At 35.4% G+C, this 57,671-nt stretch carries 63 protein-coding genes, 4 pseudogenes and 1 riboswitch (2 of these 68 running past the window's edge); of the genes and pseudogenes, 43 read left to right on the plus strand and 24 right to left on the minus strand.

All coding sequences use genetic code 11. From position 1 onward, the window contains the following. From R4Z10_RS08150 to R4Z10_RS08165, 4 genes are all read left to right on the plus strand, one after another. Positions 1 to 272, plus strand: partial view of an SRPBCC domain-containing protein gene (locus R4Z10_RS08150; protein WP_338472689.1) — the 3' portion only. It extends 229 nt beyond the left edge of the window; only the last 272 of its 501 coding nucleotides appear in the window; its start codon lies beyond the left edge, outside the window; its stop codon occupies positions 270 to 272. Between the two features lie 189 nt (positions 273 to 461). After that, a complete protein-coding gene (locus R4Z10_RS08155) occupies positions 462 to 824 on the plus strand; it encodes a hypothetical protein (protein WP_338472690.1) in 363 nt (120 codons plus the stop codon). 161 nt (positions 825 to 985) lie between these two features. Further along, positions 986 to 1,438 carry an SgcJ/EcaC family oxidoreductase gene (locus R4Z10_RS08160; protein ID WP_338472691.1) on the plus strand — a complete coding sequence of 151 codons (453 nt, stop codon included), beginning with the start codon at positions 986 to 988 and terminating at the stop codon, positions 1,436 to 1,438. A 1,075-nt stretch (positions 1,439 to 2,513) separates the two neighbouring features. Beyond that, complete coding sequence (locus R4Z10_RS08165; RefSeq protein ID WP_338472692.1) at positions 2,514 to 3,815, plus strand: DEAD/DEAH box helicase; 1,302 nt, start codon at positions 2,514 to 2,516, stop codon at positions 3,813 to 3,815. A 163-nt stretch (positions 3,816 to 3,978) separates the two neighbouring features. Here R4Z10_RS08165 and R4Z10_RS08170 read toward each other — a convergent pair whose 3' ends face one another. The 3 genes from R4Z10_RS08170 to R4Z10_RS08180 form a co-directional block, all read right to left on the minus strand. Beyond that, positions 3,979 to 4,272, minus strand: coding sequence for a hypothetical protein (locus R4Z10_RS08170; RefSeq protein ID WP_338472693.1), 294 nt, complete (start codon positions 4,270 to 4,272; stop codon positions 3,979 to 3,981). A gap of 111 nt (positions 4,273 to 4,383) precedes the next feature. Then, positions 4,384 to 4,836, minus strand: coding sequence for a hypothetical protein (locus R4Z10_RS08175; protein WP_338472694.1), 453 nt, complete (start codon positions 4,834 to 4,836; stop codon positions 4,384 to 4,386). Positions 4,837 to 5,501: 665 nt separating this feature from the next. Then, positions 5,502 to 6,683, minus strand: a complete 1,182-nt coding sequence (locus R4Z10_RS08180) for a 5-methyltetrahydropteroyltriglutamate--homocysteine methyltransferase (protein WP_338472695.1) — start codon at positions 6,681 to 6,683, stop codon at positions 5,502 to 5,504. A gap of 366 nt (positions 6,684 to 7,049) precedes the next feature. Here R4Z10_RS08180 and R4Z10_RS08185 point away from each other — a divergent pair, with 366 nt between their 5' ends. Both R4Z10_RS08185 and R4Z10_RS08190 read left to right on the plus strand, forming a co-directional pair. After that, positions 7,050 to 7,922, plus strand: coding sequence for a DUF2935 domain-containing protein (locus tag R4Z10_RS08185; RefSeq protein WP_338472696.1), 873 nt, complete (start codon positions 7,050 to 7,052; stop codon positions 7,920 to 7,922). A gap of 504 nt (positions 7,923 to 8,426) precedes the next feature. Further along, on the plus strand, positions 8,427 to 8,639 hold the full coding sequence (locus R4Z10_RS08190; RefSeq protein WP_338472697.1) for a hypothetical protein: 213 nt from the start codon (positions 8,427 to 8,429) through the stop codon (positions 8,637 to 8,639). 507 nt (positions 8,640 to 9,146) lie between these two features. On the opposite strand, the gene R4Z10_RS08195 is transcribed toward R4Z10_RS08190, so the two are convergent. Together R4Z10_RS08195 and R4Z10_RS08200 are read right to left on the minus strand one after the other, a co-directional pair. Beyond that, a complete protein-coding gene (locus R4Z10_RS08195) occupies positions 9,147 to 9,275 on the minus strand; it encodes a YjcZ family sporulation protein (protein ID WP_338472698.1) in 129 nt (42 codons plus the stop codon). 40 nt (positions 9,276 to 9,315) lie between these two features. Then, positions 9,316 to 9,447 carry a YjcZ family sporulation protein gene (locus R4Z10_RS08200; protein ID WP_338472699.1) on the minus strand — a complete coding sequence of 44 codons (132 nt, stop codon included), beginning with the start codon at positions 9,445 to 9,447 and terminating at the stop codon, positions 9,316 to 9,318. A 425-nt stretch (positions 9,448 to 9,872) separates the two neighbouring features. On the opposite strand from R4Z10_RS08200, the gene R4Z10_RS08205 reads away from it, so the two are divergent. Together R4Z10_RS08205 and R4Z10_RS08210 are read left to right on the plus strand one after the other, a co-directional pair. Further along, positions 9,873 to 10,022, plus strand: coding sequence for a JAB domain-containing protein (locus R4Z10_RS08205; RefSeq protein WP_338473195.1), 150 nt, complete (start codon positions 9,873 to 9,875; stop codon positions 10,020 to 10,022). 24 nt (positions 10,023 to 10,046) lie between these two features. Beyond that, positions 10,047 to 10,145, plus strand: coding sequence for a JAB domain-containing protein (locus tag R4Z10_RS08210; protein WP_338473196.1), 99 nt, complete (start codon positions 10,047 to 10,049; stop codon positions 10,143 to 10,145). A 585-nt stretch (positions 10,146 to 10,730) separates the two neighbouring features. Here R4Z10_RS08210 and R4Z10_RS08215 read toward each other — a convergent pair. Both R4Z10_RS08215 and R4Z10_RS08220 read right to left on the minus strand, forming a co-directional pair. After that, positions 10,731 to 10,895 carry a hypothetical protein gene (locus R4Z10_RS08215; RefSeq protein ID WP_338472700.1) on the minus strand — a complete coding sequence of 55 codons (165 nt, stop codon included), beginning with the start codon at positions 10,893 to 10,895 and terminating at the stop codon, positions 10,731 to 10,733. 168 nt (positions 10,896 to 11,063) lie between these two features. Continuing rightward, positions 11,064 to 11,189: a hypothetical protein gene (locus R4Z10_RS08220; protein WP_338472701.1), complete on the minus strand. Its 126-nt coding sequence runs from the start codon at positions 11,187 to 11,189 to the stop codon at positions 11,064 to 11,066. A 646-nt stretch (positions 11,190 to 11,835) separates the two neighbouring features. On the opposite strand from R4Z10_RS08220, the gene R4Z10_RS08225 reads away from it, so the two are divergent. From R4Z10_RS08225 to R4Z10_RS08245, 5 genes are all read left to right on the plus strand, one after another. Next, positions 11,836 to 12,159 (plus strand): metalloregulator ArsR/SmtB family transcription factor, encoded by a 324-nt coding sequence (locus R4Z10_RS08225; protein WP_338472702.1) that lies wholly within the window; start codon positions 11,836 to 11,838, stop codon positions 12,157 to 12,159. A gap of 1,022 nt (positions 12,160 to 13,181) precedes the next feature. Next, a riboswitch (glycine riboswitch) is annotated at positions 13,182 to 13,284 on the plus strand. Between the two features lie 217 nt (positions 13,285 to 13,501). Beyond that, a complete protein-coding gene (locus tag R4Z10_RS08230; RefSeq protein WP_338472703.1) occupies positions 13,502 to 14,926 on the plus strand; it encodes an MFS transporter in 1,425 nt (474 codons plus the stop codon). Positions 14,927 to 15,240: 314 nt separating this feature from the next. Further along, positions 15,241 to 15,513 carry an HU family DNA-binding protein gene (locus R4Z10_RS08235; protein WP_338472704.1) on the plus strand — a complete coding sequence of 91 codons (273 nt, stop codon included), beginning with the start codon at positions 15,241 to 15,243 and terminating at the stop codon, positions 15,511 to 15,513. Between the two features lie 780 nt (positions 15,514 to 16,293). Continuing rightward, positions 16,294 to 16,572 carry a hypothetical protein gene (locus tag R4Z10_RS08240; RefSeq protein ID WP_338472705.1) on the plus strand — a complete coding sequence of 93 codons (279 nt, stop codon included), beginning with the start codon at positions 16,294 to 16,296 and terminating at the stop codon, positions 16,570 to 16,572. A 203-nt stretch (positions 16,573 to 16,775) separates the two neighbouring features. Beyond that, complete coding sequence (locus R4Z10_RS08245; protein ID WP_338472706.1) at positions 16,776 to 17,549, plus strand: hypothetical protein; 774 nt, start codon at positions 16,776 to 16,778, stop codon at positions 17,547 to 17,549. A 310-nt stretch (positions 17,550 to 17,859) separates the two neighbouring features. Here R4Z10_RS08245 and R4Z10_RS08250 read toward each other — a convergent pair whose 3' ends face one another. Next, positions 17,860 to 19,083, minus strand: coding sequence for an IS110 family transposase (locus tag R4Z10_RS08250; RefSeq protein WP_338472707.1), 1,224 nt, complete (start codon positions 19,081 to 19,083; stop codon positions 17,860 to 17,862). A 372-nt stretch (positions 19,084 to 19,455) separates the two neighbouring features. On the opposite strand from R4Z10_RS08250, the gene R4Z10_RS08255 reads away from it, so the two are divergent. Both R4Z10_RS08255 and R4Z10_RS08260 read left to right on the plus strand, forming a co-directional pair. Then, a complete protein-coding gene (locus tag R4Z10_RS08255) occupies positions 19,456 to 19,806 on the plus strand; it encodes a multidrug efflux SMR transporter (protein WP_338472708.1) in 351 nt (116 codons plus the stop codon). Then, positions 19,806 to 20,117 carry an SMR family transporter gene (locus R4Z10_RS08260; protein ID WP_338472709.1) on the plus strand — a complete coding sequence of 104 codons (312 nt, stop codon included), beginning with the start codon at positions 19,806 to 19,808 and terminating at the stop codon, positions 20,115 to 20,117. The genes R4Z10_RS08255 and R4Z10_RS08260 overlap by 1 nt, the downstream gene beginning before the upstream one ends. 121 nt (positions 20,118 to 20,238) lie before the next feature. Here the strand turns inward: R4Z10_RS08260 and R4Z10_RS08265 are convergent, their stop codons facing one another. From R4Z10_RS08265 to R4Z10_RS08275, 3 genes are all read right to left on the minus strand, one after another. Beyond that, on the minus strand, positions 20,239 to 22,326 hold the full coding sequence (locus tag R4Z10_RS08265; RefSeq protein ID WP_338472710.1) for a sensor histidine kinase: 2,088 nt from the start codon (positions 22,324 to 22,326) through the stop codon (positions 20,239 to 20,241). Then, on the minus strand, positions 22,301 to 22,987 hold the full coding sequence (locus tag R4Z10_RS08270) for a response regulator transcription factor (protein ID WP_338472711.1): 687 nt from the start codon (positions 22,985 to 22,987) through the stop codon (positions 22,301 to 22,303). The genes R4Z10_RS08265 and R4Z10_RS08270 overlap by 26 nt, the downstream gene beginning before the upstream one ends. A 328-nt stretch (positions 22,988 to 23,315) precedes the next feature. Beyond that, positions 23,316 to 24,155, minus strand: coding sequence for a tyrosine-type recombinase/integrase (locus tag R4Z10_RS08275; RefSeq protein WP_338472712.1), 840 nt, complete (start codon positions 24,153 to 24,155; stop codon positions 23,316 to 23,318). Positions 24,156 to 24,583: 428 nt separating this feature from the next. Between R4Z10_RS08275 and R4Z10_RS08280 the strand changes: the two genes are divergently transcribed. Then, positions 24,584 to 24,775, plus strand: coding sequence for a hypothetical protein (locus tag R4Z10_RS08280; RefSeq protein ID WP_338472713.1), 192 nt, complete (start codon positions 24,584 to 24,586; stop codon positions 24,773 to 24,775). A 249-nt stretch (positions 24,776 to 25,024) separates the two neighbouring features. Here R4Z10_RS08280 and R4Z10_RS08285 read toward each other — a convergent pair whose 3' ends face one another. Further along, entirely contained in the window at positions 25,025 to 25,417 is a 393-nt protein-coding gene (locus R4Z10_RS08285) for a hypothetical protein (RefSeq protein ID WP_338472714.1), read from the minus strand. A 379-nt stretch (positions 25,418 to 25,796) separates the two neighbouring features. On the opposite strand from R4Z10_RS08285, the gene R4Z10_RS08290 reads away from it, so the two are divergent. The 7 genes from R4Z10_RS08290 to R4Z10_RS08320 all read left to right on the plus strand — a co-directional run bounded on the left by R4Z10_RS08290 (position 25,797) and on the right by R4Z10_RS08320 (position 31,716). Continuing rightward, positions 25,797 to 26,861, plus strand: coding sequence for an NHL repeat-containing protein (locus R4Z10_RS08290; protein ID WP_338472715.1), 1,065 nt, complete (start codon positions 25,797 to 25,799; stop codon positions 26,859 to 26,861). Positions 26,862 to 27,906: 1,045 nt separating this feature from the next. Then, entirely contained in the window at positions 27,907 to 28,062 is a 156-nt protein-coding gene (locus R4Z10_RS08295) for a hypothetical protein (RefSeq protein ID WP_338472716.1), read from the plus strand. A 136-nt stretch (positions 28,063 to 28,198) separates the two neighbouring features. Then, positions 28,199 to 28,588, plus strand: coding sequence for a hypothetical protein (locus tag R4Z10_RS08300; RefSeq protein WP_338472717.1), 390 nt, complete (start codon positions 28,199 to 28,201; stop codon positions 28,586 to 28,588). Next, positions 28,585 to 29,496 (plus strand): conserved phage C-terminal domain-containing protein, encoded by a 912-nt coding sequence (locus tag R4Z10_RS08305; RefSeq protein WP_338472718.1) that lies wholly within the window; start codon positions 28,585 to 28,587, stop codon positions 29,494 to 29,496. The genes R4Z10_RS08300 and R4Z10_RS08305 overlap by 4 nt, the downstream gene beginning before the upstream one ends. Beyond that, entirely contained in the window at positions 29,489 to 29,830 is a 342-nt protein-coding gene (locus R4Z10_RS08310) for a hypothetical protein (RefSeq protein WP_338472719.1), read from the plus strand. The genes R4Z10_RS08305 and R4Z10_RS08310 overlap by 8 nt, the downstream gene beginning before the upstream one ends. Then, complete coding sequence (gene dnaB, locus R4Z10_RS08315; RefSeq protein ID WP_338472720.1) at positions 29,830 to 31,131, plus strand: replicative DNA helicase; 1,302 nt, start codon at positions 29,830 to 29,832, stop codon at positions 31,129 to 31,131. Before R4Z10_RS08310 ends, dnaB begins: the two co-directional genes overlap by 1 nt. Before the next feature lie 108 nt (positions 31,132 to 31,239). Beyond that, on the plus strand, positions 31,240 to 31,716 hold the full coding sequence (locus tag R4Z10_RS08320; RefSeq protein WP_338472721.1) for a thermonuclease family protein: 477 nt from the start codon (positions 31,240 to 31,242) through the stop codon (positions 31,714 to 31,716). Between the two features lie 238 nt (positions 31,717 to 31,954). Here the strand turns inward: R4Z10_RS08320 and R4Z10_RS08325 are convergent, their stop codons facing one another. Then, the gene (locus tag R4Z10_RS08325) at positions 31,955 to 32,410 is read right to left on the minus strand and encodes a hypothetical protein (protein WP_338472722.1); all 456 of its coding nucleotides are present in this window, start codon (positions 32,408 to 32,410) and stop codon (positions 31,955 to 31,957) included. Between the two features lie 517 nt (positions 32,411 to 32,927). Here R4Z10_RS08325 and R4Z10_RS08330 point away from each other — a divergent pair. The 4 genes and pseudogenes from R4Z10_RS08330 to R4Z10_RS08345 all read left to right on the plus strand — a co-directional run. Continuing rightward, complete coding sequence (locus tag R4Z10_RS08330; protein ID WP_338472723.1) at positions 32,928 to 33,380, plus strand: VOC family protein; 453 nt, start codon at positions 32,928 to 32,930, stop codon at positions 33,378 to 33,380. A 532-nt stretch (positions 33,381 to 33,912) separates the two neighbouring features. Next, positions 33,913 to 34,113: a cold-shock protein gene (locus R4Z10_RS08335; protein ID WP_338472724.1), complete on the plus strand. Its 201-nt coding sequence runs from the start codon at positions 33,913 to 33,915 to the stop codon at positions 34,111 to 34,113. A gap of 547 nt (positions 34,114 to 34,660) precedes the next feature. Further along, entirely contained in the window at positions 34,661 to 35,053 is a 393-nt protein-coding gene (locus R4Z10_RS08340; protein ID WP_338472725.1) for a DUF1259 domain-containing protein, read from the plus strand. A 582-nt stretch (positions 35,054 to 35,635) separates the two neighbouring features. Then, positions 35,636 to 35,951 (plus strand): annotated as a pseudogene (locus R4Z10_RS08345) (IS3 family transposase); the annotation flags it as partial. Positions 35,952 to 36,158: 207 nt separating this feature from the next. On the opposite strand, the gene R4Z10_RS08350 reads toward R4Z10_RS08345, so the two are convergent. Next, positions 36,159 to 36,419 carry a DUF2188 domain-containing protein gene (locus tag R4Z10_RS08350; RefSeq protein WP_338472726.1) on the minus strand — a complete coding sequence of 87 codons (261 nt, stop codon included), beginning with the start codon at positions 36,417 to 36,419 and terminating at the stop codon, positions 36,159 to 36,161. 1,608 nt (positions 36,420 to 38,027) lie between these two features. On the opposite strand from R4Z10_RS08350, the gene R4Z10_RS08355 reads away from it, so the two are divergent. Continuing rightward, a complete protein-coding gene (locus R4Z10_RS08355) occupies positions 38,028 to 38,231 on the plus strand; it encodes an aspartyl-phosphate phosphatase Spo0E family protein (RefSeq protein WP_338472727.1) in 204 nt (67 codons plus the stop codon). A 52-nt stretch (positions 38,232 to 38,283) separates the two neighbouring features. On the opposite strand, the gene R4Z10_RS08360 is transcribed toward R4Z10_RS08355, so the two are convergent. Together R4Z10_RS08360 and R4Z10_RS08365 are read right to left on the minus strand one after the other, a co-directional pair. After that, positions 38,284 to 38,511 carry a hypothetical protein gene (locus R4Z10_RS08360; RefSeq protein WP_338472728.1) on the minus strand — a complete coding sequence of 76 codons (228 nt, stop codon included), beginning with the start codon at positions 38,509 to 38,511 and terminating at the stop codon, positions 38,284 to 38,286. A 488-nt stretch (positions 38,512 to 38,999) separates the two neighbouring features. Continuing rightward, positions 39,000 to 39,347, minus strand: coding sequence for a hypothetical protein (locus R4Z10_RS08365; RefSeq protein ID WP_338472729.1), 348 nt, complete (start codon positions 39,345 to 39,347; stop codon positions 39,000 to 39,002). A 438-nt stretch (positions 39,348 to 39,785) separates the two neighbouring features. On the opposite strand from R4Z10_RS08365, the pseudogene R4Z10_RS08370 reads away from it, so the two are divergent. From R4Z10_RS08370 to sda, 7 genes and pseudogenes are all read left to right on the plus strand, one after another. Further along, a pseudogene (locus tag R4Z10_RS08370) lies at positions 39,786 to 39,971 on the plus strand (YdhK family protein); the annotation flags it as partial. Between the two features lie 690 nt (positions 39,972 to 40,661). Continuing rightward, on the plus strand, positions 40,662 to 42,095 hold the full coding sequence (locus R4Z10_RS08375) for a DEAD/DEAH box helicase (protein WP_338472730.1): 1,434 nt from the start codon (positions 40,662 to 40,664) through the stop codon (positions 42,093 to 42,095). Positions 42,096 to 43,100: 1,005 nt separating this feature from the next. Continuing rightward, positions 43,101 to 43,577: a hypothetical protein gene (locus tag R4Z10_RS08380; protein WP_338472731.1), complete on the plus strand. Its 477-nt coding sequence runs from the start codon at positions 43,101 to 43,103 to the stop codon at positions 43,575 to 43,577. After that, positions 43,561 to 43,848, plus strand: a complete 288-nt coding sequence (locus R4Z10_RS08385) for a hypothetical protein (RefSeq protein WP_338472732.1) — start codon at positions 43,561 to 43,563, stop codon at positions 43,846 to 43,848. Before R4Z10_RS08380 ends, R4Z10_RS08385 begins: the two co-directional genes overlap by 17 nt. 101 nt (positions 43,849 to 43,949) lie before the next feature. Continuing rightward, positions 43,950 to 44,189, plus strand: a complete 240-nt coding sequence (locus tag R4Z10_RS08390; RefSeq protein ID WP_338472733.1) for a hypothetical protein — start codon at positions 43,950 to 43,952, stop codon at positions 44,187 to 44,189. A gap of 387 nt (positions 44,190 to 44,576) precedes the next feature. Continuing rightward, entirely contained in the window at positions 44,577 to 44,933 is a 357-nt protein-coding gene (locus R4Z10_RS08395) for a helix-turn-helix transcriptional regulator (RefSeq protein WP_338472734.1), read from the plus strand. 320 nt (positions 44,934 to 45,253) lie between these two features. Further along, entirely contained in the window at positions 45,254 to 45,406 is a 153-nt protein-coding gene (sda, locus tag R4Z10_RS08400) for a sporulation histidine kinase inhibitor Sda (protein WP_338472735.1), read from the plus strand. Positions 45,407 to 46,161: 755 nt separating this feature from the next. Here the strand turns inward: sda and R4Z10_RS08405 are convergent. The 6 genes from R4Z10_RS08405 to R4Z10_RS08430 form a co-directional block, all read right to left on the minus strand. Next, positions 46,162 to 46,269: a YjcZ family sporulation protein gene (locus tag R4Z10_RS08405; RefSeq protein ID WP_338472736.1), complete on the minus strand. Its 108-nt coding sequence runs from the start codon at positions 46,267 to 46,269 to the stop codon at positions 46,162 to 46,164. 35 nt (positions 46,270 to 46,304) lie between these two features. Continuing rightward, the gene (locus R4Z10_RS08410; protein ID WP_338472737.1) at positions 46,305 to 46,427 is read right to left on the minus strand and encodes a YjcZ family sporulation protein; all 123 of its coding nucleotides are present in this window, start codon (positions 46,425 to 46,427) and stop codon (positions 46,305 to 46,307) included. 356 nt (positions 46,428 to 46,783) lie between these two features. After that, positions 46,784 to 46,894 carry a YjcZ family sporulation protein gene (locus tag R4Z10_RS08415; RefSeq protein ID WP_338472738.1) on the minus strand — a complete coding sequence of 37 codons (111 nt, stop codon included), beginning with the start codon at positions 46,892 to 46,894 and terminating at the stop codon, positions 46,784 to 46,786. A gap of 313 nt (positions 46,895 to 47,207) precedes the next feature. Continuing rightward, positions 47,208 to 47,666, minus strand: a complete 459-nt coding sequence (locus R4Z10_RS08420) for a hypothetical protein (protein WP_338472739.1) — start codon at positions 47,664 to 47,666, stop codon at positions 47,208 to 47,210. Between the two features lie 3 nt (positions 47,667 to 47,669). After that, complete coding sequence (locus tag R4Z10_RS08425) at positions 47,670 to 48,593, minus strand: DUF3231 family protein (RefSeq protein ID WP_338473197.1); 924 nt, start codon at positions 48,591 to 48,593, stop codon at positions 47,670 to 47,672. Positions 48,594 to 49,462: 869 nt separating this feature from the next. Next, a complete protein-coding gene (locus tag R4Z10_RS08430; protein ID WP_338472740.1) occupies positions 49,463 to 49,639 on the minus strand; it encodes a hypothetical protein in 177 nt (58 codons plus the stop codon). Between the two features lie 210 nt (positions 49,640 to 49,849). Here R4Z10_RS08430 and R4Z10_RS08435 point away from each other — a divergent pair, with 210 nt between their 5' ends. Continuing rightward, positions 49,850 to 50,008 (plus strand): hypothetical protein, encoded by a 159-nt coding sequence (locus R4Z10_RS08435; RefSeq protein ID WP_338472741.1) that lies wholly within the window; start codon positions 49,850 to 49,852, stop codon positions 50,006 to 50,008. Positions 50,009 to 50,038: 30 nt separating this feature from the next. Continuing rightward, a complete protein-coding gene (locus R4Z10_RS08440) occupies positions 50,039 to 50,584 on the plus strand; it encodes a hypothetical protein (RefSeq protein WP_338472742.1) in 546 nt (181 codons plus the stop codon). Between the two features lie 545 nt (positions 50,585 to 51,129). On the opposite strand, the gene R4Z10_RS08445 is transcribed toward R4Z10_RS08440, so the two are convergent. After that, entirely contained in the window at positions 51,130 to 51,495 is a 366-nt protein-coding gene (locus R4Z10_RS08445) for a hypothetical protein (RefSeq protein ID WP_338472743.1), read from the minus strand. A 1,731-nt stretch (positions 51,496 to 53,226) separates the two neighbouring features. Here R4Z10_RS08445 and R4Z10_RS08450 point away from each other — a divergent pair. Continuing rightward, positions 53,227 to 53,394, plus strand: coding sequence for a hypothetical protein (locus R4Z10_RS08450; RefSeq protein WP_338472744.1), 168 nt, complete (start codon positions 53,227 to 53,229; stop codon positions 53,392 to 53,394). Between the two features lie 31 nt (positions 53,395 to 53,425). Next, a pseudogene (locus tag R4Z10_RS08455) lies at positions 53,426 to 53,659 on the plus strand (hypothetical protein); the annotation flags it as partial. 164 nt (positions 53,660 to 53,823) lie between these two features. Here the strand turns inward: R4Z10_RS08455 and R4Z10_RS08460 are convergent. Beyond that, positions 53,824 to 53,991 carry a hypothetical protein gene (locus R4Z10_RS08460; RefSeq protein ID WP_338472745.1) on the minus strand — a complete coding sequence of 56 codons (168 nt, stop codon included), beginning with the start codon at positions 53,989 to 53,991 and terminating at the stop codon, positions 53,824 to 53,826. A gap of 335 nt (positions 53,992 to 54,326) precedes the next feature. On the opposite strand from R4Z10_RS08460, the gene R4Z10_RS08465 reads away from it, so the two are divergent. From R4Z10_RS08465 to R4Z10_RS08480, 4 genes and pseudogenes are all read left to right on the plus strand, one after another. Continuing rightward, positions 54,327 to 54,584 carry a hypothetical protein gene (locus R4Z10_RS08465; RefSeq protein ID WP_338472746.1) on the plus strand — a complete coding sequence of 86 codons (258 nt, stop codon included), beginning with the start codon at positions 54,327 to 54,329 and terminating at the stop codon, positions 54,582 to 54,584. Positions 54,585 to 55,150: 566 nt separating this feature from the next. Then, positions 55,151 to 55,576, plus strand: a complete 426-nt coding sequence (locus R4Z10_RS08470; protein WP_338472747.1) for a DUF2512 family protein — start codon at positions 55,151 to 55,153, stop codon at positions 55,574 to 55,576. 948 nt (positions 55,577 to 56,524) lie between these two features. Continuing rightward, positions 56,525 to 56,911, plus strand: a pseudogene (locus R4Z10_RS08475) (JAB domain-containing protein); the annotation flags it as partial. Positions 56,912 to 57,575: 664 nt separating this feature from the next. Then, positions 57,576 to 57,671: the beginning of a hypothetical protein gene (locus R4Z10_RS08480; protein ID WP_338472748.1), read on the plus strand. The gene runs 1,089 nt beyond the window's last position; only the first 96 of its 1,185 coding nucleotides appear in the window; the start codon lies at positions 57,576 to 57,578; its stop codon lies off the right edge, out of view.

Raw genomic sequence — 57,671 nt, forward strand, 5'->3', positions numbered from 1 at the left:
AACCACCAACGAAACTTGTTTTCACATTCCAAATGCCACAATTTAGTGATTTAGAAGACGACATTACAGTGGAGATCCAACCGCTTGAATCAGGCTGTGAAATGAGCTTCACGCAAGAAATTACCGTGATCCATGAAGAAGGCTGGGCCGAAGAAGATATTGAAAAAGCACATGAAGAATGGAAAAAAGAAACCGAACAAGGTTGGCATTATATGTTTTTAGGATTGAAGCAATTAGTAGAAACAGGAAAAATAATCTATCCATCATTTTAATAGGAAGGTAACAAAGGTTTTCCTTAAAAGGATAAAGCATTTCATCGATAAAAGATGTCTTTGATCAATTGAACGAGGATTAAATTTTATTCAGCAAAAGGGCGCATCTCCGGAATAAAGGATCTGCGCTTTTTTTACATAAAAGGCCATATTGTGAAACAAGAAATAATGAGAAAAGAGAGGTTATAGATGAAGACTGTTAGTCAAGAAACCCAAGATTTGTCTATTAGATCCTTGGAGTCGACTTATAATAAACTAACCAATGCTTACAATAGCATGACCGAAAAAGGATCAAATACAACTCTTGTCCTAAAGAGAAGAGATGCCGTAAAAATCGGTTTAGACAGCTTAACTAACACTTGGAAGGGCACAGATTTTTCCTATGATAAAGAAAGGATTTTGACGGCTAAAGAGATACTACAAGGTCTCCTTCCGTCTATCGAAAAGCAGACTACAAAAGCAAAAGAAGGGAGTTCTCAAAAGACATTAAATGAGCGGCGCTTAACCGCACTAATACTGGCCATCGAATCTTTGGAGAACCGTCTTAAATAATACTGTTTTGCGATTTTAAGTATTCCAGAAACTGTTCTCGGGGTATAAAGGATTATATTTGATCGAAGGGCCGATTAACAAAACTTGAAAAATATTTAAGAGGCTATGGCCAATATCCATAACAAGTAAGGATTAATGATCATTAAGGAGGAATAGAAAACATGAATGATTCATTTCAAGATGAAATACAAATTTTATATCAAAAACTAATAGATGCGTGGAACAAACGCGATGCTCACGGAATGGCTTCCCTCTTCGCAGAACAGGGAGTCCAAATTGGTTTTGATGGAAGTAAGGTAAAAGGACGAGAGGAGATCTTATCGCACCTGGCACCGATATTTGAAGACCATCCGACGCCTCCTTTTGTGACTAAAGTTAAAGATATCCGGCTTTTAGGAACGGATGCTGCAATCTTACACGCAATTGCAGGGATGATTCCACCTGGAAAAACAGATATTGAGCCAGCGATAAATGCCCATCAAACGCTAGTTGCAGTGAAGAAAGATCATGAATGGCAAATTGAGCTTTTTCAAAATACTCCGGCTCAGTTTCATGGCAGACCAGAGTTAGTTGAGGAAATGACAGAAGAGTTAAGGCAATTAATTAATAACTGAACGTTGTAACCACGTTTCAATGTATGCATAAGACCAACTGTCACCCCAAGATCTCCGCTTTACAAAAGAATAATTTCTAACCAAATTCTCACTAACTCCCCTAAAAAACACGCAATTCTCCCCGAATTGCGTGTTTTTTGCTGTACCTGTCACTCCTAATAAAACAAAGAATAAGCAAAGCTCACTCTGTGAGAATAATAAACAAAACCGTTTTGACGTAAATGGGTCTCAAATGAATCAACAGTCCATGGAATATACCCATTCTCCAAACACTCATGCAGAGAAGAAACAGGACAGAAATGTAGAAGAGAACCTAACGCTATTCTAAACCGTCATGCTCGACACCATAAAACAGCATGGCATGAACTAGACTCAAGCTTCTAACCGGATTATGTTCATGAAGATTTTATAAAAGCAGCCAAGCCTTTCTTTCCCATTGACGACATTTACAACCTTTGGTCCAAAGTTCATCTTGCTTGTCATAAATTAAACCTGTCCATCTCTTTAGATGGTGTTATCGAATTCATTGTCATGGACTTTAAACAAACGATTTTCAAATACAAGAGGGCAAAAATTCATACAACCTTTGAAGGGTACTTTTACAGGGGGTGTATAGCAGGCTCTGGCATGTGAAAAAAAATGAGCATATTCAGTTCTGGTATAACAATCTATAAAACATTTATTTGGATACTATTTGCAAGGAGTGAAAACTTCCTATCTGGAATTGAAATTTTGGGTATCCCGTTCCTTTAATTTGATAATTTTTCCATTATTAATCTTCTTATTTTTGTGTAAAAAGGCGAGAAATATTCTTGTGGTTTTACTTCATTGCTTCATAAACTTGTTCCTGTGACGCCCCGATAAATCTTGTTTCAGATCACAGCGCCTGACCCCAAATTTGATATAGCATTACCGTACCTGGGGTCAGGCCTCTTTTTACAAATAGGAGACGCATCCATGGAAATACAACATAAATAATCAAATATCACTCTGTAAATACTAAGCAATATGCTATAGTAAATAAGCCTTTGAACAAACAAACGGGCATTATATAAGAAAAGAGACGTGATGAGCCTTGCTAGATTTTTTACAACTTGGTATTCGAAAAGAGATTAACCATACATTAAAGTCATTAGGTATAGAAGTGCCTACTTCCATACAAGAACGGACGATACCATCAGTACTTGAGGGGAAGGATGTTATTGCAAAAGCACAAACTGGAACAGGAAAGACATTGGCTTTTGTTCTTCCCATTCTCGAAAAGATTGATGTGCACAAGTCGGATGTTCAAGCACTTATTTTAACTCCAACAAGAGAATTGGCTCAGCAAATTTCAAAAGAAATTAAGAAAATGATTGAGAACTTAGATGGTGTCAATGTATTAGCTGTATATGGTGGTCAGGATGTTGAGCATCAACTAAAGAAGTTAAAAGGGGCTCAACATATTGTCGTTGCAACGCCAGGTCGGTTATTAGATCATATACGACGTGCCACCATTGATCTTTCAACGATTAGGATGCTTGTGTTAGATGAAGCGGACCAAATGTTACTTATGGGATTTCTTCCAGAGGTGGAAGACATTATTTATGAAACCCTTTCTTCTAGACAAACGATGCTGTTCTCCGCAACCATGCCTAACGAAATTCACTCTCTTGCAAAAAAATATATGGTAGAGCCAGAATTTATCGAAGTGAAAGCAAAAAAAGTAACCGTTGATGAGGTTAAACAAGTTGTGATTGAAACAACGGACCGGAGAAAACAAGCAACTTTATTCCATTTAATCCAAGAACATCGTCCTTTTTTAGCGATTATCTTCTGTCGTACAAAAATTCGTGCTAAAAAGCTTCATGATGCATTAATTGCCAATGGGTATGAATCAGACGAGTTGCATGGTGATTTATCACAGTCCAAACGTGAAAAAGCGATGAAACGATTTCGTGATGCGAAAACTCAGTTTTTAGTTGCAACAGACGTTGCTGCAAGGGGACTTGATGTAGAAGGGGTAACCCATGTCTATAACTATGATATTCCCCAAGATGTGGAAAGCTATGTTCACCGGATTGGACGAACGGGCCGAGCAGGTGGCGATGGGATGGCCATTACTTTAGTGGATCCTAAGGATCTGGAGTTCCTACGAATGATTGAAAAAGGGATTCATCAAAAATTGGAGATACAAGTGATTCCAGGGGTTAGTATCCCTGACCGCGAGGATTATCAAAAGGAAAGAAGCGAGCAAATTAACAAAGCAAGACGCCCTAATGGTAGTGGAAAAAGGAGAATCAAAGGGAGAGAGTTTTCTTCTAGAAGAAAACCGAATGATAGTCGACCAACAAACAAATCAGGTACAGCTTCGAGAGGCAGAGGAAGTACTCGATAAAGGTTGAACAGTGCTAGATGTGATAGACCTTTTGTAGCATTTTGATTTTTTCGAGGAAGTTTTTTGCTATGAATGTGATATTCATCCCAATCAGAGGGTCAAAGGGACAGCTCCCTTGACCCACGGAAATCCCAAAAATGAGTCAGGAACCTGTCCCCTTGACTCACCGCTTTTTAATTTCTTCCGTCACGATAAAAGCAAGGTCATCGTTTCCGAACAAGGATAATACTTCCAGCAAGGTTTGATCCTTTACTTCACCTGCTTCTTCTTTGGGAACAGTTAATTCTAACGCCTCTCTTAAAGTTTGGTTAGCTTGTTGATCGGGGTAAGCACGTAGGTAGACTTTTTCAGGAACAAGATCATTATTGATGCACCACTGGGCAAAGATGAGAATCATCATCTTCTCCTCACTTTGGTAGTTTTCGATGATTTTATCCTGCAACTGTTTTTGATCCAATTGAACCCTCCTCAAATTTTAATATTAAAATTCTGTATTATAAAATAAGGGGTTCGATTCGACTCCCCTTGAAACATTTCTGTGAAAAGCATGGATATTTATATTTCTAAACTATACTCTACTAAATCCTTCCTCATGTAGATATTCTGCAGCTTCACCATAAGAGTTGAAAGCTCCATCTAAATTGTTGCCTGCGTATACACTCCACATATCCTCTTCTTGCACAAGAATCAAGGTCTGATGATCTTGGTTAATCCATTTTTCTCTAGGTGCTTTAGTGGATATCTTTGGAGTTAACGAGAGAATTGATTTTTGAATAATGGTTCGAAGCTCATCAGCAGAAAAATCACGGATGTTGACCATCCCTTTATCATTTTTTTTATAACCATTTAATTCTGCTCCATATACAAAACCATTCCCATTAGAATGTAAATGATAGACTACATTCTTTTTATCTGATGCACTGGCTTCATAATGAAAATTAATTCTCCCCATAGACACATTTTTTCTCTCCAGTTCTGGGAAAGACTCAATAATCGATAGTTTTTCTTCGAAAGTAAGCATAGGACCTCCAAGTATTTTAATTAAATAATTATATCATACCACCTGTTTTCTCAAAACTCCGTATGACTACTGTTAATGATTCATTTTTGCCATGATTTGGATTCCCTTGTTCGTGTCATTTCTATCTGCATTTCGTTTATGGTTAAAAAAATGTTAGCATTTTTGCGAGGCTGTCAGTTACGCTTCCTCAAACAAAATGTGATTACTACCAACCATATGTTAAACTCGATAACCCAATAGATGGTAAGGATATAGTGGTAATTGGTAAGCGAAAACCATTCTTGAATTCATCTACTGACAAAAAAAGCTACAAAAGTACGAAGAAAAGTTTAGATTGCGTCAAGAAATCTATACACATTATTACAAAAAATAAAACTAAAGGTAGCAATCATAACGATTATTTTGCTCTTCCGCAATGGACGATTTACTGTCCCACTATACACGAATTAAATGACAAAATAGACAAATCCGTTAAGGTTTAAAAAGTAAAAATCAATTATTAAAAACCGCACTTAGATACGTCACGTAGAACCGTATCATAAATGATGATAAAAGAGTGCAGATTTCTGCACTCTTTTTGTTATCTTATTATTCTATATATTTAATCCGATAGAGCTTCGTTCTTTTGTTAAAAATAGTGGGACCGTCTAGAACTAACTTTTCATCTACTCGCCCCAGAATGCTTGGGCGATCTCTTGGCCTTGTTTGATTTTATTCCACTGTTGTTCGTGAGTAAGGTCATTTCCGCCGTCACATGATGCGAAACCACACTGGTGTGAGAGGTATAGTTTGTCTTTAGGGATGTATTTTGCTGCTTCTTCAAGCTCTGCCAAAACCGCATCTTTATCAGCTAGAACAGATTTTTTCGATGATAAGAACCCAATAACTACTTCTGTTTCAGGTTTATCTTTGAAAGATTCTAAGGCTACTAAGTTGCCTGCACGGTCATCGTCCCACTCTAGGTAGAAACGGTCATAGTTTTGATTAGCTAAGAAGTAGTTAGCAACATGTTCATAAGAACCACCCATAGCATAACGAGAGCCGTAGTTACCACGACAGTTATGAGTATATACTTTTAAGCCTTTTTCATGGGCATAGTCAACTACTGCATTGTTTAAGGAAACAAGCTTTTCTGCTTGTGCTTTAACAGTTTCGTCTGTAGCTCCAACTTGAGTATAGTAGCCAATTGGGTTGTCTTTTGAGAAGAGTGTCCAAGTACAGTCATCAAACTGAAGTATTTCACCACCCACAACTGTATACTCGTCTACGAATTCTTTCCAAGCTTGAACTAAGCCTTCACCAAGATCATCTGTCGTTGGGTAAACATCGTTTGAATAACCGTTCTCGTTAGACATTGAACGCACAAATTCGTTATAAATTTGAGCAGGTGATGGAATGGTTAATTTAACTGAGTGATCCCCAGCTTCTTCACGAACACGTTTATAGTGATCGATGAAAGTATGGTTGTTAGAGTGAAGAGGAGCTACGACTTTGACGTCGATATCTTTACGAGTTTCAAATGTTCCTTCTTCAAAACCATCCGTATCATTTTGGAACTTCCAACCTGAATCACCGATTGAACGCTCCACACCATCCAATCCCCAGACAAAGTCCAAGTGCCAAATAGAACGTTGGTATTCTCCATCCGTTACTTCTGGAATACCGGCTTCGATTTGCTTTTTGACAACTTCTGTAACGGCTTTTCCCTCTGTTTCTGCGTAGCCTTCTAAGTCATCATAGAATGGATAAGTTATATCATCTCGACTTTCAATTTCGCGATTATAAGTTTGTAATTCATCTGGTCGTAAGAGCGAACCAACAAGTAAAAAACGTTCTGACCATGACATTTAATCAACTTCCTTTCCCTTAAATCTTTTGTTATATAAACACTAACATAACAACGAATTCATAGCGTAACACTTAAAAACTACCGTTTGTCATAGCTTTTATCTATATCATTCTAAGCTAACTTCTTTCTTTTTTCGATGGATTCTTTTTGGGACTGGTTATTTATATTACTAGTTTTTATATGCCTTTCGGAGTTTTACAGAATAACTTTAAAATTTAAATAATTTAATATGAATTAAAGCTTTGTTCCCTTCGTATACATTAAAACGTATGGACATACTCTCGATTCTGTTTCTTAAAGTTACATGGAATTTTTTTGGTGGGTATAATTTTATGATTTGTTAATAAGAATAGGGGGATTTGGAATGAATGGGGATCACAACTTATTACATGCTGATACGGGTGTTACATCTGGAAGGTTTGTTGAGCGATCATTAAATGAGATTCGTTTTTGGTCTAGAATCATGAAAGAACATTCTTTATTTCTTCGGTTAGGTTTTAGGGCAGAAGATACTCAATTAATTCAAGAGGCCAACCATTTTTACCGAGTATTTGAACAGATAGAACAAGTTGCACATACTTACACCAATCAAACCGATCCTGAACAAATAAGAAGATTTAATTCAGAAGTTCAACAAGCAGCAACTAATATTTTCGCATTTAAACGAAAAGTACTAGGACTAATTCTCGCATGTAAATTGCCAGGAGCCAATAATTTCCCACTACTGGTTGACCATATAAGTAGAGAGGCAAATTATTTTAGAAAACGATTAATTGAATTAAACGAAGGAAAATTAAAACCACTACCAGATGCAATTATCAAGGAAAATGTTTTCTTTTTAAGAATTATGGCTGACCATGCGAAATTTATCGGACACCTTCTTGATCCATCAGAGAGAAAGCTTATTGATGTGGCTCGAAACTTTAGTAATGATTTTGATGAATTGGTCTTTCAAGCTAGGGATTTAGAGGGGATGAGACCTCAATCTCAGACAATACCTCTTTTGGATCAATTCCTTGATCAGAATAGAGTGTCTGTAGCTTCTCTTAGAGATTTCAAAAAAACGGCACGTGATTTAATTGAACAATGTAAAATAAAGAGTATCATTCATCCACTGTTAGCAGACCATGTTTTCCGTGAAGCAGATCGGTTCCTTGAAATTATTGATATGTTTGATGCTCATTTGACAAGTAATAACTCAAAAAAATTTAGAATAGAAGAGGATTTAGAGCAGTAAATGTAAAGGTTCTTCTTCAAGTAAAAAAGTGTTATTTCAAGAATTAAGTGACTTTAGGAATAAGTATATTTTCTAGTTATTCCATAATAGGGTGCTTTAATGAAGTAATGAAACAAGCCTAATTTCTTACTTTTATGTTAAGAAATTAGGTTTGTTATATTTATACAACCCTTACTGGTAAAATCGGAAATTTTGTATGCTAAGATTTTGGACGGACTATAAAAAATTTTATCTATTTGGACACGAAAATCAAATGTCGGGTTAAATTCAGGAACTACACGAAGGCCGGGTTATTTAGGGTTCCAACTTTTGTTCAATATATATCTTAAAGTTTATTAATGTGGATAGGCTTTTTTCATTTGATTATCTTTAGTAGAGATCGGGTATACGGCAAGCCTTCATACCGACCGATCCGATAATCTTTAAGGTCAAAGGCTAGGAAGACGGGTTTTCTAGATTCCTTTTACCATACTAACCTAACTCTTTATATAGATTAAATAAGGGGTGATTGAAGTCGATAAGCATTTGCAACAAACAATTGATATTAAATATTTGAAAATTAGTTCGATTATCAATGACGGAGTGTTGCAAATTGGTTGGGGATCTGGTCAAGATCAACGAGTCCCTCCTACTATAGTTGGAACTCCATTAGTTCTTCAAAGGGTCCCGCCAAAAACGCCAAAAACATACGCTGAGGAGCTGTTCAGAAATCCTTAAGTTCTAATATCTTTATAAATAAATGGTTTATGAGATTTACCATAGCTATGATGTTGAATAACCAATCACTTATCCATGTTCAGTAAATAGGTTGAAGATAAGTTTCTGTACATTTTTAAATGGCTAAGCCTATAGAAAATGCATTTTTTCTATGTCAAAATGTGCTTAGCGTATATTTTCCGCGAAATGTTGGCTATACCTCTAATAATCTCTATAACGCAACAGACCAATCCTTACAGAAAAACGAGTATCCTTCAGCTTTGGATGATACCTTACCCTCAGGGCTGAATCATGATACGGAACGATCACCAAAAAATACGGGCTGATTGAAACCTTCTTTTTGTGATAGTGCCAGAAAATAGGTAACCCTAAACCATATTTGGGAGGCAAATCTCGAGGGTTCTAAATATACTACGAGTAAGCCTCCGATAATGATTAATAAAATAAACAACATAACGAGTAAAAACCATGCTGTCATTGAAAAAAGCCCTTTTAAGGGCTTTTTTTTTAACACCAGCAAACTGCACCAATGATAATTAACAAGATAAACAATACGATAATCAAAGCGAATCCACTGCCAAAGCCACAACCACCATATCCATAACCGCCATAACCGCAACCACCATATCCAAACATGGAAGAAAGTCCTCCCTTCATCGAGAAATTTATTTATTTTTTAATAAAATCCGCCATAACCACCACAGAAACTAGACCCGATAATGATTAGGAGAATAAACAATACAATAAGTAAAGCAAATCCACTGCCAAAGCCAGCGCATCCAACTCCGCCATCTACAACTGCTCCCATACTCTTCTCCTCCTTTCTCTAACCCTTATTAAAATATGCAAAAAGGAAAAATGTGTAAGGGCTTGACTACGTCACAGAATTTGAATTTCAAAACGAATCATGTAGGAAGGTGACCCATTTAAATAGCAATATATAAAACTATACGATTATTTTTTAGGTGGAAAGGACTGGGAGGGGGGCGAAAAACCGACGCTGAATCTGCTCAGCGGAATTCTATGTAAGCGAACACTTATCACTGTTTGTGCGAATTGTTTAGTCTCTCCCGAACAAAGAAAGGAGGGAGGGACAAAATCAAAACAGTTTATTGAATTTTAAGAATCAAAAAGGTGGATGGGGAAGAGAAGTTTATTGTTCGTTCACCGGGAAATGCAGCGAAAATTGCTTCAGAGTTTATCGGCGATAAGAACAGAGAGGTATTTTAGGTGATGTGTCTGAATTCCAAAAATAGAGTAGTTTCCGTTCACAGTTGCCATGTTGGGGGATTGAATGTGAGCTTAGTGATTCCAAAAGAAGTGTTTAAGTCTGCAAACTTAAATAATTCTGCATCCATTATTTTTCACCAACATCTAAGTTGAGATTCATATCCGAGCAGACAGAATATAGATGTAACCAAAAGATTAGCAGAATGCGGTAAGATCCTAGGGATTGATGTATTGGACCATGTTATTGTAAATGCTAGGCTGGGTATTATAGTATGAAAGAAAAGGGATACATCTGAATAGGAGGGAGAGCAATCTCCCTTTTTTTTACTCATTTTTATATAAATAATAATGCTAATGATTATTAGATGTTAGGGAATTGTGCCATTTATGCAGTGAATCCAAGCCTTAGCGTTATTAACTACATTTCGTTTCCTGCCGACCCCTAATAGAAATAAAAAGCCCACTTAGTCGGACAACTAAGAGGGCAATTAGTCAATATTAGGAACTCTGTCCTGGTTACCATTCTATCACAATCGGATCTTTCCTACAAAGCAATCGAAACCGCTCTTTTTTTACCCGTTTTAGGTCAGTTGAATAAAAGAAGGGGGAAAGACGTTTGCTGCTAATGACCATATGGCATCCTGTGAACGTGTTGGATAAAAATCTGCCAAAACCTTGATGAATCAACGATGTATAAAGGTATGCATAGAACCTAAAAGGCTCCGAAATGTTTGAACTCTCCATATGCATGATTTCCTCGTTCTACATTACTGAATAAAATTAAATTTTGTATATGATCCTGACTATATTGCAGGCGTATAAAAAAATCACCTTAAATAAGAGAGATTCATTACTTTTTATTTAATTGGCTAATTCTTCCAAAAAATGTACTTCTTCTTTTTTTACTAATTCAACATCAGGATTTATAGGTATTGAATTTTCTTTTTTGATTTCTATTTGTCCATTCCCATATTCATATATAACCGTATAGATTTCATGATTATAGACCACCTTTTTACCTTGCATAAAGCACACCCCTAACGTTCGGCTTTTCCTAATGTTATTGTAATAAAATTTAATTCATTGTTAGTATCTACCCGTGAAAAAATAAAGTGAAACTTTCTCTTGGAGAAAACAAACCAATAGTAGTATTCAAAGTAATCTCTACATAAGTGGAAAAAGGCACCTCCATTATTAGTAGGAAAGTGCCTTTAATGTAGAGGAACACATAAGCATTTTATGGTTTGCATACAGGTTAGCAACATTTATTTTTCCCATTTCAGCAGATGTCAATTTAATCCGATCTTGACGATTCTCCATTAACACACCCTCCTATTCAATATAGATAACGTTTCCAGAATAGAGGAAAAATATAATTTAACATCCGACTATATATCTGCTGGTGTAATAAACATTAGTAAAGGCTCCTTTTAGGTAAAATATGCTACTAGTAGGTATTTTCCATGTAATAAAGTTGGTAAAAACACAAAAAAACTTTCATTGAACCATCGAAAGGATCTATTGTTGAAAAACATTATATAAACTTTATTTAAATTAAAAACTTGCCTTAATATGTCTAGTATAATGACATTTGTTTATATTTACTGTAAAATGGTTCCTATAAATTTATTTTATATATTATTATTTAAATATTTATATATTATTAACTATAGATGAATTTTTAAAGTTGATGATAGTGAAATCATTCTGCTTTTGAGTAAGGTTTATTAGAAAAAACAATCTATGTTAAGAATTACAGGAAACAATTATTAACTATTATCTATTAAATAACGCACATAGACTTGTTTTATTTTGACTTAGATTACAAGGATCAATAGCTTTCAGAACTCGCTTTAGAAATTGATCCAAATACTCAAATGTTGAATTTAACAGTCTTTGCGGCAGGCTTTGAACGAATCATTGTACTAGTTTGATTCGGTGTTTATAACTTAAGGAGTTGGATATTATGGATCTTGAACTACAAGAATTTAAGGCAGAGTTTTTTAAGGCGCTTTCTCATCCCCTTCGTATTAAAATTCTAGAAGAACTTTCCAAAGGCGAATTGGGTGTGAATGAACTTCAGAATGCTATTGGCAGTGACAGTTCTTCTACGGTGTCTCAACAACTTATGGTTTTAAGAAACAAAAATATTGTTGTTGGTACTAAAGAGGGTAATCGTGTTATTTATTCATTACGCGATCCTTTAATAAATGATTTGCTTTCTACTGCGAGGAAAATTTTTAATAATCATTTAGCAGAGACCATTAACATACTTGATAAGTCGAGATAATGAAGAGCCAAGAATTTCAGTAATTGGTGAAGCGTTAAATTTTCTATTAAATTAATTTAAACTCACCACATAATGTACAGTAAAGTTTCATCATGATTTTTATTGCACGTTCAGGTATCTCCCTCGTAACTATACTGGTTCATCTAAATAGTCGGTTTTTACATCTCCAGGCAGCATCATTTGCATCTGCAATAAACCTAGGACGCAAGCCATCCCCTAAAAAATGAAATGTCATATGATTTATTTCGACCGTAAAATCTAAGTATGTATCAACGATGTACAATAGAATTAGGAAAAATTATAAAAGGAGTCCACATCCTATAGGGATTCAGCTTTGTCCCTTGCCATTAGTCTAAAGCCATAAAATTGCTAATGGAATATATAGCATTCTGTTTAAACGGAATGCTAAAATATCCTGTATTTGATGACTTATCTTCCATATTCCAAGAATTACGCTTATGATTGACTCAAAACTAGATTATCACAAAAATAAAGTTGATTAAAAAAATCAACTCTCTCCCTAAACTTACAATTCCCTGAGGGATGATTATATATTTTCCGAAGGTTTTTTATGGTGTGATGAACAATACCATAATGGGGGGAGTAAAGTAACCATGGTTTTTGTCTATCTGTGAATATTTTGTGACAATAATAAAAGAAAGGTTTTTTTGCTTTTTGCGAAAGCCTTTCAGTATTTCTGTCATGAACCTATATGCTGAAAAATCTTTAATATGGGGATTTTGGAGTCAGTTGGCAAGGACCAATCTTGAATACTTAAGGGGAATATAAAGTTTTAATTAATGAATGCAGTGATCATTAGCAAAAAAAAAATGAAAACGTTTTCCAGTTTTTTATTGACATTTTTACAATTAAAAATTATTCTGAATATATAGAAAAAGCAAGCACTATAACGATACAGTACTTGCAAGTATGTATAACGAATCACTTTTGTAAGCGTTATCTAACCTTTTACTGTGTCGTAAGCTTTAGAAATTATTTTAATTCTATGGATAATATGGTGGATGATAGTTGCAGGAGAGCGTTTTTTGTAAGCCGCCGAAGGAGCAAACTTCAACAAAGACCCTTGAAGTGAATCTCTCAGGTAGAAAAAACTGTAACTGGACACGACTCTGAAGAGTACGTATGTATAGATACGTCACCGACGGGGAAGGGCTCTATTGAGCTAAACTCTCAGGTAAAAAGACAGAGAAGGGCAGAGAAACACATTATACTTGTGTTTTCTCTGTCCTTTTTGCGTTGTGTTTTTTAGCTTATAGATCATCATCATGGGGAAACATAGTTAGTTCGATGGATAGTTAACCAAAAAAGGGAGAGGTTTACCATGGAAACAAGCTATAAGGGTAATAACAAAATGTTAACAGGGATCGTATTTGGGGTTCTAACGTATTGGCTTTTCTCACAAACATTATTAAATGTGATGCCCGCAGTTCAAGCAGATATGGGAATTTCATTAGGAGCTCTAAATACAGCAATTAGTTTAACTGGATTATTTTCAGGGATGTTTATTGTAGCTGCTGGAGGAATATCTGATCGACTTGGACATAAGAAAATCGCTACGATTGGTTTAATATTAAATATAATTGGTTCACTTTGTCTTATCTTTACACAAGGAACTGTTCTCTTAATTATTGGACGTGTCATTCAAGGATTCTCAGCAGCATGTATCATGCCTGCGACAATTGCTTTGGTAAAAAATTACTTTGAAGGTCCTGATCGTCAAAGAGCCTTAAGTTACTGGTCTTTTGGATCTTGGGGCGGCGGAGGTATTACCTCATTTGCCGGAGGTTTAATTGCTACTACTTTAGGATGGCGTTATATTTTCGTCTTTTCTATCGTCTTCACTTTATTATCTTTATTTTTGATTAAAGATGTACCAGAGAGTAAAACCCAAAAAAGCAAGTCTTCAAAATTTGATTATCTTGGATTTGTTGTCTTTATCTTAGTAATGGTTGCTTTAAATGTTGTGATTACACGCGGAGCAGATTTCGGTTGGACAAGCCCGATTTCGTTATCGTTAATGGCTGTTACTGTCATTGGCGGTTGGGTATTCTTAAAAATTGTAACAAGCAAATCGAATGGATTTATTGATATTTCTATATTTAAGAATAAATATTTTACTGGTTGTACGGTATCGAACTTTTTATTAAATGCAGTAGCTGGAGCACTTATTGTTGCGAATACGTACGTCCAAGTGGGAAGAGGGTTTAGTTCCTTCCAATCTGGGATGTTATCACTAGGCTATCTCATTTGTGTATTAGCAATGATTCGCGTGGGTGAGAAATTATTACAAAAGAGCGGTCCAAGAAAGCCGATGGTTATCGCTTGTATTTTAGTAATTGCTGGGATTATATTAATGACTTTAACATTCTTACCAAATTTATTATATACGATTGTCGTTATTATTGGTTTTACGGTATATGGAATTGGACTTGGCCTTTATGCGACACCATCTACTGATACTGCAATAGACAATGTTCCGGCATCGAAGGCTGGAGAGGCAGCTGGTATTTATAAAATGTCAAGTACACTTGGTGGTTCATTCGGTTTAGCCATATCTGTTGCTGTATATAGTGGAGTTCAAGGGTTCGGAAATGTAGAAGCAGCTGCAAGCGCAGGGTTGACAGCAAATATTATCTTTGCTGCACTGGCTCTAGTGGCGATTTTAACTACGGTTCCAAAAGGTTTTGTTGTTAAAGAAGTAAAAGGAAAGGCCATAGAACTAGTAAGAGCGAAAAAAGCTCTTTAAGCCACTTTTAATAAAAATGATTTTGATCAATGTATGGAAAAAGTAAACGTGTGGCATTCCACTCATAGATGTATGTTAGAAAGATAAGTTGGACTTACTTATAACTAGGGATGAGGGGAACATGCAGCCGAAGGTAGCCTTTAAACTACTCTAAAACATCCATGTTTTGTTAGGTGAGGGATTATTTGTTTGAATTTCTGGATAAAAAGTTTTCGGACCCTTTCATAGGGTATTGATTGAAACAGAATACGATTATGCTATATGCTATCTTTGTAGTTCCTATAGATCAATTTTAAAAATAGAGGTGTATAAGAATGAATAAAACAGAATTGGTAAAAGCTGTGGCAACACAAGCTGAATTGACACAGAAAGATGCAACAAAAGCAGTTGATGCGTTATTTGATACGATCTCTAACACACTTGCTGAAGGAGAAAAGCTCCAATTAGTAGGATTTGGAACGTTTGAAGTACGTGAACGGTCAGCTCGTAAAGGTCGTAATCCACAAACCGGTGAGGAAATAGAGATTGCAGCTTCTAAAGTTCCGGCTTTTAAACCAGGAAAAGAATTAAAAGAAGCCGTTAAATAAGAAATATAAACTAATATTGAAAATACTCTGGATATTCAAATCCAGGGTATTTTTTTATTTTATTTTATAAGTTCAATAAAGTACACTTTTATAGACTAATTGAAAAATATAAAATTCAAGTCTAAAATCACATATAAATTACCTTATAGACGTTCATAAAAGATCAAATACTTTTATGGAAATATTTATACAGGAATGATCAAACAAAGGATGCATGATTTTAAGGTGAGGGAAAACCTAAAGGAAGTATCGAAGGATTATATTGCTAAAAAGCTTGCTAAAGTCGGTTTCGATATGGAAAAATCTTAACATTGAATGAAACGATCAATATGTTAAAGTAAATGTATAGTTTTTTCCCATCCTTCTTGATGGGTGCTGATCTCGGAAAAGATCGGATATTTACGTTTACGTTGTTACGTTGAAAAGGCCATCCTGTTACGAAGATGGCCTTTTGTATGCCATTTTTAGATTCTAAATAAAATTAACCTTAAAAAAGGCGATGCTAGACAATATAAAATTTTGTGCGATCTGATTTATTCATAATCTCAATCTGTCACCTGCTATTCTTTTAATTTGACGGATATTTCCCCAGTGAACTCTAAATAGCGGACTTGAAGAAATGGAAAAACACCTTGCAGCCGTAATTTAGCCTTTAATTCATCAATGAAAATCTTCTTTTGTTAAATCTTACTTTATCCAATCGACCATCTTTGATTAAAAGAATCGGTTCTCCTACCACAAGTTGTTGTTCTACCTTTTTCAATTTATTTGTGAGCACGTTTGAAAGAATTATATGAGCAAATGTCTGCTATTCAAGCAGAATTCGATCAAATCGAAGCGGCAAAATCGGAAGCAGATGTGGAGAAAAAAGTGATTATTAAGGATCCGGGGGCTCCGATCACAAATCGTCAGCTATATGCTGTACACCTCCTAACAAAGCTCGAAACAAGGGATTTACAGATCTCAAAAGATGAAGCCAGTCCTTTAATTGACCAGGCTAATCAGGGTGTGTCGCTCACGTTGTCCGCAAAGCAAAAAAAAGGGAGGAAAAAAAATTAGGATCCAGTGAATATAAATAATTATGCAAGTGAGAACCAGCTTAAAAGGCTTAAAGGCACACTGTATTATAAAAAACAGCAATTGTTATATCGTGAGCAAGTTTAGAAATAGATGATAAAAGTTATGAGCTTCTTGAAATGGAATTATCCAAAGAGGAAATTGAGCATTAAAAAACTATAAAACAACAAAGGAGAATTTACATCATGGAAAACATCACAAAAAAAATAGTAGCAAGTATTTTATCAATAGGAATTTTATTTACAGGTATTGCAAACGTACAAGCGGCGAAAGGAAACGCATATGGTCACGATAAAGACAAAGCGCAAGGGAATGCATATGGTCACGATAAAGACAAAGCACAAGGGAACGCATACGGTCACGATAAAGGCAAAGCACAAGGGAAGGCAGTCGGACACCACAAGTCGGAAGCAGTAGTCGAAGAACCTGTAACCCCTGAAACAGAAGCGCAAGTCAAAGAAGCAGGGGTACAAATTGGGGACATCATTTATTTTAGAGAATTAAGAGAACCATACTACCCTATGCCATATTGGCAATATATTTTTATTGGCGATGCGGGTTCTATCGATGGTCGTATGGAACTTCGCACAGGCGAATATTACATCGTCGGAAAAGATATTACCATTACCGAAGCGGAAAGGATGTTAGCGCGTCCACAATATAATGAAGACGGCGTATTGGAACTTGTGGACGAAATTCCTGCAGGAGCAAAACCAAACGACCAAGCAGGTATTCTAGAAGGCGACAAGATTGTTTTTAAATCATGGGACGGACTGCAACCGTGGGAACTATCAGGACATGTTTTCCACTTTAAAAAGGACGATGGAACATACATGGATTTACAGGTTGGCAGAAATCTTTATGTAGGAACAGAAATCACAGTCGCAGAAGCAGAACGACTAATTGGATACACGACATGGACTTTTGAAGAAGTTATGGGCGAATGGGGAACGAAATAATTATTGAAGTTGATGGCGGTGATTTGTCTGGATATCGTGAACCTACGTAGTCGTTGACATTGTTATGGGAACCGTGAATATTGGGCACTTACTAATGAATACGGGCAACTAGTACGTGTCAATGCTGACTTCTCCAGCTAAAGGGTGCGATTGTTCAATAAGAACAGTCGCTTCTTGCACTACCATGAAAATAAACTTCTGTAATTTACTAAAAAAGGCAATACTTAATAAAACGCAGCTCATTCATTTTTTTAAAAAGTGGGAGTGCGCCTAATCCGTTGATCTACTGTAAGAAAATGGACTGGATTGATTAAGATGCTTCAGGTTCTTGTAACGTAACTGTGTAGCCTAAACTTTCAAGTCTTCGTAGTGAATGTCGTACAATGGATTGCTCTCTCTGCTTATCAAAGTAGTCTTCGCCTAAGTCTACATACATTTCTTTTCGAGTTAAGAGGTAATAAGCTATTCTCAACATGGCATGAGCGACAACTATTCCAGCTCGTTTCCTGCCTTTACGTGAAGCTGTACGTCTATACAGTGCACCGAGATAGTTTTTAGATCCTCTTACTGAATGAGCTGCTTCTGTTAATGCTGACCTTAAATACTTATTTCCTTTTTTTGTTTTGGCTGATTTCCTTTTTCCAGCACTTTCATTTTGTCCAGGAACTAAACCTGCCCAGGAACACATATGAGCTGCACTTGGAAATTGTTTTTTAACATCAGTCCCGATTTCAGATAATATTTGTTCAGCCATTCTTGTAGCTATACCAGGAATAGAGTCTAGTCGTTCGACATCTTCCTGATGTGAACTTACTCTTTCAGCTACTTCTTTATCTAACATATCGATTTGCTCAGTCAAAAAATCAATATGCTTTAAAATGGTTTTCAACATAAGACGTTGGTGCGAATTGATATAACCTCTAAGGGCGAGCTCCAGTTCATCTTTCTTCTTTTTCATTGTACGTCGAGCGAAGTTTGCTAGTTTTTCAGGATCGTCTTCTCCATCGGCAATAGCGTTAAGCATATCCCGAGCTGAAACACCCATAACATCTGAAACCACAGAGCCCAGCTTAATGTTTGCACCCTCTAACACTTTTTGAATGCGATTATGTTGTCTAGCGCGTTCTTCAATGATACTCCGACGATACCGAACTAGTTCACGGAGTTCCCGTTGATTCCGGTCTGGAATGTAACTGGCTTTTAAAAGTCCATGACGAAGAAGTTTTGCAATCCATTCTGCATCTTTGACATCTGTTTTACGTCCTGGAACTGCCTTCATATGTTGGGCATTGACAACCAAAAACTCAATATCTTCAGCCTCAAGTAAATTCACAATAGGTTTCCAGTAAACACTCGTGCTCTCCATGGCAACATGGGTACAATTATGCTGTTTAATCCAGTCAACCAACTGTAATAGAAATACAGTTTTAGTAGAAAACGTTTGAATCTCCTTTCCTTCTGGTGTCATAATACATGCAGTAATATTGTCCTTATGAACATCCATACCACATGCTCTTTCAATGACTACATCCATTGAAAACATCCTTTCTACGGCTTGTATTATTATTGGAGGCTGGTGCAGCAACCAGAATGGGATTAATCTACCATGTGTGCTTCCCGTAAGGGAGCGACAGTCAGTGGTGCACCGTGGTCGTTGGAGTCAGACTAACGGATGGGCTCTCACGCACCATAGTGTATCGACCTTCCTCTCCCAGCCGTAGAATCAGTATTGACGGTTTATAACCATTTTCATTCTCTGTGGTGAAGCGCTGATTTTTGCGCTTCATGGACGGGGCAGGAATGTTTAATAAAAACTAAATAAAAAATCATTCATTTTTAACCACATAGATTCTGTTAAAATAGTCATTAATAACAACTTAATAAAATTTAGAAAGAGGAATTTTTTATGCTGTACTATTTATTATTACTTGTTTCAATCTTATTCGAGGTAATAGGTGTAGTGTTTCTCAATTTAGCAAAAGGATTTACTGTATTGACACCAACTCTTTTAGCTATTTTCTTTTATTGTTCAGCCATAGCTATTTATATTTTATTAACTTCCAATCGTGAATTAGGTGTTGTAAATGCTGTTTTTGCTGGAATGGGTACTGCTTTAGTAAGTATTATCGGTATTCTATTTTTCAACGAATCAGTATCGGTTTTAAAATTAGTAGGTATTGGATTAATTATTTGTGGGGCAATTTCCATAAATTTAAAATCTAAAGATGAACGAAGCCCAAAAAAGGAGATTGCATAATGGGATACATCTTTTTAGTCTTAAGTATTATCTTGGGTGTTTCAGGACAAATGTGCGTAAAAATGTCAAATGGATTTAAAGTAAAACTACCAACTATAAGTGCATTTGTACTATTTATTTCTTGTATCTATTTCGTTTCATTATCTATAAACTTTTTTGAAACTGGAATTGTATTTGCTATTTGGGCAGGGTTAACAATTGTTTGTACGACATTACTTGGAATTTTTATATTTAATGAATCTAAAAGTAGAAGAAAAATCTTTTCAATTCTATTTATTATGATAGGGGTAATTTTACTCGAATTGGTATGAACTGTTGAACTAACGGGTGTTTTTCTGTAATAAGGAAAGCGTCTTTCTTCATGAAACGGGTGTACTTTTATAGTAAACGGAAAAAACCCGGGTTCCCATCAACCAGGTTTTTTCTCTTCTTTCAGTTTTTCAAGTTAGAATTTATATGTTTAGGCAGATGGATGATGGCTTTAAATAAATCGCCGTCAACGTGGATATTGAATTGGCCTTTTTGAATTTCAATGAGGTTTTTTGCAATCGAAATTCCTAATCCGCTGCCTTGACTGTTTCTAGATTCATCACCTCTTTTAAAGCGCTCCATTAATTCGTCTGCAGAGATATTTAACTCATAAGCAGAGATGTTTTTAAAGCTGATTCGTACTTCATTGCCTACATCCTCTATGTCAATATAAACCCGTGAGCGTTTAAGTGCATATTTAAAGATATTCGATAATAAGTTCTCGATCGATCTCCATAATAATTTTCCATCGGCGGTTACATACACCTTTTCTTGTGGATGATTGAGCCTGATTTCTAAACCATTTGCTTCAATTTTGTCATTCAATTCCCCAAGCCCTTGGGTAATTAAAGACACGATCGCAATTTTCTCTAAAGAAACGGGAATATTTCCGCTCGAGGCCTTCGAGGCTTCGAATAAATCATCTGTTAAAAGTTTGAGCCTCTGTGCTTTTTGATCAAGTACTTCGATATATTCGCCCGTTTTGGTTTGGTCTTTTTCATTTTTCAATAGATCTACATAGGTGATAATCGAAGTCAGAGGATTTCTAATATCATGTGAGACATTGGTTATCAGCTCCGTTTTTAACCGCTCGCTTTTTAATTCACTATCGACTGCTTTTTTCAAGCCATCGGTTATGCTGTTCACATTCGCAGAAAGCTTTGCGAATTCTCCATTTCCTCCAACTTCAATCCGATGATGAAGATTTCCTTCTTTAATGATTTCAATTCCTTCCTGAATGTTTTGAAAGGCCTTGACCTTTTTAAAAGCAAACCAAGCTGCGATTCCAACCGTGATCGGGAACATGAAAAACGTTAAAGCAATCAGTACCGGGTAGCCGATGACGATGAGTACTGTCTTTACGGCAACATTTCCGCTTTTATATACCTCGCCAATAAATTTCACGAACTTGTAGATCAATGTAAAAATCAAAGTATGTTTAATAAGCGTTCTATTTTTTATATGCTTCACAAGGATTAGAATCAGGGTGAGTTCTAAGGTGGCAAACAGAAGCGTGAAGGCTAGGATTATTGCTGTCATTCCTTCAAACACATCATCTATTAATACAATCCATAGCGGAAACAGAAGCATACATAATGCTAGATTGATGTCATTGTATAATTTTTCTACCGGACGGAAGTGTAACTCTTGATCATGAAATGATTTTCTGCCAACGACAATTACCAGATAAATAAACGAAAGAATAAATCCTGCAAAATATCTTAGTATTTGATATAAATTTGTTGTGGCTATGGCTTTTCCTGCTTGCCATTCTTCCATTTTTTGATTTAAAAATACTTCCGGAAACGCGACAAAAATAACGGTGTTTTCTAGGTCTAATCCATCCATTTGTTCTGTAATCCAATGCAAATGTTCATTTTCTTCTGTTTCTTTTGGGTAAAACTCTCGTTTGTATTCCTCAAATATCAAATAGGCAGGGGAGGTTTCGAACTGTTCCTTTTTAGTCTTTGTACTGTTCGCAAACTCATGGGTTCCATCACTGGCATAAAACAATGGCTCGTATTTTTCGAGATTTTGTACGAGGACATGAAACTCTTTCAAATCTTCCTTGATCCTCTGTTCTTTTGCTTGTGTGAGTTCGTTTTTATATTCTTCTTTAAAAATTTCGAAATTCTTTTTTTCGCTTAGCTCATGCTGGTAACTTTCAGAATGCTGAAACTCTGAATAAAATAAGTTATTTTCAACCTCTTCCCATTCATCCTCACTAATGCTTTTGCCATCTAAAATATGTTCCTCACTTTTATACTTCCCTAATAATCTCGTGAGGTCGCTGATTAGATACTGACTTTCCTGTACGTAGGCCTCGCTCTCGAAGTAATGATCTTCGGTGACGCTGCCAAAGTTTCCATCATTGACAATCTCCACCTCAACAAAAGCTTGAACCATTCCCGTCACACACAAGATGGCAATGATAAAAACAATGATTTTCGTTAGGATGGAATGACTATAACTTTTCCACTTTGTATCCAACTCCCCACACCACCTTCAAATATTTTGGTTCTGACGGATTGATTTCTATTTTCTCTCTGATTTTTCTAATATGAACGGTTACGGTATTTTCCGGGTTAAAGGACGGTTCTTTCCATACCTTTTCATAAATCTCCTCAATCGTGAAGACTTTTCCAGCGTTTGCCGTTAGAAGCTTTACGATCTTATATTGAACCGGTGTAAGATGGACTTCCTCACCATCGACGGTGACCGTTCTACTATCATCATCGATCACAAGGCCCCCAGATTGATATAGGTTGCTCTTCGTTTCAAGGGCACCTAATGTTGTATATCTTCTTAGCTGGGATTTGACCCTTGCGATCAACTCCAACGGGTTAAAAGGCTTCACGATATAGTCATCTGCGCCAATATTTAATCCGAGAATTTTGTCATAATCCTCGGATTTAGCAGAAAGGATGATTAACGGAATATTATTTTCTTTTCTAATTTCCATCGTCGCACTGATCCCATCCATCTCCGGCATCATAATGTCGATGATAATCAAATAAATGTCATGTTCTTTGATTACTTCGATTGCTTCAAGCCCATTAAAAGCCTTGAAAACGGTGTAGCCTTCGTTCTCTAAGTAAATTCCAATCGCATTAACAATCGCTTTGTCATCATCACAAACCAATATATTCATAACCGTTCACCCCTAAATGTACTGTTCAACAATCCTATCACTTCCTTTAGTATTTGCTATAAAGGAATGATACCAATAATATCTTAACAAACACCGCATGCAATTCTTAAGATTTTCTTAGTGTTTTGGAAATACAATCATATCAATTGTATAGAGCCCATGAAGATTAATTTTAATTATTTAAGTAACAAGTACTTTCCTTTACAAGAGGGGTCGTCATTGTGATTGTTCCTGTTTCCTTTTATTTATGTTTTTTATTCAACAAACGGGTGCTAGAGTTTAATGAAGCAACGATGGTTAATTGGACCTCGTTGCTCTTATTGGTTTATTAGAAATACTTCTGATAAAATTCCTTCCTAAGTTGACCACTTAAATCAGCATATATTCGAGTTGTTTCACTTTTCTCATGTCCCATTAAACTTTGTATTACTTCAATGGGGGCACCATTATTTAATAAATGAGTTGCGTAGCTGTGTCCCAATTGGTGAGGATAGATTTCTTTATTAATACCTGCTCGTTTGGATATACGTTTAATGATATATCTCATTTGTGCTTTGCTCATTCGATGAGAATGCCTTTCTGTTACAAAGATTGCTGCATCATTATCATCCCGACTTTCTATATATCGTTTAAGCCAAATATCGCATCGAATATTAAAATAAACTTCTCTTTCCTTGTCACCTTTACCCCTAACTATGGCAGAATGATTAGACCAATTTATGTTATTCTTATCAAGTATTACTATCTCTCCATTCCTACATCCTGTCGAAAACATGAACTCAAATAGAGTTTTTTCCAGAGGTGTAAAACAGGCTTCACGAAGATGTTCAATCTCCCTTTCTGTCAAAAACTTTGGAATTCGTTTCTCTGTCTTTGGCTCTTTAATCTTAGCAGCAGGGTTTATACTGATATGACCTTCCTCATATGACCAGCGAAGAAGTGATTTTATTGAACGGACACGATGAGCTAATGATGATAGTTTTAATGCTTTACTAGATTCAGATAAATATACTTTTAATTGTTCTGTTGTTAGTGAATTGATTTCTACATCTCCAAAATTACGAATAAGTAAGGTAACTTGGAGTTGATATGCTTTTAATGTTTGTGGTGAGAATCCTTCTATTCGTTTATCCGATTCATACGTTTCCCATGCTTGTGATAATAACAAAATACATCTCTCCCTTAAAATTTCTTTTAAAGGAATTATTGACTTGACTATAGAAATTGAAACAGAAGAGACTATTCAACTATCGGAGCAGGTTGGCAATAGGATATCAGTCTTTTATGGTAAGATTATAGAATGAGACAAGATAAGTTATGGGGGGAATAGGTTGAAAATAATCATTTATATACTTTATTTATTATCATTGTTCTCATTAATAACATTAATTTACTCTATCAAAGAAAATTCGTTTGATTGGAAGAGTGTAATTTATACAAGTGCATTATTATATTCTGCAATTACTTTACAACAACAACTGAAGAAGAATAATAATTAGAAAAAGGGTTTATTGAGATATTCTACTAAAGGGGGCAATTGAATTATTAGGTGCTTATCGTGGCAACTTAGTGAAGGATAAGGAGGAAAAGCAATGTTTGAGTTCATTATATATAATTCCCCTTTTAACATTATTAATCGGATTAGAATTATACTTTGTAGGTGGTTCGAGGAAAGAAAATAAACTTAAAGGTGTTGGAATTGGATTTATAGCCTGTCTAATTCCCCTTGAATCACCAAATTTTATTCAAGGATTTGTCGAAGGGTTTGCTAATGGATACATTGACTAATTATAACGTTTATGAATTTTCGCTTTTCAAACTAACGGATGCGTTGATCTAGGAAGTATTAACGCATTTTTTATTGAAATTATTGAACTAACGGGGTAGGTTAATTTAGGTGTAATGATTCACAATCTGTATTTTTTTAATGTCCTTTTCCTCCACTTAAAAAGGCTTTCACCACATGAAAAAGGAGAATGATTTCATATGAAATCATCCCCTCAAATAGTTTGAAAATGCTTATACTGGTATTACTCATCAATGACTCGCTAAACGTTTTTCAAAATCCGCCTTAAACAACAGAATAGCATCAATATTTACAGCAAAATCGTGGTCACTGATATTAAAATTAGTTATAAACTCGTCAGATCTCTCTCGAACCATAATTGTCGGTCGGATATTGTCTCCAATAGCGTCCTGAGTTACAGCACTTCCATAGAAATACCAGTTAGTTTCTGTGGGCACATTAACTGCATTCGTAGATAAGTCATTTTTTATGATTTCGCATAAATTATCCATAAAATCTTCAGTAAGCTTAATGGATTTTCCATACATACCATCAACAGATATATCAGCATATCCATACCAAATATTCCTGCTTTTTCGCTTTCCGTCATTTGAAGTGAATGTTTCATCAAACAAAATCTTCATTTTCATTACCCTCCGTAAAAAAATTCTTCTTAACAATATTTTACACCAATTAGAAATTATATAATAGCTTGCTGTTAGTCTCACTAACTCGTATGAGTTAGGCGGCGTTGAAACGAAGGATTAACGCTTTTTTGTTGAAAGTTATTTAAGTATCGGGCAATTTAATTGAAGTAGGCATCTCACATCTACCTCATCTTATTAACAATGATAGGAGCAAGGTGAGAGTTAGTTGACCATTAGGCGTGACTACCTAAAGTTAAAAATGTATTTTTTTATCGCAGAGTTTGTCCTATCCAAAAAGGTCTCAAACGAATAGATTAATAAAGAGATTTTAAAATATTTTTTAAATCTATTATTAATAGAAGGGAGTTTTTTTAGAATGAAACGACATGACTATCTTTACATTGGTGATGGCTTCGACAACACTGTGAAGACATTTGATGCAGAATCGGGCAGGTTCCTTGGAAATTTTGTTCCATCAGGTGACAACGGCTTAAATGGTCCCCGGGGACTTATCTTCGATCATAATGGTAATCTCCTTGTTACTAACCAAAACGTACTGCCTCCTCCTCCTCCAGCACCTCAAAATGGAAGCATTTTAAAGTACGACGCACACACTGGACAGTTTCAAGGATTTCTCGTTAGTCCCAATGACCCTAACGCCCCGTTCGCCCCACGCGGTATTGTGCTCTCGAAACAAAATATTCTGTTTGTGGCAGACACTATTGTAGAGACCGAACTGAACGGAGAAGTGCGGACATATGACGGTACCACTGGGATGTTTCAGGGGAATCTTGAACACCCACCAGGAGTACAGTTTTTTCCCCGAAGTGTAGTAATTGGTCAAGACGGCTTGTTATATGTGTCCGTCCGTAACAACCCTACTACTGCAGAAGGTCAGCTTGGTGGACGGGTAGTGCGCTATAATTCGAAAACCCGGGAATTCATTGATGTGTTCATTGAGGGCGATTCCATCCCCGATTTTAACCGCCCGGAAGGTTTGGTCTTCGGTCCTGATGGCAACCTCTATATCACCAGTTTCAGAAGGAACGCGAATGACACGGACAAAATTCTTATCTTTGATGGGCGTAAGGGAAGGCTTCTAGATAAGATTGATCTCGATGTCGTCGGACAGCCCCGTGCCTTTGCACAGGCAATTCTGTTTGGTCCTAATGGCAAACTGTTTGTACCTATTACAGGACAGGGTCCCGCCGTTACTGGCGATCCTTTGGGACCTGATACAGGTTCTGTACGTCGCTACAACGTTAAGACCAAAAAATTTGAGGTGTTTGTGCGTCCGGCTCTTTTGGGAGGACCTTTAACGGAGCCGTGGTATCTGACATTTGGCAAAACGGACCCCGCAACACTAGCTTACGGGCATGACAAGGAAGGAAGAAAGCGCAGCGACCATGATCAACCCCATGATGATGAAAGCAGTGACTAGAATAGTAGTTAACATTTGAATATATAAGGAAAGACCGCCACTTGTGTTTAGATAGCGGTCTTTCTTTGGACAAGGTGTAACTTTTCTAAAGGATCCTTGACTTGTTTTAAAATATTCCTTACAGCTAGGTGAGTTCGCCAAGTTTCTAACATCGCACAGGTCAAGGTGGTTCTCTCGATACAGGTATTACGTCTTTATTTTCTTCATAGAGAGTGTGAAGAAATGCACTTGCGCTAACGGGTAGCTTTAGTTGAATAAGAAATCAAAATAAAATCACACATTTTAGATATGGCTATTATGTGTGGTTCTATTAATATCAAGCATTGTACTCCTCTAACCTAAATATAACATTGGTTATACCCATATATGGACGATCGTGATGGGGACTGCATGGTAGTTGAGTAAGCCCCTAGAACTTTGAGGCAAAGTAAAAGAACGAAAGAACATTTTCCTCATTGGATGATTAATTACAATTTGAAAATGGGTGTCTGTACAGGAACAAATGAAGTTAATGGTCATATCATCTATAAAATTTGAACGATAAAAATATAATTATTTTTCACGAACGGGAGCTTTAGTACAATAATAATTTTAAAGTCGTTTCCATTGGGGAGCGGCTTTTTTTATTGCTATAAAAATTTTAATAGTGTCAGAAACTATTGGTTTTGAAATTGAAATATAAATCCAATAAAAAAATAAAGGATAGATAGGTGTCATAATTAAGGTTCATAAATGACAGGTGAAAAAATTTAATAAAATAAAGTTGTGATGAATATCAACTTTGCATAAAGCTTTACAAGCTCAGCTACAGGCATTAGTAGGTGGAAAATGCCATTCTATAAAAAGAAATAATTTTTAACCAAATTCTCACTAACTCCTCTAAAAAACATCCAATTCGGGATGAATTGATGTCAATTCGCCCCCAATTGGGTGTTTTTTGAGCGACTTCCTCATTAATTGGTAATTGTACAAAAAACGACTCCTTTTATACAGTGGAATTAGAAAGCGCGGGAAGATCCCGTACTTGGCACAAGGAGGATTCCCAATGGAAAAGCTAAACTACGAAACAATTAAACATTATCAATCTTTTGCTTCTATTGGCGAAATAGATCTGGCTGTACGTGGGTTTTTAGATAAATTCAAATCATCTCTTTCTGGGGAGTCATCAAGGTGTTCAATTTCTTGTGAAGATATTCAGTGAAGGTTGTTGGAGTGTCATTTGCGAAATATGAAAGGGATTTCATGCGATCTCCATTTTATATGTTTCTAAAATAGAAATTTCGAAATGTGTGGTTGTGGAAAACCACACTAAAACTTAATGAAAGGATCGTGAAACATTGAATTATTCTACTTTTACATCAAACCAATTAAAACAGATCGCAGCTTTCCAAACGGAGAAAGAATTTCAGGAACAAATTGAAAAGTGGTTACACATGGTTAAACAGGAGTTTACGAATAGTGAATTAGTTGGTCTGAATCAATTGATTCGCTCCAGTATGTATCCTGGTGTCACGTATACAACGATTACCCACTTGCTGCAAGGCATCCAAAGCTCCATCGATTGCAGGGGAATTTCAAGTCGAACATTTAAACGAATGCTCATCAAAGCAAAGGCAGCGGGGCTTCTCATCGTGTATCCAAAAGTAAGTGTGGATGGACTGATTCCTCGTAATCTCTATATCTTTCAACCTTTTCTAACAAAAAAATCTAGGAGGTATGCAACATGAGTAAACTATTAATCCAAGAAAACCCGATGGTGATTCTGCCGTCATTAGCAGAGAAAATCGGCTTAAATCAAGCCATTGTGATTCAGCAATTTCATTATTGGCTTCAATCGAGCAAACATACCATTGACGGGAGAAAATGGATTTATAACTCGTACAAGAAGTGGGAAAGCCAGTTTACATTTTGGTCAGGGAGAACGATCGAGCGAGCGATTCGTTCTCTTGAAGAACAGGGCCTTTTACTATCAGCCAATCATAATCGATCCAAACAGGACAAAACCAAATGGTATAGCATCAACTATGAAAAATTAGAAGAGTTAGAGCAAGGTTTTGATGGCAATCTGTCACCTTCCACAAACCAAAAGGATGAACCGGAAGAGTCGAATGGGATAGCCGCGATAGACAATCTGGTAGATGCAACAACACAGATTGACGAACCGGGAGACACAGATTGTGTAATTGAGACAGCCAATATGGATGCTTCAATCCGACAAACTGACGAACGGCATCCGACAAAATGTGTAACCGCATCCGTCAATTTGTACCAACCATTACCAGAGATTACTACAGAGACTATCTCAGAGATAAACTCAAAGACTAACTCAGAGAGAAAAAAATCTTCTCTCCCTTTTGCCGAAATCATTACATGCTTGAACAACCAAACCAATTCCCGCTACAAGGTGAATTCAAGAAAAACGAAGGAGTTGATTCAGGCTCGCTTCAACGAAGGCTTTCAAATGGACGATTTTAAAAGAGTCATAGAGATCAAAACGGAAGAGTGGAGGAACGACCCGGTTTGGTGTAAATATCTACGACCCGAAACCTTATTTGGAACGAAGTTTGAATCGTATCTTAATCAAAAGAACGGAAAGAAAACCTATCGTGAGGAGGATTTTAATCTAGATGACTAAACGTGAAGTCTTTCAATTACTAAAGCTGATTTCGGTTTATTATGATTCCTTTGAGCTCGATCAAGAAAAGGTGGATCAATGGCATGCCGTGTTAAGAGGGGAAACGTATAAAAATTTGGAAATGAACTTGTGGAAGCATGCGGCAAGTTCTCCTTACCCGCCGCGGATTTCAGAGTTGGTATGTAAACCCGTGAATGGCTCCCGAGTGATACCAGATGGCGATGAAACAAAGTACATCATTTACGTAAAGGAAAAACCAGCCAGCAAAGAAGTAGTGGAACGGTCACTCGCAGGGATTCGAGAAATTTTAGGCATCAAAAGAGGGGAAGACTGATGGAACGGAATCCTTATTTTCATATTGAGGTCGAACAAGCGGTCATTGGGGCGTTATTTTTAGAGGGAGAATTGATCAAGGAATGTACGTTACGACCTGAGCATTTTTACTCTTCAAAGTTAAGAAACATTTACATCTTGATGCAGCAATTAGCGGAAAAAGGCAAACCGATTGATGTAGTATCTGTTGCAGAAGAAGCAGGTCCAGATCACTTTTCCGAAATAGGAGGCTGGGATCTTTTACCCTCTCTAGCCGACTGTGCACCTTCGACAGCCAATTTCCAGTATCACCAAGAAATTGTCAAAAAGTATGCTCATAAAAGAAATACGGTACTGATTGCCAATAAGATCCAAAAAGCCACGAAAGAAGGGGAGCTAGACCAGATCATACGTGATGGAATCCAAGATTTACAGTCGGTAGAAGACCTGCTAAACGAAGAAAATCTCGGGGATATTCAACAAGGGTTAATGGATTTGTATGTGGATTGTGAACAAGATCTTGGAGACATTAGTGGTGTTCCATCAGGATTCAAGGATCTTGACGGACTAACAGGGGGATTTCAAGAATCGGACCTTGTCGTCATTGGGGCCCGTCCAAGTGTAGGGAAAACAGCCTTTGCTTTGAACATTGCCTTACAAGCAGCCCAAGAAGACGTATCGATTATTTTTTCTTTGGAGATGTCGAAGAAACAATTACTCAAAAGAGCTGTCGGTCAAATGGGGAATGTCAGTTCTATCAAATTAAGAAATCCGAATCGCCTTTTTGATGAAAAGGATTGGAACCGCCTTCAACATGCATTGGGAATGATCTCGAAGATGAGTTTGCATATTTATGATCAAGGCGGAATGGATGTCCCATACATCTGGTCACATGTGAGAAAACTGCGGCAACATTATGGGGAGGAAAAAAGATTGCTCGTGTTCATTGATTATTTGCAATTAATTAACGGAGATCCACGTTTAAAAGGAAATCGGCAGGCAGAGATCAGTGAAATCAGCCGGGCACTGAAGCAAATGGCGAAGGAGTTGAACGTGGTAGTCGTTGCCCTTTCGCAACTGAGCCGGGCCGTTGAAAGCAGACAAGACAAGCGTCCGATGTTATCGGATCTACGTGACAGCGGACAAATTGAACAAGATTCTGATTTAATTGCCTTTTTATATCGCGAGGATTATTATGACCGAGAGTCCAAGTTCAAAGATCGGATTGAAATTATTTTGGCCAAGCATCGGAATGGGCCTGTGGGAACCGTGAAACTGGCGTTTTTGAAAGAGTATGGGAAGTTTTTGGATATGGTGGGCTAGAGGAGTGAGAGTAATATCCACCTTATTCTTTAGAAACGATGCTACTAATAGAAAAGGGACGTGTCCTATGAACGATTATACTCGTAAACCCATAAAGATAAGAGTATTTTGATTGAAGAAAAAACGAATGATTTGGAACTTGTTATTGTTATTAAGGTCATAGATGGGGATACCATTGTCGTTTCTGATGGCAGAAGAGTAAGGTTGGTCGGAGTAAATACCCCGGAGGCCTCGTATTACAAGAAGGAACCGTATGGAATCCAGGCGAAAAATTATACAACCTATAAATTACTGGGGAAATCGGTTTGGCTGCAAAGAGATGTCTCCGATGTAGACATTTATAATCGTTCTTTGCGAATCGTGTGGTTGGAGAAACCGGTAAAATCTATGGATATAGTTGAAATTCGTGAAAAGATGTTTAATGCCCAGCTTGTGTTAGAGGGTCTTGCGGAGGCCAAGGCTTATATTCCTGATGTTACATATAACCGCTTTTTGATTAGGTTTATGGGCGAGGCTAAGGAAACGAGGAGGGGGATGTGGGGGAGTAAAATAATAGAAATGTATTCTTTTTCATTAGACAAATAGAGAAATAGACGACTTAATTGGTGTGCTGGAATTGGGCAGACACGCATGACTTAACATCGTGTTCCTTCTAAAGTGTAAGTTTATTCCCGACTACCGGTATCATTAGAACAAAGCACGTATATTTTATTAATTACTCATAAATGTTGATAAAACAAGGTTTGGGGTCGGTACCAAGGATTAAGACCACAAATACAATTGCTAAAAGCCCTGACTTTAATATCCTAGTTCGGGCTATATGTTATTCTATTGGCAAAGAGCTCAATTCAAGAAGTTCATTCTGATCCTGGAAACTTCCTTTATCAACAACATTTAAACGTAGGTTTGTTTCATCATAGTCCAAAATAATAGGTTGTATACGCTTCGAGACTTGTAATGATGCAGTTAATTTCAGAGACTGAGTCAAGTTACCTGTATTCAATTCAGAACCTCTAGGGTGTTTACTCTGAATTTCTTTCCGTTTTTCAGAATACTTTACTCCAGCTTCAAGTTTATTAACATCGGTTTTAATGAGAGGATAGAGTATCCATTTATACATTTCTAATATAGTACTCTGGAAACCATCTGAAAAGTTTATTAGAAAAGAGTTATATCTGCCAGATTGCTGATCAACAATTTGTTTTACCAATAATTTTACATTTATATCATTGCCTATAATTATTTTTGTAGTTTGTGTTTCTAAGATACTATTCTTCATACATACCTGATAACATGCTTCCTGTACTAAATGAACACTGTCAAAGCAATATTCTAATAAATCTGCTTTGAAATTATCAGTAAAACAAATAAATATGAGATTAATTAAGCCCTAAGTGTAGCTTTAAATAGAGTTTGAACAAGAATCCTGTGTGGTGCAGGGTTCTTTCTTATTAAGCGATTTGGGCCATTTAATGGAGTACACGGGGGAAGTCGAAGTTGTTTTATCGAATAGCAACTAAGGTATCGAATTTTTGAAACTATTTGAACGTGATGGCATTCAAGAAATAAGGTTCCCGATATTCCAATAGCAGAGGGTTTACGAAGTGTTGTTTGTTAACAAGATGTTGTATGACATCCCCGAAAATCCAATTTCACAATTTCCTATACTGTGACTTTTCTTTGTTATCATGAACTGTAACAAGGTGTTTTTTGTATGGAAGGAATTTGTAATTTTTGAATATAATAATTATGAAGATGATCAGGTAATAAACTTTTACACATAAGGAGATAAAACTATGGCAAAAAACAAATTACTAAGAATGGACAATGTCGGCATCGTTGTAGAATCCCTTGATAACGCAATCTCTTTCTTCGAGGAGATTGGCTTGAACCTTGAAGGGAGAGCCACTGTCGAAGGTGAATGGGCTGGTCGCGTAACCGGACTGGGTTCTCAGTGCGTAGAGATTGCTATGATGGTTACCCCAGATGGCCACAGCCGACTTGAACTTTCGCGATTTCTCACCCCACCTACTATATCAGATCACCGGACTGCCCCTGTAAACACCCTCGGTTATCTACGCGTCATGTTCACCGTTGAAGACATTGACGAAATGGTATCCAGACTCACTAAGTATGGTGCTCAGCTCGTTGGCGAAGTGGTTCAGTACGAGGACTCGTATCGGCTCTGCTACATTCGTGGAACCGAAGGACTTCTAATCGGTTTGGCGGAACAACTCGGTAACAAATAAGTAAGTGACGTTTTATAAAAAGCCTTTACTGAAATATATATTACTGAAGTAAAAATTGAAACAGAAAAGCTGAGTGAAAGTAACTCGAAAAAGTCGGGTACGTCATATAACACAGCATTCACGCTGCGGGACTCTCCGAGCCCCTAGGTCGTCAGGAGAAGAAGCAAGGAAGCAGATTCAGGCGACACCCCCCGAGAGCCTAAGAACTTCGTTCTAAGACTCCCGGGTTCGTGAATACGAAAACGTTATATGCCAATACGTCTCGATTTGAAGAAAATTCTTATTCAATAAAAGGACGCTATTCTTGAAGAAGGTGTTCTCTTTGGATCGGACCATTTTCTTCAGGTAACGTTTATAAAGAAATAACTTCATTAGAATAAGAGTTATACTATTGCTATTTTTTGGTATATCTGTTACTCTTAGGAAGAATTATTTTTGTTCTTTTTTCAGATAGATTTTTGTTTTTCGTCTAAGGTATTTGAGCAAGGATAGTAACACAAAGTGTGGAGATCCACACGAGGAGGCAACAATAATGGAACAAGGTAAAGTTAAGTGGTTTAATGCAGAAAAAGGTTTTGGATTCATCGAGCGTGAAGCAGGAGAAGACGTATTCGTACATTTCTCAGCAATCCAAAGCGACGGTTTCAAATCTTTAGACGAAGGTCAAAGTGTAACTTTTGAAATTGAACAAGGCCAACGTGGCGCACAAGCTACAAACGTTCAAAAAGCTTAATCCTAGCAGATGGCAGACCCTAAATGAAGGGTCTGTTTTTTTATTTACTTTGGACGTACTAGTATTTACATAGGGATGGAGAGTTTATAGGAGCACAGTCGTCTACGGGATGCTGATATGTCACCAGGAAGTTATTGGTCAGGAGTTTTTAACGGACGTGTTAAGAGAATATGAGATTTAAATTAAGCCCTAATTGTAGCTTTAGAACAGAGTTTGATAAGTTTTAAAGGTTAATCGTTTATAAAAAAATTGATCAAGAATCCTGTGTTGTGCAGGGTTCTTTCTCATTTTAAGCAATCGTGCCGGATTGTTGAAGAAGGACATTACTGAATTTACAGATATCTATGAAGGAAGTTTTTTTCATTCCGCAAAGCTATCTATATCATAGCAACGCAAAAATGGAAGAACAAAAGAAACCTATACATGCCCTAGTTTTCTATAAATAGTTTTTCTACCATTTTGATAATTTGTCCAATCCTCTTTCCTTACTCTGAATAAACTGAAGTTAGAGAAGTTCACTTTTATCAAAGAAAGAGAGTGATTAATGATGTCAAGATTTATTTCAGGATTTGAAGAACTCTGTGAGAAACTAGCGAGGATTCTTAAAGGTACACCTTTTCATGAAGATGGTGAATGTACGATTATGATTGAAAGAGACCTTGATGTAGAAATACTTGGAAAACCATACAAAACGGAGCATGAGATTACTGTCCAATCATTAGAACATGGAGAATCTCTAAATACAGGTGAACTAGTTGTTTTGCAAAAAGAAGTAAATCCTTTACTCGTAGCTTTAAAAAAGCAAGGCTTTTTAGTCACAGCAATACACAACCATTGGCTTTTTGACAAACCAAAACTTATGTACATTCACATTGAATCAGTGGACGAGCCTGTTGAATTTGCTAAAAAACTAAGAGATGCTTTAAGTGTTTTAGATTAAAAGATATGGCGGTCAAATAAATTTGACTGCCATATCTTTTTATAATAGCTTTTTTATCTTTTCGTCAAGAAAATATTTACGTTTACATTTATGTTTTTATCATTGATTGCATATAACAGGTTAGATAAACCTTGCACTTTTTCTATATTGAGCCGATTCATTCACTCAATCGACAGAGAAAGCCGCGTTCAAAAATAAACCGCAAAGGGTGATTCTTTCATGGCGAGAAGAGTCGCAAAAAATGGTCGTGGTAAACGGGATCGACGCAAAAGAACTGTTTAACAAGGTCAAATAAGAAAAAATGAGTGAAGAAAAAACCAATAATACCATGTACACCTTAATATACTCTAGATACATTTGTCCCCCACATTTTTTTGGGCTTTTTTCATTGCTTCAAAGGCTTGCTATTTCTTCAGAGATAGGAACCCGATGAGTTTTATCCTTGATCTTACGCTGCTCTCCAACAACCCACCAACCAAATCGCAAAAAGCAAGAGCCGTTCCATATGAAATATAAGGCTCTTGTTTTATTTGTAACGGATTCGGTTGACGGTTCAATTAATAATAGACTAATTGGAAACACAATTCACATATGCTTGTTGAATGCCTTAGTTTAAAACAAGGAAAAATCACCAAAAAAGACAAAGCACTAGTAGTCTATGAGTTAAGGCATAAATACCTGGTGAAGGAACTCTTAAAGCTCGCTGATTTTCCGCATTAGCACATATTATGATTTTGTGAAGAGAATGAATCGATCAGATCCAGATAGTGACTTGAAAGCTGAAATTAAGGATATCTATAAGGAACATGAAGTTTGTTACGGTTACCGACGTATACGTGATGAGCCAGCGAATCGTAGGCAAAAAATGGATCACAAAAAAACCCAACGTGTCATGAGACTAATTATGTAGTTTATTTTCCTGTAAGTAAATATTTTTATTATATATAGAAGTAGTTCTCCTATAGATTTATTTTAAAAATAAGCATAACCACTTTATCAAAGTTATACCTTATCTCACCATAGAAAGGATGATTCAATGAACAACAAACTCAAGCATAAGCAATAAGAGCGCCATTAATCTATTGATTAACAGCACCTATCATTACTATTCTTTATAGTTCAGCTGATCTTCAATCTGACCGTCATCATTGTGGATGATAACCATTGTAGAAGTATCTTTTGCCATTTTCTTTGCTTCTTCTATAGCTTTGTCTTTCGATTCAGTAGTAAGTTCAGGGTCATCCTCACCTTCACGTTTTATGGCCCAGCCTTCTTCCTTGTGTGGTACAACGTGAAATCTTGCATCTTCTGTGCCTGCACGTTCCTCAAAGTATTCATTGCGGTTGTTGTTATTATTGTCTGCCATGAATTTACCTCCTCTAAAGAGTGTTGTTCTTCATTCTTTTTCTTCCCCGTATCTGTTTGATGGAAACATATTTCTGATTTGAATATGAAATATTAATAAAAAGTACTTTTCAGGGGCGAACTGAAATTATTACGCCAATGCCAATTACGAAAATCTCGAATTGCCAGCAATATGAAGAATAGAAGTTAAGTTTTAGAATTTGTTATATATAATAGGAAGAAACTCATCCAAAAAACAAGAGCTGTCCCAATATATGAAATATAATGGAGAAGGTAAGGAGATCAGCTGGTCATAGTAATATTACGACAACCAGTGGATACCTTAAGGATTCGTATAGTGATTTAGAGTTTAATTATTGAACTTAAAATTTTAGTCAATATTGATAATAAAACCCTAGCAAATTAGCTAGGGTTTTTAAGTTTCAATTACAAATCTTAAAACGTAGGCCGTCATAGACGAATTGTGCTCTAGTTGAATAACTAGATATACTTGAGAAGAAATAGTTTTTTCTTTTCCATTTTTCTCCTCTTTTTCCTTAACGCATAGCTAAGTAGATCTAAAGACATACGTTTGCTTGAGGCTGATTAAAATTCAAAACTGCCATTTTATAATTGGCTTGAGGAAAATTAATTACTAGAGAAAAGGACCGATATGGAAGGTGTTTAGATGGGTGATATTTATGGCGGGGTAGCGTCAGGAAAGGTAGATTTACAATGTTTAGGAATCGATTTTTAATTTGGCTTGTTCAACTAAAGTAGCCAATAGTCGAAGAAATGCTCATTCTGTTCCTTGTTTTCCAAAACCATCACTAAATTAAGAGGATGAAGGGTTTTATTTTTTCGTAAAAGTTTATAATTTTGCTCTATTATTTCTTTATTTTGATCTATCATATCCTTTATGATTCGATGCATTTCGTTCTCGCAAGTTTCATGATTATTTTTTAGGTTTTCATATAAGGGAGGTACTGATGGCTTATTCTTTTCATTATCTATTGAAAATCCCTCCTAGTGCAGATTAGACATTAACTTTACTCTCATTATAAACGAAAGAGTACGATATTTATATTAAAATTATATGAGTATTCAAAATAATAAAAAACGGGTAATATATATGAAGATTAAGAATTCTATTCCTTACTTTAGGGGAAGGCGCAGGATTGAGTGAATTGATAGAATCAAGAGGATCTGGCTGAGGTGATTCTATCAACTCCTAATTGTGAGAAGTACGTATAATTATCGGCAAAGGAGGTTAAATGGCTAGAAAAAATGATAAAAGGCAAGCTAGTTCATACGAAAACAGTGTTAAAAAGAGTAATGATTACTCTATGGTAAAGTCGAATCAAGGATTTCACTTAATCAAATGCGGTTATTAGCCTACGCGATTAATTCAATGCAACAGAACGGCGAAACAGAGTTTCAGAAGGCTGATGAGGGCAGACGCCTTGGACTATCTCTCAGCCTTCGATTTAAAGGGACATAAAGGATTATTTCAATATAGACTATCATTTGTCATTTCATAAGAACTTTTGTCATATGTATTCCAATTATACGAATTTTTTGTATAATAAATCTTGTAAACTTGTATACTAATAAACAAGGAGACAGGTATATGTGTAGAGAGGTCGAAAAAATAGAACGAAGAATCAATCAAGTGAGAGACCGTTTGATCTTAATCGCAGTAGAAACAGGTTTAAATAGCGATGATACCATTTATTACAGTCAGAAGTTAGACAAGCTTATTACGAAGTATCAAAAATTAAAAATGAGTAACAGACAAAAGAATGGCAAGGAATCTAAAACTTCCTCAGGATGAATAAGGAAGTTTTTCCTTTTTTGTGTCTCCATCACTTAAAGTCAATAAGATACTAAGACACATGCGCGCATTGAATAAAATCATTCAAAGTCTCTTGATCTACCATTTGTTCTAAATCGCATGGTTCCTCTAAGAGAATACTCCTTCGGTTTGCTACTGAAATAATTATACCTAATTCATAATACATGTTTTTCGTTAATATTCCTTCATTAATATTTTTTAAAATTTCATCATAAAAGGAAATTAAAATATCTGATGGTAATTTTTCATATAAAACCATTTTTACTCCACCTTATAAAATAATGTAGAAACTTTTTTACAATAATAGATTTTTAATCTAACCCCATTATAATGAATAGTTGTTATGATTCCGTGAAATTTACAAATACTTTAACAAAGTTTATTAATTTAATAGAAAAGGTTTAAGCATTATTTATTGAAGCTTTTCTGTAAATAATTGATAAATATACTATCTATTATTCTTGTATTGGCCCACTTACGCCAGATACTGTGACAGCCACACATACCATCCACCTATTATCATTATAATGGAAAACGCTTACATATACAAAAGCTAATATAAGACAAACTTCGACATTAAAAGGTGCACACTATTAAGTGATTGTGTCGATAAGTAGGTGAAGTTGGCCGGACCCACAACTATAAGAAGAGGAGATAATTAAACATCGTAACAAAAAGACGTAGGTCGTATAAAGCCTAAAAGGCAGTGGACGTTTTAATAATATTAAGTATGGTCGGAAGTGATTGTTATTTTGTATTTAGACGTTGATTTAATTTATATTTTATTGCCGATTTCCAGTACCGGAAGTTCCCCTCTTTGTAGCCTCCATTAGTTTTTATTGAAAAATCATATTGAACAAACATATCATCATTAATGGGACTATATATTGTTACTTTCTCTTTTCTTAATTGATCATTTACTTTTTTACGTTCTTTGAATTTATCACCTAATTTTTTTTCGAAAAAAGTAATTCGATCATTATCTTTCTTTTCATTAAGCTTATTTAATTTTGTATTTAAAATGTGTATCTCTAGATCTAGATATATTTTTTCATCGATTAAATCCTCTAATTCTTTAGGAATATTTGGCTTCATAAAGATACAACCACCTCTATTGTGAAACAAACGTATGTTCTTATAATTATATAAAATATTACTAAAGGAAACAAGTTTGAATTAATAGTAAAAAAAGGTAAACCACTTAGCAAAATCCCTTTTGGGGGCAGCACTACAGACTTTAAGAAGGGAAATGGCGCCCTTTCTAACAGTCTATACGTGATACGTGTCGCTTCGGCATTAAATAGATCGATAACCACGGTGTTTGTACGGCTATTGCCTACAATCCGTAGGTTCCTTTTCCATTTGCCACAAGCCGCCATACCGAGAGAGCCGAAAACCTTTTATTTTAATTTCAGGGATTATCAATACAGGATAAACCATTCTTCCTGCAATTTTCATAAATTACCTGGTATGATTTTGTGTAACGACTATTTGAGGTTCAAGAAATCGAAATAGACAATCTATGGATGCTCATTTCAAACAGGCGATGAAGTGGTATTAAATGCAGAACATATGGAAGGTATGAAAGGGGCAACTGCAACAATTGATTCAGCTGAACAAACAACAGTATATATAGTAGATTACACCAATACTGAAACAGGGGAAAAGGTAACGTATCATAAATGGGTAACAGAAAGTGAATTATCTCCAGTAGAATAAAAACGAGGAGGCGGTTCTCTTGTTTTACGAATACTACAAGAAAATCGAAACTTGCACGTTCCGTCGGTAGCAGGGGAAAAGCCGAAGATTACATCAAACACTTACCTATTGTGAATATTATGGAGCTAGAAGATAAACGAATTGGTAACACCATATGGTCAACTACAAAAATGGTTTCCAGACCAGGAAACCATTTTTAACTTTATTTACATAATATTGGTAAAGACTACTGGTGATGGTTTTAAATCCTTGGGTGAAGGGTAAAAGGACAATGTGGCTTTCAAGCAGAAAACGTTTCTAAAATTTAATTGATCTCCTACCCTTTGTGAATTCTGATCATACGGGGGCACCAAGCATAATCACCGCTTTGTAATTGAGTATACTTTCGTCATTTCCTTTTACTTCAATGGTTTCCCCGAATAATTTAAATTTCAATTCACACCGGCGCGGTCATTGGATCCGTAAGGATGAATGAGAAGTAGGGCTTTCATTGTATTGATATTTTTCGTGTTGATATTGCAAAGGCTTACAATATTATGCGTTCTATTTATACGTAAGTAATTCCTATTATACAGGGGTGCATGCCTTAACTTTCCTAATTAGTTAGTAAAAATCAATACATATGTGCATTCAATCAAGGAGTTTAGTCCAATATAAAAAATAGTAAACACATAGAAGGGGTTTTTGAGTATGACAACATTTCATGAAATGGGAATTAGTGAGCCCATTCAAAGAGCGATTACTGATATGGGATTTGAAGAAGCATCTCCTATTCAAGAGAAGGCCATTCCCGTAGCTTTGACGGGGAAAGATATTATTGGTCAAGCACAGACGGGTACAGGAAAGACGGCTGCCTTCGCCATACCGATCTTGGAGAAAGTGGATAAGAGCAAAAAATATATCCAGGCGATTGCAATTGCACCGACAAGAGAATTGGCTATTCAGGTTTCAGAAGAGATCAATCGGCTGGCAAAATATATGGGCATATCTTCTCTTCCTATTTATGGAGGGCAGTCTATAGATCGCCAAATCAAGGCATTAAAAAAGGGACCACACATTATTACAGGAACACCTGGAAGACTTTTGGACCACATTCAACGTAAAACGCTAAAGTTAGACCGCACCTCAGTGGTGGTTTTGGATGAAGCTGATGAAATGTTAGATATGGGTTTTCTGGAGGATATCGAACGAATTCTCAAAGAGACCCCTGAAGAAAAACAAACCTTGTTGTTCTCCGCAACCATGCCCAAACCGATTCAAAATCTTGCGGAAAGGTTTATGAGGGATCCAGAGTTAGTAAAGATGAAAGCGAAGGAAGTTACCTCTCCAACTGTAAAGCAAATTTATTATGAGGTTAATGAACGAGATAAATTTGAAGTGCTTTGCCGTCTACTAGATGTAGACAACCCAGAGTTAGCTGTTATTTTTGGAAGAACCAAAAGACGCGTGGATGAATTAAGTGATGCATTGAATAAAAGAGGGTATCTTGCTGGTGGGTTGCACGGAGATTTAAATCAACGACAGCGGGATGATGTGATGAATAAATTCCGTGGGGGAAAAATTGATATTTTAGTTGCGACCGATGTAGCTGCGAGGGGAATTGATGTTTCAGGGGTTACCCACGTCTACAATTTTGACATTCCTCAAGACCCAGAAAGTTATGTTCACCGAATCGGCAGAACGGGGCGAGCAGGTAAGACGGGGTTAGCAATTACATTGGCTACACCGAGGGAAAAGGGACAGATTCACAGTATTGAAAAAGCATCGAAAGGAAAGATCCAACGTAAATCAATACCGACGGTAGCAGAGGCAATGGAGTCTATACAGATAGCGGCATTAGAAAAGATGACTCAATTGGTTGAAGAGGAGGATTATAAACAGTTTAAGCAAGCTGCAAGCAAATTGCTCGATCAATATGATTCGATAGCGTTAGTTTCAATTGCCTTGAAATTGTTGTCTAAGGAGCAGAGGGATGTTCCCGTTCAGCTAACTTCCGAGACACCGCGATATGCCAATAGGTCTAAAATAAAGGTACAAGAGAAATCAAGGAGAAACTATAAAGGGAATATAGAATTTGGGGGAAAAAGGGGGAATGGTAAACCGAAAAACTCTCAAAATAAATGATTATGAAATGAATAAAAAGAGGATGATATCAGCTATCATCCTCTTTTTTGCCCCTTTTCCACCTCGGGATTTAGTTGTGTTGGAAACAATAAGCTTAAGAGGAAAAAATGGTGATTTTATGGTCTTCTCAATGTTCAATAATGAGCATAATAACTGATTTTTGTTTCAGTGATCCAATTAACTTATAATTAATTCAAGGAATAGGCTTGAATTCCTGCAAGAAAACAAAAATGCCAGACAGTTGTGGCATGCTCTTCAATTAAAACCATATTAAAAAATCCTCATGAAATATAACGCCAGAGTTACTTTATAAGTTTTTATTCATAAAATTGAGATGAAGGAAAACAAGGTCGTATTATCCACTTACCGTTTTTCTCCCCTTTTATGGTCAATTGAAGTAGTGACCAGTACTCTACACAAGTTGAATGCTTAACTCAATGGGTTCTGAAATAACAGAAAAATGCCTGTTGTATCTTATTGTCAAAATGAGGTCGGACAATATTTGGATGGAGGAGGTACTATATTTTATTTGTGAAACTTTTCGTCAGACAATATTGTTTGGGGGCGTACCAGACACCGAGGAAACTTTAGACACAGCATTACCCTTATTGGAAAAGAACTTACAACAGCAACAACCTAAGTTAGAAAAAGTAGTTGCTGTTGTTTATTATGCACTTGTTTTGTATTCAAAAATGGCGTTCATATATCATTCGCCTATATGAATCCTTATTTAATTTTTCCACTTATTAGCTTAACTCCTGCTTTCTGAGCCTTTTTTGTTCCTTCTTGGACCTTCTTAATTAATGCTTTATCTTTCTTCTTTTTATTCAACATATTAATCCGTCCTCTCCCAGATTCAATTATCAAAAGTATGTACAAGTCTAACTAGAAATATACAAATATAGGTTCTAAACTTGTCTTCCCTCTCCTATATATCTATTAGAAACGGAAAAGTGGAAAAGTGACCATGTGGTAATTATAAAAAATCAGAAAGGAGGGGAGAGAATGGGTTTTATTAATCCATTATTCAATGATTCTGATATAACAAATGGGAAAATATCTAAACCTAAATCAATAAAACCTACAAAGCAAATTCGATCAACACGCAGCGATAAAACACACAATATAAAATTCCCTGTTGATCCCATTGTCCAAATGAAATTAAAAAGTCTTTGCAAACAAGGTAAACGAATTTATCGACTTCAAGGAAAAGGGGATTTAAAGCAAACTAAATTTAACACTTTATTATTAACATATGGATTAAAACATAAAGAGCTTGTCCATTGGAATCATCATTACAAAGATACAAAAGTATATATGCATACTCAATTACTAGAAAATGAATATGAACTCCTAATCGGAGGTCCACATGGAATAGCTATACAAATGAATCTTTCAGAAAGAAAGGTGGTTTTTCAAATAATGATGTCCGTATTGAAATGGATAGAGGGAGGAAACAGTGACCTTGAGGAAATCATTTAGTCATTTAAATATTCTTCAAAAAAGGTTATCGGGAATTGAGGAAGCAAAAGGGTTCTTTAAATCGTTATTTGGTAGTTATAAGTATTTAGAAATAAATTTACCTTACTATGACTACATAAGAGCAACCATTTTTGTTCAGGATCTTCGAGATAACTTTGGAGAAGAAGTTCCATATCAATTTAATGAGGCTGTTCTGCTTTGGATTCTTTATGATGATTTCCTTAATCAAATTAAGAAAGGTGCTAAAATGAACAAATTGCCCAATATTTAAAATTAGGGAAAACCAAGTATTTTCAAGAGAAAATTAAACAAAAAAGAGTGTTAAAACCTTTTACCCATAGTACATTTCATTTTGAAAATGTAGAAGAAGCTATGGATTATACAGATTCCCAAGAGGAAAAAATTGCCTCGATTATCATTAGAATGCGTGAAACCGAAATATTGCGTGGGGAAGTACTTCTGTACGATTTATTTTCTAATGAAGAATTTGATATAACAGTAGAAGAAATCATTATTATTGTATTTTTGGACTTTTTCCAGCAAATCAAAAGTGATGGAAGTTCGTTGAAAGTACAAAAATCCATATTAAGTCATATAAAAAGGTGCTCATGAAGACTAAAAGACATTGCAGTCACTAATTTAAAGTGAAAAGCAAATGTCTTCAAAAACTGAATCTCTGTTTCTTCCGAGTTTTTTTTACCGAAGGAATTTATTATGTTATTAACGAATATGGTATTTACCCAAGAGAGTACGGTAAAAACGAATTTATAAACCTCTTCCACGATTCGAAGAATCAGAAGCATGATCCCCACGATCTTTTTTATGAAGAATCATTCATATCACCTCTGCAATGATAAAAGTGTTTGGTTATTTGATAGTTTGTCCAAAGAAAGGAGAAGTATACCCAGATGACAGAGGCAATTAATAATGAAAAGATAACTGTTCCCGTTCATTTAACACCAGCCACTATAGGACGTTTAGAAAAAAGTATCCAATTACGTGGCTTTTAAAGAAAAAAGAGAAGAAACAGTTGAAGACACCATAAAAGCAGCAATAGCCGATTATTTACAAGTCATGGAACCTTTACCTGCAGAAGAAGTAAATTCCTTAAGAAGCCTTATATTTCAACCTGGAATAGAAAAGCCATATGCCCTTAAAAATCGTTTTAAAGAAATTATGAAGCAAATAGGACTAAAAGCTGTGGATCTTCATCGGGATACCGATATAAGTGAAAGTAATTTATCTCAAATATTAAATAATAAAAATCAAAATATGAGTCTAGATTATTTTCTTAGAATTTGGTTTGCATTAGGTTGTCCGCCAATTGGTGAATGTTTGTATAGAGAAAATATATGATTAGGAGTATAAACAGCCGTTAGGATTGTTTCCAATGGTCTTTACTTTTTAAACTTTCTTAGATGTTAATGAAGTCTAGATATAAAACGTTTTTCCTATCTGTGTTAAAGCGACTCGTTAGCTGAAAAAGGAACTATACGAATCCATATAAAAATCACCTAAAAGTTGATTAGGTGTTGGTCAAAATGTGTCTGCTAAAACAAAAGAGTGTCAATTCAAAAAAGTTTAACATTATAATGTTAAACTAAGTTTTCTTAGTTTTATAAAGGGTAAAATATATTTGAATAATTTACCCGGCTATCTAGGAGGATTGCTAGAAAATGCAACAATTATCAGACAAACTACTACTCAGGGCATACCAAAAAGCTATACAGATGAATAAAGAAAAGAAGATGACCGAAGATTATATAGAGATAACAGAAGATTTTATAGAGGCTATAAAATCAGAAATAAGCAAAAGAGGTTTACTTTAAAAGATCGATAAGAAAGCATAAGTATAATGTGGTTAAATTTTTTCTTTGTTATAATTAAAATTGCTGTTTTATCAGCTCTAAAATAATTTCTAAGCTCTAATCCCGATAAAAAAATATATTCAAAAAGCCTTTTAAGCTAATTGTGTAATAAATAACAAAGGACTCTCGGAAATAAATGGACAAAAAAATGAACTCCGCAGTATTTCTTTCCATCTTCATAGCCCTTCGAAAGGTTGAATTATCAAGAATGTAAGAATAATGAATAATGAATAATGTTATTTTTTCGTAAATATGTGAATATCTGAAGCTTGATATTACAACATTCATGACCTTACAAAAATAAATTATTACGTAAAGGTTATACGTAGTAATCTATGTATAGGACTGTATATTACATGAAGATTCAATATTGGAATGAAATGGTTTTTCTTAGAAGATCCACTATGTCTTTTTGACATGTGTACGGTGTTCAAAACTAAAACCCTCCAAAAGATGGGCTTTAGCTTTAAACCGGGGAGGTGAACAATCTGTTTACGTTCAGAATATGTAAACTGCCTCACTTTGATTAGACCATTTCCTTGTGGGGTAGGAAAAATGCAGATTAGTTAAATCCTCAACCACATTTTTGAGAGGCAAATCTAAGCATTCTAAATATACTACCAGTAGGTAATTCCAGCAATGATTAACAAAATATACAACACAACAAGTAAAAGCAAACCTTCGCCGACAAAAAAGACCCTTTAAAAAGGGTTTTTTTAATTCCAGATAAATGCACCAGTGATAATTAACAAGATAAACAATACGATAATCAAAGCAAATCCGCCACCGAAACCTCCGCCGCCATAGCCACCATATCCAAACATGAATAATTCCTCCCTTTATCGAGGAATTCATTTATTTAATAACCATAACCGCCCACAAAACTAGCACCTATAATAACCAGCAGAATAAACAATACAACAAGTAAAGCAAATCCGCTGCCAAATCCATATCCACCTGCGCCATCCGCAACTGCTCCCATATTCTCTCCTCCTCTTTTTACATTATTAACATATGTAAAATGTCAAAAGGTGAAAGGGCTTGACTACGTGACCGAATTTTGAAGTTTATATCGAATGATGTAGTGAGTGAGGGGATTAATTTAAATAGCCATGTAAAAATCTATACAAGTAAAGCCACTATGGGGTGAGGTCAGGAAAATGCTTATCGTTGCTGTAAATCGATAGATGCATAACAGTACCTCAATCATTTATGTTGTAAAGTATGCATATTTATGTATAAATTAGGATGAAAATAGGAAAAAAGCGTGACAAACACACGCTGTAAATAAAGAGTTCCTAGTTTTATTTTTTGTAGTGTTTCATTAAATCTAAAGAATCAGTATCCTCCACTCATGAAGGATGCGCCAATAATAACTAATAGGATGAATAGAACAACAATCAATGCAAAACTGCTGCCCATTCCACCACCGCCATAACTTTGGCTCATAAATAACACCACCTTTTTTGGGGTTAATACAAGGTACGTCAAACTTGCTGTATTTGAAATGGACAAGCATGGATTTCTATTCAATTTGGGGTAAAGCTTCGAAAATGTGGATTTACAACATTACGGAATTCTAAAAAGAAAAAATGACTAACTTAACAACGAATAGCTTTGAAACAAGTCATAAGTGACATTATTAGCCCATATTTCACGTATTATTAACTTCATTCTAATTTGCGAATAAATGTACTTAAACTAGCGGTGCATTTATTTAATAACTCTAAAGTCATTCTATATTTATTAAAATAGGATGGCTTTAAAAAATGTTAAAAATAATTTTCCCAATAATCAATCCGATTACTAATCCAGGAATAACAAACAACATAGGGAGCCAAACTGGACCAAATAATACCCCAAATAACGTTAATTTTTGGGACAAAATCAATCCTGTGGTAACAAGGTAAGCAGTAAATACAAACGGAAGAAAAGAATATTTATCTTTTCCTCCACCAGCATCTTTCCAGGCATCCCACATCGCAAAGAAATACAGGCAGGGATAAAACATCAACCACTGATAATCCGTCTGTATAATTGCTTCTTGAATATTACCTTGAAAACTTAAAATAATCACTTGGTTAAAGTTAGCTTGAACGTTAATCAAGAACTCTAATATCAGCATAGCAGTACCTTTAAAATATTTTCCGTTTAAAAACTGCCCAAATCCAGGTAAAGCAATAGACCATAATAGTTTCTCAATCGGATTTTTATCACTCATATATCACTGTTTCTTTTTATTTTTTGCAATTTCAATATTATCAATCGAGGAAGGTGGCTTTTCCATCCAATTATGATCAATCATAATATTAGCTCCATCCTCTGCATATTGGAGAGCTTCTAATGTGATACGCATGAATTTTGAACCTAAATCACGCCTTGAAACTGTCCCTAAAGCTACACCGTAATATCCAAGAGACATTCCCGATAACGTCGATACCTGAAACATTATTAATTTATCGGAAAAAGCTGGTGTAGATGAGTTTAAAACGTCCGAATCCAAAGTTGGTGTTTCTGAAAGGTTCTCTTCAGATAAAATGTGAGCCATAAACTCCACGACTTTGCTAGCAATATTAGCTCCTCTCACCATATAATTGATTACTTCTTGTAAGCTAGCAGTTTGAGCAAAGCCTAATAATAATGCTTTACCAACGGCATTCCGTTCCATATTGTTATAAAAGTGCATAATTTCAATAGCATTCATCGGACGTCTTTCCCCGAACCACCCTGTTAAATATCCTTGTTTTTCAATAAATTCTACTTTCTCTGGTATCGGAATAGGTGCAGATCTTGAATATAACCCTTTTTCTAATGATACATTTAACGATTTGTTATATAACTGTCGTGTAAGGTCAATCGTAATAGAAAAGAGATCCTTCACATCAGTTCGTGCACACGCAGCGAAAGATGAAGCGTAGGAAGTCATCCCATGCCTTGCCATATTATGAACAAACCTTAAATGGAATGTATCAGAATATAACGCAGGTGCATTAAGATTTAAATCCTCATTCTCACTAAAACCAACAGGGATAGCGTGATTTTCTTTTTCGTAAATATCAGTGATATTTCTTAGCACCGTTTCACAAATTTCAATGGCAAAGTCTAATATCGCTTGAATTTCTGTATCTTGTGTTTTTTTCTCTAAAATACTTTAGCATACAATAAGACATACTATTATTCATATAAGCAGTCCAAAGTGAAGCAATTTCAGATGAAGTAAGACGAATATTATGTTCAGTTTGCATATATAACCCTCCAAAAAATTTTAAATTGACCTTAAATAATTTCCCCTAAAAAGTGAAAAATATATTTAAGAGAAAAGAGGGTTATATAAATATAAAAAAGCTTGGTATCGATCCAAGCTTTTTGTTTGTATAAAAGTATTGTTTATTTCATTGTTAAAATAACCATAGAGGTTATGAGGGAGTGTACTTAAAGTAACTGGCATTATATAAAGTATCCGATCCAAAACATTGATATGATGCACCCTTTATCATTGTTTCCATGTAACCATAGATAGGGCGATTAAGGACTTGACGTGGAGCCTCTGTGGGCATGATTGGTCTTGAAAGCCTGAAGCCGTTGTTTCATCAGGCAACCAAGCCTATCATACCCACCACTCCACGTAAAGTCCTATGTTTATTAACGTTAATAACTATAATTACTTACTATATATAATGCTTCTACAAAGATACAAATAGGGCATTTTTCGTATCTTTACTTACGTTGAATACGGTGGAAAATCATACCACATATAAGGTTAGCTTTAGTGAAAGAGGAAATAAGTATTTTTACTGAAATCATATTTTAGTTATTCTATTATAGGGCGCTTTAATTGAGCAACGAAAAAGCCTAATTTCTCAATTCAAACGGTGAGAAATTGGGCTTTTTATATTTACCTTTAGTGCAAAATAGCATTTAAAAAGTGTGCAATTTATCCCATAAAGTCACACACATCTTATAATGCCTTATTCAATACTGTTGAGTATTGACACTTTAACGTAAAAAAAAAGACCGTTAATTGACAGGCCTGTTCTTAAATTTCCGTATAATTTTACGATTTTTCTCTAATACTTCTTTATTTTTAGCTATTGTTTCTATTATGTTTAGAATTTCATTGCCGTTAGTTTCATGATTATTTATTAGTTTTTCATCTAAGTGAGTTACTGGTGGCTTATTATTTTTAGTATCCATTTAATTCTCCTTCTGGTATGACTTTACTCTTAATTATAAACAATAGACGAATACTTTACAATATAATTATTTTAATATTTTAAATATTACAAAATAAATCAACCAATCTTTCCGCAACCCTTGACTATTGATAGTGGGATTTATATCTTTTATAATTAATAAATTTTGTTACAATAATATTCAAAGATTTGAATATTAGAGGTGTACTTTATGAAAGGGCAAACAGTCGTCTATGGGGATGAAATCTATACGGTTATATATGATTACGAAAATGGACAATTAGAAATTGAAAAACACAATTCAAGGGCGTCTTATAAAATTGTCGAATTAGTAAAAAAAGAGGATGTACGTATTTTAGAAAACCAATGAATCGATCTTATCCAAGGCGGATTATTATATATGCATAACGGTATACCAAATGAAATGGAACTAGGTAATCCAGTAATAACGAAGGATGGTGGCTATCAATATAATGGTGAAGAAAATGTAGATTTAGTCATTCAACCTACTGAAGCAGGAGTCAGAAGTATTATTAGTATTAATAACGAGAATGCTCCTAAAAAATATGATTTTAAACTAGATTTACCGGAAGGTCATAAACTAGTATTCTCTTCTGATTATTTTGGAGAAGAACTAGCTCTGGAAGATGATGTCGAAGAAGTTTTTGTAGTTGATGAAAACAATATCATCCAAAGTATATTTGGAGAAGCCTGGACTAAGGATGCTAATGGTAATGATGTTGCAACTCATTATGAGATTGTAGATAATTCTTTAATACAAGTAGTTGAATTTAACGAAGACACAGCGTTTCCTGTATTAGCAGATCCCAATTGGGTTGCAATTGGGGCTTGTTCAGCAGCCTTAACATGGTTTGTAGGTTCTAATCTTTTTGTAGCAGCAAAGATTATTAAAGTGAAAAAATATATAAATGCATTGTGGTTTTAAAGAAACAGCAAAACTTATTACAAAAGCAACGACTTGGGAAGAAAAACTAAGAGTAGGTGGATCGGCTCTTAAGTCATTAGCCGCAGAAATAACTGGCGTTTCAGGGCTTTATGCATGTAATAAATTTATAAAAAGATAGTAACCGTCTAAAAAGCTTGTAATGTTAAACTCAACCTTGTATAAAAAAAGATCTTTTATTGAAGATCTTTTTTTATATGCCTATAATATCGATTTATATTAACTAGACTTGTATAACTTATTCATCCGATACTTTGGAGTTCGGAAAGGAAGTAAAGGTTATGGGTGGATTAGTATAGTTGCTTTTTTATTTGAATAAACGGTGTCGTAACTTACTGTCATAAAATTGATGTTAATAAAGGTTTTTTTGATATTTCGATACACAATGACTTTAAAAGCATCGACACGATGATTTTAAAGTCATTGAATAAATAAAAATAAGTTCCTTAATAGGTAAAACTTCTCCTTGAGTGCAGAAAGATCAACATCATGCTTTCACATAACTAATTTTAAAAACAAAAAAAGATTTACTGCCAACGCAAGGCAATAACTAATCTGCAGCAGTCTACATCATTTACTTTTGACCTAAGCTCTAATCGCAATTCATCGGGTGTAAAGTGAGTATTGATATCTGACTGAACTCCTATTGATTGAATTAATCTATTCACTTCTTTAGGATTTGAAGACTGCGCTGCATACATTATTTGGCGTCCAAATTCTTTCGATTTGGACAATCTATCAAGAACAATATTGGCATCTCTCATCAATTTTTTCGTTTGATTGGCTGATTTAGTTAGTAAGGTAGGATCAATTGGCGGAAGTTGACGGGATAGCCAATGTTCAGGTTGGTAATATCGATGGTGATAATAATTCGGATTATATAAATAATACATTTAAACCGTTCATCTCCTCACATAGCATACTACATAGTATATACACAACGGTTTGTTTCAGGGAATATTTTCTCGACTTGTATAGAGGTCCTTACTACCGATATGTGCCAGCGTTTTTCACTCACCTTTTCAAACTAATGACTTGACAGGGGGGGAGGTCGCTGGTTCGAGCCCAGTTGGAATCAAACTAAATAGAAACCCTTGATATCACGGGAATTGTGACTGTCAAGGATTTTTTCTTTATGCATTAAAAATTAAGTAGGTGTAGGGGTCCCCTTGTCAAAAAGGGTAGGAGTTCCTTTTAAAGTTGTTAAGGAGGATTTCTTAATGGCAAGAAAAGGTAAAAGAGGACAGGCAAAACAACAAAGGTAGCGAGTGTAGAAAATAATCAGTCGTTAGAAGAACTATTTAATATCTACATCTTTGTTAAAACAACAGAAGGTTTGGCAAAATCAACTCTCAAAATGATGATAGGGCATTGTGGCATTAGTGCACACATGGTAGCTGGTTTTAAAAATGTGTAGGATTTAAGCATTTCAAAGGGGTGAAAACTCTCTTCATAATCTTGCGAAACCTTAAATACATCAACATGTATAAAGGTATGTATAAAACCTCATAAATTTCGAAAAATGAAAGAAAAATACCCTTCCTAACATAAGTATAAGTTAAAATATAGTAATGTTTAATTAGAGGTGCATATGTGAAGATTTTCAGGAAGTACTCAAATATTATTTATTTTATTATATTGTATATAAGCCTTATCACCTTTGACTACTTTATCAATCATATTTTCAATTGGTTTGAGAACCTAATCCAATCAATTTTTTATGTTCTGTTCTTCCTGTTTTTTAATTGGGCATTAATTCATAAAGATAATAAAAAAGAAAAAAATGATGAAGTTCAAAAATAAGCATTCTTCAACGGTGCTTTATTTAAAATTATGATTTTTATCGCACTTTTTATAGATACTAATTCAAAAAGACATGATAGTATGAAAAATGGATTAAAGTAATTTTAAGTATGTTACTTGCACTTATTGTTATATTCATAATTTGTAATTTGTTCTGATTTACGAATTAAATTCAGACGTCCATAATCGGTGCGTTCCTCCGTCAAACTTAAAGGGGCAAATACCAAGTAAAAGAGCTTGCTGGTAACGGTTTTTATGGATCTGTTTTAATTTGCGTATAAAATACTATAATTAATCGGATTCTAATATTAGGACTAGCAACAAGCTTTGCAAGGTTTTTCCTTCCTTGGCCCCCTTACTGGGGGTTTTTAATTGAACCAAGGATTATAAACATGCAGCAATATTTTAAATTCTTTACATTGAGATAGCATTTTTAGCAAGTGTTATATCGTTTTGAAGAAGTTTATTTAAATTGTAAGAAGGATACAACCCGTTAGCATACAAATAAGAATAAATTCTTTCGTGACATTTAACGGCTAGATTTAACTGTTTTCTTAATACTGCCCTTAGAAAATTGAAAACTCTTTTTTAACATAAAGTGGTTAAGCGTTACTGTAGTTATTGCAACTTTTATAGTTATTTAACCTTAAAAAGTAGAATCGAAATAGCTATCATTGAATTAAATTATGTGAGTTGATTAATTAAAATGAAATGTTATGTTTAACAATCATTTTATAAAAGCGTTTTATTTATAAGATTATTGAATTTTTTTACCCACTGGGAGAATATTAACAATAATAAATTTTTAGGAGATGGATTATATGACATATCACAATAAGATTCGAAGTATCCTAGGCTTTGATGTACGTGCACGATATGATGATATAAATAATGAAAGTTATGATCCATTCAAAAGTCCCTTAATACATAAACAAATTAATGGAAAAGAGATCATTCCTCTCGATAGGACAAGACTATGGTGGAGGTAAGCTCTCCTTAATATTGGCTGGAGTTCCGTGTGAAATGGCTAAACGGAAGCCACATGTTGAAGAATTTCCATATGTTTTTTTATAGCCAACGCTCTCCCAAGTTTACGGTTCGTGGGATCCAGACAATGATCGAGGGCAGATTAGCTGGTCACAGTAATATTGCTACTACGAGCAAGTATTTAAAGGGTTCTTAAGTGATCTGGCGGATGCAATAGATGCATTGCCATGTTTTAAAAAGGAAGCTAGGTTAATTAGATTATACTAATATTTTCCGTTTCGATAAAGAATCTATTGATTAAGTTAAGCTATTAGATAACTAAGGAAGTCACTGATTTTTTAAGAACTTTTCCAGGCGCATTTTAAATGGGAATGCGCCTTTTAATTGGGTAGAGCTATGTGAAAACTTTTAAACGATAGGAATTTTATATATTAGCCATTGTTGTTATTGTTACGTTTATTTTGTTGTCCATTATTCTGATCGTCGCCTGTTAATGTGTCTACCATATTCTCAATGGTTTGGCCGACCTGATTCATAAATCCACCTTGATTGTTGTCCTGTTGATTATTATTTTGTTGACGATTATTTTGATTTTCCACCTTTATCACCTCCTGCATATAGAGTGTGTAAAATCAATAAATTCAAACCCTTAAAATAAAATTAGATAAAAATATTTTAAAATTTGAATATAATTTGGCTGTCCTTCCCCCTATAAATAGAAATTTTTCCTTGCGACCCCAATATTCTTAGTGCTTCCAACCCAAAAACAACGATTGAGGTAAATTATCAATTGATGGAAAGTGTGATAGTAAAACTAATTTCTTTGAAATAAATTAAAGTAAAAATAGTATAATAAGAAGTAATTTTTTTCATGTATTATCATACTCCTAAAATTAGGAGTATAGTTAAACATCAAGAAGGGGTGTAAGTAAAAATGAAACCAGATGGAACGGAGGACTTTATTTTACTCGATCTTATTGTGGTTACGGAAGATTTTTTAAATTCGCATCCTAGTGATGAAAAAACACAGAAAGTGTGGAATCATGTTAAACGGACAGGCTATTTAGATGAGCCTATTATGATTAATAGAGATACCAAGATTCTTACGGACGGATACACACGATATATAACGGCTAAGGATATGAAAATGAAGTTAGTCCCTATTGTTTATGAGAAACATAGTCAAAAATAGCAAGAACCATAAAAACTCCTTAAATTAAACATTTCAGGAGTTTTCTTCTTTGTATTTTATAATTCCGATATATCGAACAGGGATTTGTATTTAGACACCTGATATCGTAACAATATATTCCTAATTGTCAACAGAGGGTTAAAGATCACATATAACTTAACAAAAGGTGTTTCAAAGGTTAAGCGTTATCGCTGCTGTTACTACATTTCTTGCCATTAAGCCTGAAAAAGAAAAATGAAAATTAGGAGATTTTGATTCAATTTCATTTTACATTTTAGACTTTTAAAAACTTTGAAAACAAAGAGGTTATCTTATTTTTAAAATGTATGATTTTAGATAATAGGGAATCTTAGGAAAGGTAGCAATTTAATCCGGCTGTCTTTTTTGCATTTGAATAAAAGCACCGGTAACAAATCTGATCTAAATGGATGACATTGTATGGGCGGTGTTTAAGGACAAGGGCCTGATATAAAAGGAGGCTTTTTAAGAGAATAGTAATAAAGAAGTTTATTGTTTTTTCTTCGGGGTATAAGATAACAGAATAAAATACAAAGGAGGAATTTACCTTGGATCATGTAAAAGCCATCTTAATTAAATTTGTAATGATTGCAGTTGTATTAGGTATTGTTCTTACGGGGATTTATTCTGGTGAAATTGAAAACACGCTTCTAATTAGTGCCGTTCTCACAATTTTGGCTTATATCATCGGTGATTTGTTTATTTTCCGTAAAGGCGGTGATGATCGTGAACGTAAGGCAGACCATCGTAAAAGAAATATCATTGCTACCATTTCAGACGCCGCCCTAGCCCTTTTGGTAATCTGGTTTATGGGAGTAAATCTTTTTGCGGATGATAGTAATGTTTTAATGGCGTCAATTATTTCAGCAGTTATTATTGCAGCCGGTGAATGGTTTTTCCATAAATATCTCGACAAACACGTATTTAATGAGAAGCATTCCCATAACACAAGCGCTGTTGGCCATAATAACTGATCTTGAAAAGAGAGGACTTCCTTGGTTGTGTTTCCTATATGTTTAAGTTCTTTATTTTAAAATTTAATATTTAAAAAGGTAATTACTTCGTCCGGAGGTAATTACCTTTTTTATAATCTATGAGGACGTATCCTTGTCCAGTTAAGATAACTGTTGATGTCATCGGGGGGTAACATGAATTCAAGCGTTTTGACAGCAGTCACAATGGATCTTGTATTATTGTTGTTAAAAAACATTTGTTACATTTTCCGTTAAAAGGAATATTTGGGCGGCAGCACTACAGATTGATCAGAAAGCAAAGGACGCTTTCTGTCATTCTGTACGTGTCGCTTCGGTATTAAATGGCCCGATAACCACGGTCTGTACGGCTGGCGCCTACATTCCGTAGGTTCCTGTTCCATTTACGGCAAGCCGTCATACCGAACGAGCCGAAAACCTTTAAGATCAAAGGCGAAAAAGACGGATTTATAGGGGCATTGAACCCCATAAACCCGACTCTATTCGAGCTTCGCCTTAATACAGTTCGCTTCTAATTCTAAACTTGCTTTTAGCAGGTTTAGAATTATTTGCTTTATTATAATGGCTTCAGGGCATCGAGCCCTTTGCCATTAAGCGTCTACATCCCTTACGGTCTGTTTTTAGCCGCCGGGGTATGGTGGATGATCTCGTTCTTCTCATTGTAACAAGTTCGCTTATGACAATGAGAAGGGCGGTGCTCGGGGAAAGAAATCGGCAAAGCCAAGTAGGCTTAGTTAGAGTAAGCTTGCAAAAACGCAAGCTTACTCTAACTAAGTCATTGGGCTTCACTCGATTTCTAACGACAAAGCCCGAAAAGCAAGGGCTTTGTCTACCCCTCTCTTGCAAGTTCGCTTCTTCGTGAGCGAACCCTTCTCACTGTTTGCGCGAATTGTTCAGTCTCTCCTGAACAAAGAAAGGAGAGAGGAACAGATGAAAACCATTTATGAAATTTTAAGAATCAAACAGGTAATCAAAGAGGTAGAAGGGGACGAGAAGTTTATCATTCGTTCACCGGAGGATGCAGCGAAGATTGCGGCAGAGTTTATTGGCGATGAGGACAGAGAGGTATTTTTCGTGATGTGCCTAAATACCAAAAATAGAGTAGTAGCTGTTCACCGTTGCCATGTTGGAGGATTAAATGTAAGCTTAGTTATTCCAAGAGAAGTGTTTAAGTCTGCCATCTTAAATAACTCTGCATCCATTATTTTGAGCCATCAGCATCCAAGCGGGGATACATATCCAAGCAGAGAAGATATAGATGTAACTAAAAGATTAGTAGAATGCGGAAAGATCCTAGTGATTGATGTATTGGATCACTCTGCGCTGTGGTTAATCCTTGTTCCCTTTTGTAGCCCAATACCAAGACAGCAAAACGAAATCATTAATGAGGGTAATGAAGCGAATGAGCGGAATTATTGGAGGAAAGAAGAAATAAAGAAGTTTCTTACAATAACAAAACAGGATGAAGAAACCTAAGCTAATAAGAGAACAAAAACCCCCTGGTATGTCCAAAAGGGTATAATTCCATCAGGAAGCTACTAAACTTTCCCCTATATCATTATAATGGGGTTATACTTTTTAGTCTTATTTGGGACTATTTTACTATAAACCTTCTACTCTAATATCAAGGTGTTTCAATTTTCCTTTTGTACTCTGATAACAATTCATCTATTGATGTATCACTAACAATAGAAAACAAATCTTCAGTTGTTTTTTTCCGCTTCTTCCCTAATTAATTTTTCAGCCTCATCGTATAATTTGTATTCAAAATGAAAGGACTTTTAACTTGGTTAAACAAAAGGCCAGTATTTAGCTTTATAGTACCTAACCATTTCATGATTTCAAAAAACTAAGACCCTGCGTTTGGGTTTTAGTTTTTTATTCCAATATTTTAATCGAATGGGTATAAAATCCTTTTTTTTGGCGACATTATACCTGCAGATTGTGATTGTATTGAGTTAGATAAAGAGGAGGGGCAGTGATGCATAATAATGCCTTTACAAATTTGGAAAGGTCGATCTTCCGAGCGAATCCTGACTATGAGTTGGTATCGCTTGAAACTTTGCCGCCGGAAGAG

Origin of the sequence: Niallia sp. XMNu-256 (genome assembly GCF_036670015.1) — a bacterium.
Taxonomy (GTDB): Bacteria; Bacillota; Bacilli; order Bacillales; family Cytobacillaceae; genus Bacillus_BD.

Coding starts and splice junctions, on each gene's coding strand:
- R4Z10_RS08415 (WP_338472738.1), bottom strand. CDS start 46,894: ATGAGCCAAAGTTATGGCGGTGGTGGAATGGGCAGCAGTTTTGCATTG.
- R4Z10_RS08350 (WP_338472726.1), bottom strand. CDS start 36,419: ATGGCAGACAATAATAACAACAACCGCAATGAATACTTTGAGGAACGT.
- R4Z10_RS08225 (WP_338472702.1), top strand. CDS start 11,836: ATGGATCTTGAACTACAAGAATTTAAGGCAGAGTTTTTTAAGGCGCTT.
- R4Z10_RS08325 (WP_338472722.1), bottom strand. CDS start 32,410: ATGAAGAATAGTATCTTAGAAACACAAACTACAAAAATAATTATAGGC.
- R4Z10_RS08355 (WP_338472727.1), top strand. CDS start 38,028: ATGTGTAGAGAGGTCGAAAAAATAGAACGAAGAATCAATCAAGTGAGA.
- R4Z10_RS08465 (WP_338472746.1), top strand. CDS start 54,327: ATGAAACCAGATGGAACGGAGGACTTTATTTTACTCGATCTTATTGTG.
- R4Z10_RS08290 (WP_338472715.1), top strand. CDS start 25,797: ATGAAACGACATGACTATCTTTACATTGGTGATGGCTTCGACAACACT.
- R4Z10_RS08295 (WP_338472716.1), top strand. CDS start 27,907: ATGGAAAAGCTAAACTACGAAACAATTAAACATTATCAATCTTTTGCT.
- R4Z10_RS08230 (WP_338472703.1), top strand. CDS start 13,502: ATGGAAACAAGCTATAAGGGTAATAACAAAATGTTAACAGGGATCGTA.
- R4Z10_RS08405 (WP_338472736.1), bottom strand. CDS start 46,269: ATGTTTGGATATGGTGGCTATGGCGGCGGAGGTTTCGGTGGCGGATTT.
- R4Z10_RS08390 (WP_338472733.1), top strand. CDS start 43,950: ATGGATTATACAGATTCCCAAGAGGAAAAAATTGCCTCGATTATCATT.
- R4Z10_RS08175 (WP_338472694.1), bottom strand. CDS start 4,836: ATGCTTACTTTCGAAGAAAAACTATCGATTATTGAGTCTTTCCCAGAA.
- R4Z10_RS08200 (WP_338472699.1), bottom strand. CDS start 9,447: ATGGGAGCAGTTGTAGATGGCGGAGTTGGATGCGCTGGCTTTGGCAGT.
- R4Z10_RS08410 (WP_338472737.1), bottom strand. CDS start 46,427: ATGGGAGCAGTTGCGGATGGCGCAGGTGGATATGGATTTGGCAGCGGA.
- R4Z10_RS08420 (WP_338472739.1), bottom strand. CDS start 47,666: ATGAGTGATAAAAATCCGATTGAGAAACTATTATGGTCTATTGCTTTA.
- R4Z10_RS08185 (WP_338472696.1), top strand. CDS start 7,050: ATGAATGGGGATCACAACTTATTACATGCTGATACGGGTGTTACATCT.
- R4Z10_RS08195 (WP_338472698.1), bottom strand. CDS start 9,275: ATGTTTGGATATGGTGGTTGCGGTTATGGCGGTTATGGATATGGTGGT.
- R4Z10_RS08380 (WP_338472731.1), top strand. CDS start 43,101: ATGGGTTTTATTAATCCATTATTCAATGATTCTGATATAACAAATGGG.
- R4Z10_RS08360 (WP_338472728.1), bottom strand. CDS start 38,511: ATGGTTTTATATGAAAAATTACCATCAGATATTTTAATTTCCTTTTAT.
- R4Z10_RS08430 (WP_338472740.1), bottom strand. CDS start 49,639: ATGGATACTAAAAATAATAAGCCACCAGTAACTCACTTAGATGAAAAA.
- R4Z10_RS08180 (WP_338472695.1), bottom strand. CDS start 6,683: ATGTCATGGTCAGAACGTTTTTTACTTGTTGGTTCGCTCTTACGACCA.
- R4Z10_RS08260 (WP_338472709.1), top strand. CDS start 19,806: ATGGGATACATCTTTTTAGTCTTAAGTATTATCTTGGGTGTTTCAGGA.
- R4Z10_RS08250 (WP_338472707.1), bottom strand. CDS start 19,083: ATGGATGTAGTCATTGAAAGAGCATGTGGTATGGATGTTCATAAGGAC.
- R4Z10_RS08435 (WP_338472741.1), top strand. CDS start 49,850: ATGAAAGGGCAAACAGTCGTCTATGGGGATGAAATCTATACGGTTATA.
- R4Z10_RS08440 (WP_338472742.1), top strand. CDS start 50,039: ATGCATAACGGTATACCAAATGAAATGGAACTAGGTAATCCAGTAATA.
- dnaB (WP_338472720.1), top strand. CDS start 29,830: ATGGAACGGAATCCTTATTTTCATATTGAGGTCGAACAAGCGGTCATT.
- R4Z10_RS08205 (WP_338473195.1), top strand. CDS start 9,873: ATGTGTCTGAATTCCAAAAATAGAGTAGTTTCCGTTCACAGTTGCCAT.
- R4Z10_RS08285 (WP_338472714.1), bottom strand. CDS start 25,417: ATGAAGATTTTGTTTGATGAAACATTCACTTCAAATGACGGAAAGCGA.
- R4Z10_RS08270 (WP_338472711.1), bottom strand. CDS start 22,987: ATGAATATATTGGTTTGTGATGATGACAAAGCGATTGTTAATGCGATT.
- R4Z10_RS08330 (WP_338472723.1), top strand. CDS start 32,928: ATGGCAAAAAACAAATTACTAAGAATGGACAATGTCGGCATCGTTGTA.
- R4Z10_RS08305 (WP_338472718.1), top strand. CDS start 28,585: ATGAGTAAACTATTAATCCAAGAAAACCCGATGGTGATTCTGCCGTCA.
- R4Z10_RS08255 (WP_338472708.1), top strand. CDS start 19,456: ATGCTGTACTATTTATTATTACTTGTTTCAATCTTATTCGAGGTAATA.
- sda (WP_338472735.1), top strand. CDS start 45,254: ATGCAACAATTATCAGACAAACTACTACTCAGGGCATACCAAAAAGCT.
- R4Z10_RS08245 (WP_338472706.1), top strand. CDS start 16,776: ATGGAAAACATCACAAAAAAAATAGTAGCAAGTATTTTATCAATAGGA.
- R4Z10_RS08160 (WP_338472691.1), top strand. CDS start 986: ATGAATGATTCATTTCAAGATGAAATACAAATTTTATATCAAAAACTA.
- R4Z10_RS08445 (WP_338472743.1), bottom strand. CDS start 51,495: ATGTATTATTTATATAATCCGAATTATTATCACCATCGATATTACCAA.
- R4Z10_RS08215 (WP_338472700.1), bottom strand. CDS start 10,895: ATGCAAGGTAAAAAGGTGGTCTATAATCATGAAATCTATACGGTTATA.
- R4Z10_RS08335 (WP_338472724.1), top strand. CDS start 33,913: ATGGAACAAGGTAAAGTTAAGTGGTTTAATGCAGAAAAAGGTTTTGGA.
- R4Z10_RS08220 (WP_338472701.1), bottom strand. CDS start 11,189: ATGGAGAATCGTCAAGATCGGATTAAATTGACATCTGCTGAAATGGGA.
- R4Z10_RS08235 (WP_338472704.1), top strand. CDS start 15,241: ATGAATAAAACAGAATTGGTAAAAGCTGTGGCAACACAAGCTGAATTG.
- R4Z10_RS08340 (WP_338472725.1), top strand. CDS start 34,661: ATGTCAAGATTTATTTCAGGATTTGAAGAACTCTGTGAGAAACTAGCG.
- R4Z10_RS08375 (WP_338472730.1), top strand. CDS start 40,662: ATGACAACATTTCATGAAATGGGAATTAGTGAGCCCATTCAAAGAGCG.
- R4Z10_RS08310 (WP_338472719.1), top strand. CDS start 29,489: ATGACTAAACGTGAAGTCTTTCAATTACTAAAGCTGATTTCGGTTTAT.
- R4Z10_RS08450 (WP_338472744.1), top strand. CDS start 53,227: ATGACATATCACAATAAGATTCGAAGTATCCTAGGCTTTGATGTACGT.
- R4Z10_RS08365 (WP_338472729.1), bottom strand. CDS start 39,347: ATGAAGCCAAATATTCCTAAAGAATTAGAGGATTTAATCGATGAAAAA.
- R4Z10_RS08155 (WP_338472690.1), top strand. CDS start 462: ATGAAGACTGTTAGTCAAGAAACCCAAGATTTGTCTATTAGATCCTTG.